Below are 57,027 nucleotides of genomic sequence, written 5' to 3'. Positions count from 1 at the left end.
GGGCGATGTCCGGGCCGGAAAGGTGCTCTGCGGCCTGCTCGGCCAGCCGGTCCATCTCGTCGAGCAGCAACCGGCGCCGGTGCGCGGAGTTCACCCGTTGCGAAGCGGTGTGGAGGGCCTCCAGCGCCATCAGCGCGGCGAGGCGGCTGGTCGCCACCGCGCTGCGCATGGCGACAAACCCACGCTGGAGGAAGTGCGCGAAGTCGCTGTGGAGGCGCGCGACGGGGCAGGCGGGATCGCCTTTGTTCCAGGTCTCGAAGGCAAGGTCCCGGCGCCCGAAGTCGGCGGTAGCCGCGCCGATCCAGTGGAGCGCGGTGATCGCGGTGAAGGGGTCGTTGATGCCTGGCGACAGCGCGCGCAGGGCAATCTCGACCAGTTCGTCCATCGAGAACTCGATGTCCTGCTCGGCCGTGCGCGAGGCGCCGAGCGCCATCGTCGCGCGCACTTCGCGCGCAAAGGCGTCTTCGAGGCGGCGCGCGTCGGTATGGGCGAGGACAACGCCGGGATAGACGAAGTCGCCTGTGCGCACGGCAAGGTTTACGAGGCGATCGCGGCGCGCGGCGACCTCGCACAGGGTGTCGAGTTCGATCACGCGCACGTAGCCTGTATCCTGCGCGCAGATGGGCTGGCCCTGCGGCGTTGCGCGCCGGGCCGGGTCGCGCGAACCTCCCTCGGGGTAACGCGTTGCTATCTGGTGCAAGAGCCGCCGGCCGATCAATTCGAGCACGGTGTCGATACGGATGCTGGCGGGAATGTGGTGGAGGAAATAGACCAGCACCGCCGTCGTCACGATCAGGAAGGCGAAAGCAACAAGGAGCGAGATCTGGGGCACGAAGGCCTCGTCCCCGCCGCCGCCTCGCATTGCGCGCATGACGGTGAGGCCGTAGACAAAGGTGCCGATGAAGGTCGCAAGGCTGAGCTGGTTGCCCTTGTCCTTCATGAAATTGGTGAGGAGGCGCGGTCCATAGTTGCCGCTGGCATAGGCAACCGCGGCAATCGTGATCGAGAATACCGTGCCCGCCACGCCCAGCATCGAGCCGGTGGCAACGCCGAGCAGGTCGCTGGCATCCGAGGCGTGCATCGGGCGCAGCCAGCCATCCTCAACAAACTGCGCGAGCAGGTCTGTGTGGTCCAGTTCCACCGTCAGCGTGCCCAGGAGCGCCGAGCACAGCGCGAAGAGAGCAGGGTAGAACCAGTAGCTGGCGCGCAGCGCGTACCAGTACGAATGCAGACGGGCGATCATTGACGTTTTCCTTCCAACCGGCAAAGTGCACGAAAGTACACGCTTGTTCCCCCTGGCTTCTGTTCGGAGACCCCTTTTCGCGATGGCGCGCCTGATCCTGTTCAACAAGCCCTTCGACGTGCTCTCGCAGTTCACCGATGCCCGTTCGCCCAGTCCGCGCGCGACGCTGTCGGACTATATCGATGTGCCGGATGTCTATCCCGCAGGGCGGCTCGACCGCGACAGCGAGGGGCTTCTGCTCCTGACTGACGACGGACGCCTCCAATCGCGTATCTCGGACCCGAAGTACAAGACCGAGAAGGCCTACCTCGTTCAGGTCGAGCGCGAGCCCGACGAAGCCGCGCTCGCCGCGCTGCGCAAGGGCGTGATGCTGAAGGACGGCATGACCCGCCCGGCCGATGTGCGCCGCATCGACGAACCCGACCTGTGGGAGCGCACGCCGCCTGTGCGCTTTCGCAAGTCGGTGCCCGACTGCTGGCTGGAGCTCACCATCCGAGAGGGGCGCAACCGGCAGGTGCGGCGCATGACGGCGGCTGTGGGGCATCCCACGCTGCGGCTGGTGCGCTGGCGTATCGGCGACTGGACCCTTGCAGGCATCGCCAATGGCGAATGGCGCGAGGCGTGAAGGGGATGCGCGCTGGGATTGCTTTCGCCGCTGTTCTGGGGCTCGCCATCGCAGGCCCGGCCTTCGCGCAGGACGGGGAGGACCCGCTGACCCGTGCCGTCGCGCTGCAATATGCCGAGGCTTTCGGGGAGCCCGGGCCCCCGCGTCTGGTCCATGGGGCGACCTGGTCGCTGGGCTCGCCCACGCTCGCAGTGACTCTGATCGACAGCGGGGCGGGCCTGGTGCTGATCGATGCCGGGCTTGCGCAGTGGGCGCCCGTCCTCGAGGCGCACCTTGAACAGATCGGCTATGACATTGCCGACGTGAAGCTGATCCTCAGCACCGAGCCGCACTACGATCACGCCAGTGGCCTCGCCGCACTTGCACGCGACAGTGGCGCGAAGGTGCTGGCCAGCGCGGCTGGGGGCGAGGTGCTGCGCGCAGGCCATTCCACCCGCAGCGATCCGCAGCTGGATGAGCTTTTCGCCTATGCTCCGGTGCCTGAGGTTACGGTGGTCGGCGATGGCGAGATGGTGCGTCTGGGCGGGCTGGAACTGACCGCGCACGCGACGCCCGGGCACACACCGGGGAGCCTGAGCTGGTCCTGGCAAAGCTGCGCGAAAGCGGACAGCTGCCGCACGCTTGTCGCGGTGGCCAGCCTGACCTCGCGCACCGATGGCACCTACCGCTATTCCGCACCCGAAAATGCCGGGGCGCTTGCCGCGTTCCGGGACGGGCTTGAGCGCTTGGTGGGACTGCCCTGCGACCAGGTCCTCAGCCGCCATCCGGCCCACGCCGAAGCGGCAGGCGCGACAGGGTCACAGCCGTGCAAGGCGCTCTCTGCGTATTTCGGGGCGGCGCTTGACGCGCAGCTGGAACGGGAAGCGGCCTCAGGGCAGCCCTGAGGCAGGCGCGGCCAGCACGCCGCGGGCCACGAGATCGCGGATGCGCCGGCGCTGCGCCTGTGCGTGGTCCTCATCCGGCGCGGGGGGCGCATCGAAGCGCGCGGCGGCGTAGTCGGGCGCGTGGAGACCGCTCTGGAGCTGAAGCAGTGCGTTGGCGGGCCCGGGCGTGCAGCGCGCGCGGCGCTGGGCCTCGATGTCGAGCGTGGCCGTGATCGCGCAGGAGCCTGCATCGCTCGAGGCCGCTAGCACGTTGCCGTGGTAGTCCACGATCTCGCTGGGCTGCATGGCGTCCAGTGGGTTGCCGTTCGCCTCGCCCACCGGCCCCAGGTTCGCGGTCAGCATGTAGGCCATGTTCTCGTAGGCGCGCAGGCGCCGGGCCATGACGGGCAGCGCCGGATCGTTGGCATCGGGCGCGTGGGGGGCGCGCTTTGCCGGGGAACTGGGCGTCACGTTGGGCGAGGCGAGGCAGGTGGCGACGATTTCGGCGCCCCGCAAGGCCAGGCTTCGCACCATCTCGGGCCAGTTGGCGTCGGTGCCCACCGTCACGCCGATCCGGCCTAACGGCGTATCGGCCACGGGAAACAGCGAATCCTCGCCATAGAGGTCACGCCATTGGGGCAGGACATCGCTTGGCCGGGTCTTGCCGGTAAGATCGTAAAGCTTGCGGTAGGTCAGCGCGATCCCGCCCTCGGGTGAGAGCAGCAGTCCGGTCAGGAAATAGCGTCCCGGAAATGCGGCAATGCCCTCGACAGGGTTGAGGACGACGTAGGCGCCTGCGCGCAGGGCCGCTTCACGAAGCCGGGCGATCTCCGGGCCTGACAGATCCACCGCGCCCGCTTCCCACTGTGCCGGTGAGAGGCGCACGAGCGGCATTTGCAGGCAGAACTCGGAAAAAACGAGAAGTTTTGCGCCCCTCTCGCCCGCGGTGTGTTCAATGGCGCGCGCGACGGTCTCGACATTGGCGGCCAGCGCTTCGGGAAGGGGCATGCCACTCGAGGACCATGTGGGCCGCACGCGGGTCTGCACGCAGGCCGCCGTGTAGGGCGCGATGGCACCGGGTGTCCTCGCCCGCGCTGGCGCGGAAAGGAAGGGCAGGCCCGCTGCCAGTCCCGCGCTCAGGAAGGCGCCTTCACGCAGGACGGTGCGGCGGGCGGGCATGTCTCAGCGCGTACCCAGGTCGCCTTTGCCGACCGTGCCCGAGGCCATTTCGAGCATGGCATCGAGGCTCTTCTTGGCATCGAGGCGCAGGGTTTCCTCGATCTCGATCTTCGGCTCCAGGTCGCGCAGCGCGATGTAGAGCTTTTCCATCGTGTTGAGTGCCATATAGGGGCAGATGTTGCAGTTGCAGTTGCCGTCCGCACCCGGCGCGCCGATGAAGGTCTTGTTCGGCAGCGCGCGTTCCATCTGGTGGATGATGTGCGGCTCGGTCGCAACGATCAGCGTGTCGCCTTCCATCGCCTTGGCGTAGTTGAGGATGCCGCTGGTCGAGCCCACGTAGTCGGCGTGATCGACGATGGTCGGCGGGCATTCCGGGTGCGCGGCAATCGGCGCACCGGGGTGCTGCGCCTTGAGCTTCAGAAGCTCGGTCTCGCTGAAGGCCTCGTGGACGATGCACACGCCCGGCCACAGCAGCATCTCGCGGTTGAACTTGCGCGAAAGGTAGCCGCCTAGGTGCCGGTCGGGGCCGAAGATGATCTTCTGGTCGGCGGGGATCTGCTGGAGGATCGTTTCCGCGCTCGAGCTGGTGACGATCACGTCCGAGAGCGCCTTCACCTCGGTCGAGCAGTTGATGTAGGTAAGCGCAATGTGGTCCGGGTGGGCCTCGCGGAACGCCTTGAACTTCTCGGGCGGGCAGGAATCTTCCAAGCTGCAGCCTGCTTCCATGTCCGGCAAAATCACGGTCTTCTCGGGCGAGAGGATCTTGGCGACTTCAGCCATGAACTTGACGCCGCAAAAGGCGATGACGTCCGCGTCGGTCTCTGCGGCTTTGCGGCTCAGCTCCAGGCTGTCACCCACGAAGTCCGCCAGGTCCTGCAGCTCGGGCTTCTGGTAGTAGTGGGCGAGGATGACAGCGTTGCGCTCCTTGCGCAGACGCTCGATCTCGGCCCGAAGATCGAGGCCCTTCAGATCGGCACGATCAGGCATGGCAGTCATGGCGGATTTCCCTTCGGTCCTTGTCCGGGCGTCCCGGTTCGCGCCGTTCGCGGCGGTTCCTGCACCCTTTTGCGGCCTACTTAAGGGCGGGTGTGCAAGGACCCAAGGGAAAAATGCGCACGTACGCGGCTGGCGGCGGCCTGTCCGCCAGATGGACGCGCTCCTGACAGGGCTTACCCTTGCCCGATGCGTTCGGCGAGCGCGTGGACGGCGGGGAGGCGGCCCATCATCTCGACCAGGGTGTGTGAGAAGGCGACCGCGGCCAGCGAGGCGAGCGTGGCGCGGTGGACCCGCCCCAGCTGCGCCAGATCGTGGCGGGCGACAAGCGCCAGGACGCCCAGCTGCAGCACCATCACCGCAAATTCGCCCCAGGGCTGCATCAGCGGGAAGGGCAAGAGACGTCCCAGAGCAGGCTCCAGGATCATCACGTTGGCGCCCACGATCAGGCGCGGGTGCGCCGTGATGTCACGGCCGAGCGCGACCACCGCAGCCAGCACCAGCGCCCCAAAGGTTGCGATGTTGATGGTGTTGAGCGTCAGGAAGTAGGACGGTGCAAAGAAGCCGGGCACATGGCGCGACGCCACGCTCATGTAGGTGGAGTAGGCACCCAGCACCACGACGCCCAGCGCGAGGACGAGAGCGATGGCCCCGGTCTGGCGATGGCGGGCGACGTCGCCGCGTGCGATCAGCGTGGGCTGGAGAACGAAGAAGCCGAGCCAGGCCAGCATCCCGGCGGCGTGAAGATGGATCCACAGCGGCGCGCCGCCGACATCGACGAATCCGCGCGCGGTAAATTGCAGGAACGCGAAGAGATCGAACGCCGCGATTCCCAGCGCGACTTTTTGCCAGAAGCTCAGCGCCTTGGTCTTGGCAGATGCCAGGCTTGCCATATGTCTTCCCCCAGTTTTTCGGTTTTTCTGGGGGTAGAGTACGACAACTCGTGCGATTTGCGAAATCCTGTTTTACATTTTCGCAATTATCGCCGAGGTGCTGTCAAGCGATTTCCTCGGACACATGCCACGCATCCCCGCGGCGCACGACCAGTTCGCGGCGCTCCAGGTCGATGAGGTGGGCGAGGACCGAGCGGCCCGCGGCGGGCCAGAGACGCTCGTCGACACCCTTGTACATGACAGGGACCATGGCGGTGATGGTGGTGTTGCCCGCCTCGATCTGGCGCAGGATCTGGCGCTCGCGGCTGCGGCGGTGGCCAAGCATCCCGCGCACGAGCTGGTGAGGCTTGGTGATCGCGGGGCCATGCGCGGGAAAGTAGATGGTGTCCTGCGTGCGCTCGTAGAGGCGGGCAAGACTGGCGAGGTAGTCGCTCATGTCGCCGTCGGGCGGGGAGACGACGCTGGTCGACCAGCCCATGACGTGATCGCCGGAGAACAGCGCGCCGGTTTCCTCCAGCGCAAAGCACAGGTGGTTGGAGGTGTGGCCGGGCGTCGCAACGGCGGTGAGCGTCCAACCTTCACCCGAGATGCTCTCGCCGTCGGCGAGCACGCGGGAGGGGCGATAGTCGGCGTCGAAGGCCGCATCGGCGCGCGGGCCATCGTCCTCGAGTGTCAGCGGCGCGCAGCCGATGATGGGGGCTCCCGTGCGCGCGCTCAGTGGCGCGGCCGCGGGCGAGTGGTCGCGGTGGGTGTGGGTGCACGCGATGGCGACGAGGCGGGCCTCGCCCAGCGCGTCGAGGATCGCGGCGAGGTGCTCCTCCTCGGCCGGGCCGGGATCGATCACCGCGACCTCGGCGCCATCGCCTATGAGGTAGGTCTGCGTGCCGGTGTAGGTGAAGGGCGAGGGATTGCGCGCGAGCACGCGTCGTACCTTGGGGGTAATCGTCTCGGCCAGGGCATAAGGCCGCTCGGGTTCCGCGTCGCTCTGCATGGGAGCGCTATGGGGGCTTGGGGCGCCCATGTCGAGGCATGTCGGCCTGCGAAGAGCCGCGCCGGGTGATCAGCTGGCGAGGCGGCCCTCGATGCGCTGGCGCAGCCGCTCGATGGCGCTGGCCGCCGCGGCCTCCTCGCGCGACAGGCTCCAGGTCTCGTCGAGGCGCTCCAGGCGCGCGTAGAAGGTGCGGGTGCGCGCGACGAGCCGGGTGATCCGGGCATCGAGCAGGGCCTCGTCGCATTCGCGTCCCTCGCGGGCATGGCGCAGATCCTGGGCGAGCCGTCCGTGGCGGCGCAACTGCTCTTCCCCGATCTCGCCCATGAAGTAGGCGCGGTGCTGCAACAGCCAGGCAATCGCGTGCATCATGCGGGTGGTCGTGGCGAGGCCGACGCGCGAATAGGCGATGCGGATGAGGTCCTCGTCGGTGGTGGGTTTCCTCGCGCCGGACACAGGACGGGACGCGGGCGCAAGCTGGTCGGACATCTGGCCCGGCGTAGAGAAAGTCCCGCGCACGTCCTCCGACAGCGCGAGCGCCTCGCGGTAGAGGCCCTCCACGATGCGGGGGCAGATGGCCAGCGTGTGGGTCATGGCCAACAGCTATTTCGCATGCGCGAATCAGGGGCAATGGGGAAGGTACCCAAACTCTTGCTGGAGAAGGTATGTGTCCCTGACTGGTACGCTTTAAGGTTAATCTCCTTTAACCTTTATCGTGGATTTGCCCTGATTTTTCGCACGAGCCCGAGAGCCGCGTGGCTTATCGCTGTGTGTTTCAGGCGATGATGTCGGGAATCAGGTAGTCCTCGATGTGGGTGATCTGGTCCTTTAGTCCCAGCTTGCGCTTCTTCAGGCGCGCGATCTGCATCTGGTCGGTGCCGCCCGCCGCGCGCAAGGCATCGATCGCGGCATCGAGATCGCGGTGCTCGATCCGCAGGATTTCCAGCCGTTTACGCATTTCCTCTTCGGTCACGGCGGATTCCTCGAACGCTAGAATGGACCCGTTTGTGCAGTGCAATTGGTGAATCCGGCCTGACGCAGGTTTCACGCAACTCACCGATATGTAGCAATCCCGGACTTCGCAAGATGCTGTGAATGTGGTTCCCTTCAGTTGCGCCGGTCCCTGAGAACCGAGTCGCCAATCCGGGCCACCGGAAGTGGGATCGCGTATCCACGAAAGAGGAGACACCATTCATGGAAAGTTCTCACGTCAGCGCCCTGCAGCTCAAGCACGCCGGTATCGATCGCCGGCTTCACGATGAATTGAGCCGCCCGATGCCTGATGCCGTGGTGATACAGGCCCTCAAGAAGCGAAAGCTGATGATCAAGGAGGAGATCGGCCGAGGCTGAACGCTTCGCGCTGGGCCTCGCGCCGCGCGTGACGCAGCCTCTTCCAGCCCTGTTTTGTGGCAAGCTCCTCCGGCAATGGAGGCCTTATCCATAGCTGGGTCGATTTGCGTGCTCCAACCGCGTTTCCAAACGCCCGCGTTTGGGGTAATCCCCAAGGCATGACCAGCGGAGCCGTCGACGCAGCACGAAACATCCTCACCGGCCTTCACGAGGTGATGGCCTCGCGCCAACACGCGCAGGCCAAGCTCAATACGGTCGTGGAAGTGATCGGGGAGAGCCTCCATTCGGAGGTCTGCTCGATCTACCTCCTGCGTGAGGGAATGCTGGAACTCTTCGCCACGCGCGGCCTGGCCCAGGAGGCCGTCCACGTGACGCGCCTGGCCATTGGCGAGGGTCTCGTCGGCACGATTGCCGAGAAGATCGAGACCCTCAACCTGGCCGAGGCTGCGGCCCACCCCGACTTCTCCTATCGTCCGGAAACGGGCGAGGAAAAATTCCATTCCTTCGCGGGCGTACCCATCGTTCGGCGTGAGCGGGCCGTGGGCGTTTTGGGCGTCCAGCATGTCGAGCGGCGGCGCTACGAGGAAGTGGAGATCGAGGCGCTGCAGACCGTGGCGATGGTGCTCTCCGAGCTCATTACCAACGCCGGGCTCATCGACGACGAGGACGCCGCATCGCTGGATCCGGCGCACAACGCGCCCGAGCAGCTGCGCGGTCTGTCGCTGGTCAAGGGACTGGCACAGGGCACGGCGGTCTACCACCAACCGCGCGTCACCATCGAGCACATCGTCGCCCAGGACACCGAGGCAGAGCGCCAGCGCGTGATCCTCGCCTTTGACAAGATGCGTGAGCAGATCGACCGCATGGCCGGGCAGGCTGAATTCGGCGTGGGCGGCGAACACGAAGAAGTGCTCGAGACCTACCGCATGTTCGCTTACGACGAGGGTTGGACGCGCCGCATCAACGAGGCGATCGATTCCGGGCTCACCGCCGAAGCTGCGATCGAGCGCGTGCAGCAGCGCACCCGTATGCGCATGCGCCAGATCGACGACGCGCTTCTGGCCGACCGCATGCACGACCTGGAGGACCTGGCGAACCGCTTGCTGCGCATCGTCTCGGGCCAGATCGGCACGGCGGCCTCGCTGGGCCTGCGCAACGATGCGATCCTGATCGCGCGCAACCTCGGTCCGGCCGAACTTCTCGAATACGACAAGCGGCGTTTGAAGGGCGTGGTCCTGGAAGAAGGCTCGCTCACCAGCCACGTGGTGATCGTCGCGCGCGCGATGGGTATTCCGGTGCTGGGCCGCGTGCGGGGGCTGCGCGGCTACGTCCGCGAGGGCGACATGCTGCTGCTCGACGCTGAGCAGGGTATGGCCACGGTCCGCCCCTCGCCGGGCGCGATCGAGGCTTTCGAGGCGCGCTTTGCGAAGAACCGGGAAAAGCAGGCGGTCTACGCCTCGATGCGCGATGTCGAGCCGGTCACGCGCGATGGCACGCGCATCCAGGTGCGCATCAACGCAGGCCTGCGCGACGATATCGCCAATCTCAGCCTGACCGGCGCGGACGGCATTGGCCTCTTTCGCACCGAGTTTCAGTTCCTTGTTTCGGCTACGCTGCCAGCGCGCGAGCGCCAGACGCGGCTCTACCGCGACGTCCTCGATGCAGCGGGCTCTAAGCCGGTGGTCTTCCGCACCGTCGACATCGGCGGCGACAAGACGCTGCCCTACCTGCGCCATGACGACGGCGAGGGCGAGGAGAACCCGGCGATGGGCTGGCGCGCGCTGCGCGTTGCGCTCGAGCGCGAGGGCCTCCTCAAGGTGCAGGCGCGCGCGCTGCTCGAAGCGGCCGGAGGGCGCGAGCTCAACGTGATGTTCCCGCTCGTGGCCGAGCCTTGGGAGTTCGACGAGGCGAAGGCCGTGTTCGAGGGCCAGCTGGCGTACCTGCGCAAGACCAAGCGCATGCTTCCCGAGGCGATCCGCTACGGGGTCATGCTTGAAGTGCCCGCGCTGGCCGAGCAGCTCGACATTCTGGCCCCCAAGATCTCGTTCCTCTCCATCGGCACCAACGATCTGACCCAGTTCCTCTTTGCCGCGGACCGCTCCAACCCCAAGTTGGCCGAGCGTTATGATTGGCTGAGCCCCGCGATCCTGCGCTTCCTACGCCGCGTGGTGACCTCGCTCGAGGGCAGCAACGTCGATATCGGCGTGTGCGGCGAGATGGGCGGGCGCCGCCTGGAGGCGCTGGCGCTGCTGGGGCTGGGCATCCATCGCCTTTCGATCACCCCGGCCGCGGTCGGACGCATCAAGGACCTTGTCGGCAAGACCGATCTTGGCGAGATAGAGACCGCGATGCGCGGCTGGCTGGTCGAGCCACCCGCCAACCTTCGTGAGACGATGCACGCCTGGGCCTCGGCGCGCGGGCTTCTCACCGACTGATCCCCGCACGCGGTTTGTGCGCCGTAATGGCTTGCACGCGGGGCAGAAAAAGGGGGGAGATGCTGAAGACAGACGTGCAAATTGCACGTCCTGGCGCGCGGCGGTGGGAAGGAGGCAAAAGTTTTTTCTCCCCAAGGCCCTCTTCGATTGACTTTGTCGTGTCGTAAAGGTTGGTTAGCGCGCGCAAACAGACCGTGTTCTGATCGCCGCTCGTGCCCCTCGGAGCCTAATGGAAAACGTGGAAACACCCGAACCGACCTCGCAGACCCTCACTGCGGGCCAGACCCTGCTCAAGGCCCGTGAAGAGGCCGGTCTCAGTCGCGCCGACATCGCCTCGCGCACGAAGGTTGCCGAGCGCCATATCCTCTCGATCGAGGAAGACCGTTTCGAGGACCTCGCTGCGCGCACCTACGCGGTCGGTTTTTCGCGCGCCTATGCGCGTGCATTGGGTCTCGACGAGAAGGTGATCGCCGAGAAAGTACGCGCCCAGCTTGACGCGCACGAGCCCTATGCGCCGGTTTCCCAGCCCAGTTTCGAGCCGGGCGATCCCGCCCGCGTTCCCTCCAGCGGCCTGGCCTGGCTGGCGGGCGGCGCGGTCGTCCTGGTGATCGGCCTCGTCTTTTATTTCTGGAGCAGCGTGTTCTCGCCTGAAGGCGAACTGCCCTCGCTTATGCCCGACGATGAGCCGAGCGCGGCACCCGCTCCGGCGCAGGCTATCGCGGCGGCGTCCCCTTCGGCTACGGTCCCGTCCGGCCCGGTCGTGCTGACGGCCAAGGCGGACCAGGTCTGGCTGCGCGTCTCGGATGGCAGCGGCGCCACTCTGGTGGAAACGGTGCTGGCGCGCGGCGAGAGCTGGACCGTGCCCGCCGATACCAAGGCACCCAAGCTGCGCACCGCGCGTCCCGACGCCCTGGCTATCACCGTGGGCGGCACCGCCGTGCCCGTGCTTTCGGACAAGCCCGAGACCGTCTCGGGAGTTTCGCTCGCGCCGCGTGATCTGCTCGGAAGCTCCGCGCCCGCGCCAGCCTCGAATCCCGCCGTCACACCTGCCCCAACGTCCGCACCCACGGCCGCGAGTGCACGGTCGCCCCGCGCGATGTCGACGCCGACCGTCCGCACCAGCCCGGCCGCCAGTCCGCGCCCGACGCCGAGCCGCACGGCCACGGCGCGCCCGAGCCCGGTGCCCAGCCGCACCGCGACCGCGCGTTCGGCAACGGCCAGCCCGACGCCGAGCGCACCGGCCACGCAGGAGAGCGGCGGCCCGGTCTCGATCCTTCCGACCGGCAACGCGAGCCCCAGTTCGGCCGCGGGGGCGACTGCGGTATCCACGACTTCCGAATAAGTCAGCCTCGACAGGTGCAGGTGCCTTGCGGCAAGCAGGGGGCCTGTCGCCCGTGGTTCATCCCCTGTTCGATGCCGGGCGCCCATGTTTGCAGCCGCCGGGCCTCAGGGGCCCAGAGACGGAGAAGATTTAGGCGATGATTGCGTATTCCACCCAGACACAGGTGCTCCGCCGCCTGCCGCGAACCTCGGCCCTGGCGGCACTGGCCATCGCGCTTGTGGCGAGCGTGAGCCCGGTTTCGGTGGCCGCGCAGGACAACACCGATGCGCGCCTGCGCAAGATTGAGAAGGAAGTGAGCGCGCTCCAGCGCAAGGTCTTTCCCGGTGGCAGCGGAACATTCTTCGAGCCCCAGATCACCGCACCTGCGGCAGGCTCACCGGCACCGCAGACGGCCACCAGCACGCCGGTCAGCGATCTCCTGAACCGCATGGAAGCGGTCGAATCGCAGATGGCGCGCCTGACCTCGCAGGTTGAGCAGAACAGCAATCGCCTGGTCCTTCTCGAGGAAAAGGTCGCTGCCAGCGATGCGGCCACGGCCGCGGTTTTAGCCGCACCTGTGGCCCAGAGCGCCCCGCAGGCCGAGCCGGTCAGCGCCTCGCAGAACAACCTGTCGGCGATGAGCGGTGGGGTCATCAAGACGCCCCCGGCGGCGGAAAAGCCCGCACCCGCCCAGCCTGCTCCGGCCCAGCCCGCGCCTGCCACCAGCGCCCGCGCACAGGGCGTGCAGGCCATCGTCAAGCCGCAGACCGGCGATGCGGGCGAGGATGAGTATACCTACGGCTTCCGCCTGTGGGACGCAGGCTACTTTCCCGAGGCGCGCCAGCAGCTCAAGATCTTCCTTGAGAAGTACCCCAATCACCGTATGGCCAGCTACGGTCGCAACCTGCTGGGCCGCGCCTGGCTCGACGACAAGAACCCCTCCGAAGCGGCCAAGTGGTTCCTCCAGAACTACCAGGCCGACAAGCAGGGGGCACGTGCAGCCGACAGCCTGCTGTACCTGGGCATTTCGATGAAGGAACTGAAGGATACCAAGCGCGCCTGCATCGCGCTGGCCGAATTCAGCGAGACCTACGCGGCCGAGGCGGCGGGCCGCCTTGGCTCGCTCTATTCCACCACGCGCAATGGGCTCGACTGCAACTGATCCCGCGCTGGTCCCGGCTCCCGAGGCGGTCGATCGGTTTCACGCCGATCTGACCGCGCTGTGGGGCTGGGCGCTGGCGGATGAGGCTGTGCGGCTGGGCTTTGCGGTCTCCGGCGGGCCGGACAGCACTGCGCTGCTGCTGCTCGCTGCTGCGGCCTTTCCGGGCCGGGTCGAGGCGGCGACCGTCGAGCATGGCCTGCGCCCCGAAAGCGCGCAGGAAGCCGCTGATGTCGCGGCGCTCTGCGGGCGGCTGGGCGTCCCCCACGCCATTCTTCCTGTCACCGTGCCCGAGGGCAACGTGCAGGCGATGGCCCGCGCCGCGCGCTACGCGGCGCTGGCGATTTGGGTCGAGGAGCGGGGACTCGCCGCGATCCTTTCGGGCCACCACGCCGACGATCAGGCCGAGACACTGTTGATGCGCCTCAACCGTGCGAGCGGTGTCGCGGGCCTCGCTGGAACGCGCGCGCTGGGCCGGGTGCCCGAAACGCAGATCCCGCTGCTGCGTCCGGTGCTGGGATGGCGCCGCAGCGAACTGGCCGAGATCGTCGAGAGGGCCGGGGTCGAGGCCGCGCAGGACCCTAGCAATGCGAACGAGCGCTACGACCGGGTGCGGCTGCGCAAGGCGTTGGCGCAGGCCGACTGGATCGACGTTGCAGCGGTTGCGCAAAGCGCCGCGCACCTGGCCGAAGCAGACGCGGCGCTCGCGTGGATGGCGGACCTCGAATACCGCTCGTGCCTCAAGAAGGAGCCGATGGGGCTGCGCTACAAGCCCCAGGCCCCGCGCGCGGTGGCCCTGCGCGTGGTTGCGCGCATCGTCACCGAACTCGACGGACAGGAACCGCGCGGAAGCGCGGTCGCACGTCTGTTCGATGCGTTGTGCGCCGGTGAGCCTGCCTCTATCGGCAATCTTGTCGTACGCCCCAACGCGGGCGGGTGGAGCTTTGCCAAGGCGCCGCGCCGCGCGGTGAAGAGATAGAAGAAGGATATCCAAGGGCCATCGCCCTCGGGCTCCCCATACCGTCTAGTTCACGTTAGGCGCGCTGCCTTGGCTGAGGTAGGTGAGGTCGCCGATTCTGGGGTCAACGGGCGATGGCCCCTGAATCGTGTCTCATCCTTCGACGAGGCTGTCGCCCATGCCGATCTGCTTGCCGCGCGTGATGTAGACCTTGTCGCCCAGCTTGGTCATCTGAAACAGTTTGGCCGCAAAGGGATCGGGCATGCCCACGCAGCCGTGGCTGGCAAAGCCTTTCTCCACTTTCGAGCCGTGCAGAGAGACGCCGTCGTTGGTCAGGCGCTGCATGTAGGGCATCGGCGCGCCGGTGTAGATGTTCGAGACGTGGTCGATGTCCTTCTCGGTGATGGGAAAGACGCCGGTGGGGGTGGGCTTGTCCTGGCTGCCCAGCAGAACGGCTGTCGCTCCGATCTCGTAGCCACCGCGAAAGACCGAGAGGACACGCGCGTCCAGGTCTACGGTGATGACGAGCGGGCCATCGGGCACGCCGTCCTCGTCCCAGTGCCATTCACCGTAGCGGATCGGTCCATTGATCGGGAGGATGCGCTTGATGACGAAAGGCTCGTCCGGCGAAGGGGCAGGAGGCTCGGCAGCGGCTTGGACCGGCTCGGCCATGGCGATCTCCTCCGGGCTAGGCGTAGCTTCGGGCGCCGGGTCCGAGCGGGCCGCAAGTGTCAGCACGCCACCGATCGCGACGATGGCGCCGAGGCCGGAAAGCAGGAGAAGGCGGGAACTCACGTTGGCGGGCCACTTCGTACGGGGTCTGTCTATCCTGTCCTGATCGCAGATTGCCCGCCCTCGCGCCAGTGCCCGGGTACCGGGTGTCCCGCTGCGGGAAAGGGCGCTTACGTTGCCGGGTCATCGCGTTGCGCGTTGATCCCGCCGCGCAGGATGGCGTTGGCGATCTCGGCCACCTCGGCGGGGCTGCGGTCCTGTGTCCACACGGCGTAGCGCAGGCCCAGGAACACGTTCATGCCCATGATCGCCCAGGCGTGGGCTTCCTCGACATCGGCGCGCAACTCGCCCTTGCGCACCCCGTCGGCGAGGCGTTCGGTGATGCGCCTGGCGGTGCCTTCGTAGTGCGCGCGGAAGGTCGCGGGATCGACGAATTCGCACTCGTCGATGATCCGGTAGATCTCCTTGTGCTCGTTCGCGAACTTGAGGAAGTTGGTGAGCGCCACGCGCTCGGCTTCCAGCGCGGGAAGCTCGGTGCACCGAGCCTCGCGCGCGGCTTCGCGCACGCGCGCGCTGAGATCGCTGACGAGCGCGCGGTAGATTTCGTCCTTGGAATCGAAATAGGTGTAGAAACTGCCCAGCGCGGTTCCGGCGCGCTGCGTGATCGAGGTGATCGAAGCCTCGTGAAAGCCCCTTTCGCCAAATTCGATAGCCGCCGCGTCGAGCAGCTTGCGCCGCGTCTTGCGCCCGCGCTCGGTACGCGGAACCTTGTCCGCTGGCGGGTGTGCGCCGTTCTTGGCCGGGGACGGCGCGCCGTTCGGATCCTCCAGGGGGGGCTGTTCTGTGCTCACGAAGCCACAGCTATCGGCTCTTGCGAGCCTTGGCAAATCTTTGGAGTTGAAACCCGGTTCAAGTATCAATAAGCAGGGCCCAACAAGAATTGGTTCATTGGGAGTGAATGCTATGAACAAGGCGCGATTCCGTGTTCGTGAGACGAGTGCGCTGGCGCTTCTCGCCGGTATGGGGGCTCTTGTCCTGTCGGCTCCGGCCGCCGCGCAGGAGGCGGAAGCCGCCTCCGCGCAGGCCGAAACGCCGCCTGAGGCAACCGGCGGCGCGATCATCGTCACCGCCCGCCGGCGCGAGGAGCGCCTGGTCGATGTGCCCATCGCGGTGACCAGCTTCAGTGGTGAGCAGCTCGCCAAGACCGGCGCGCTCGATGTTACCGAGATTGCCCAGTCGGCTCCCAACGTGACGCTCGAACCCTCGCGCGGCACCAACTCCACACTGTCCGCCTTCATCCGCGGCATCGGCCAGCAGGACCCGGTCTCGGGCTTCGAGCAGGGCGTGGGCATCTATCTCGACGATGTCTATCTCAACCGTCCGCAGGCCGCCGTTCTCGACATTTACGACGTCGAGCGCATCGAGGTCCTGCGCGGGCCGCAAGGGACGCTCTACGGGCGCAACACCATCGGCGGTGCGGTCAAGTACGTGACCAAGAACATGCCGCTCGACCCGTCCATCAAGGTGCGCGGCACGCTCGGCACGTATGACCAGGCGGATGTGGTGGTGACGGCCTCGACGCCGCTGACCGACCTCATCCGCGTGGGCGGATCGTTCGCGCGCCTTTCGCGCGGGGGCTTCGGCGACAACCTCACCACGGGCGAGGAAAACTACAACAAGGACATCTGGGCAGGGCGCGCCAGCCTCGAGATCGGTGGCTACGGTGAGCCAGTGCTGATCAAGATCTCGGGTGACTACACCAAGGACAACTCCAACGCGCGCGGCGGCCACCGCCTGACCCCGGGCTTCGTTAGCGGCGCGCCGGTGCTGGACGATGTCTACGACACCCGCGGCGGGCTGATGGACCCCACCCAGTACGTCGAGGCTTATGGGCTTTCGATGAACGCGACGGCGGATATCTCGGATACGCTGACTCTCAAGTCGATCAGCGCCTGGCGTAAGGATTCCAGCGCCTCGCCGATCGACTTCGACGCGCTGCCTGCGGTCGACCTCGACGTTCCGGCCTACTACCGCAACGAACAGCTCAGCCAGGAATTCCAGCTGCAGTACGATGACGGTGGCCCGCTCCAGGCACTGGTCGGTTTCTACTATCTGACCGCGACCGCCGACACGCAGTTCGACGTGCGCCTGTTCACCGCGTTTGATGGCCTCACCGCCTTCACCCAGGCCGACGTCGAGACCGATACCTGGGCCGCGTTCGCCGACTTCACCCTCGATATCACCGACCAGCTCAGCCTCTCGGGCGGTGGCCGCTACACCTGGGACAAGCGCTCAGCTTCCATTTTGCGCCAGAACTACCTGGGCGGTGGCTCGCCGGTCTTTGGCGGCGCGGGCATTCCCTTCGGCGGGGCGAGCACCAACTTCTCGGGCTCGGCGACCTTCAAGAAGTTCACCCCGCGTGTCTCGCTTTCGTTCAAGCCTACGCCCGACCACAATATTTACGGTGGCTTCAGCCAGGGCTTCAAGGGCGGCGGCTTCGACCCGCGCGGCGTGGGCGTAAACGCCCCGACCAGCAACCCGAGCGGCATTCCCAGCGATGGCGAGATCGCCGATTACCTGAGCTTCGATCCCGAAACGGTGAACAGCTACGAGATCGGCTACAAGGGCAACCTCTTCGGGGGTGATCTTTATGTCGCGCTCGCGGCCTTCCACATGGACTACAGCGACGTCCAGATCCCGGGGTCGGCGGGCTGTACGGTGGGCGGCATCCCGACCTTCTGCGGGGTCATCACCAACGCGGGCAAGGCCAAGATCGACGGTATCGAGCTGGAGACGAACGCCACGCTTGCCCGTGACCTCGCTGGAATGGGCGATCGCCTGACCTTCGCGGGATCGCTGGGTTGGATCGATGCGCGCTACACCGAGTATGAGGGCCTCATCGGCGGTCAGCCGACCGACGTTTCGGACTACCGCAAGATCCAGAACACGCCCGAATGGACCGGCAGCGGCACGCTGGGTTATGAGACGCCGGTCGGCGATGGCGACCTCTCGTTCAGCTCGACCGTCTCGTTCCGCAGCAAGACCTACCAGTTCGAGCTGCCCAACCCCTACCTCGACCAGGGCTCCTACGCGCTCATCGATGCGAGCATCGTCTACACCGCGCCCGGCGGCAACTGGAGCCTGGGCGTCCACGGCAAGAACCTGACCGACAAGCGCTACAAGACCTCGGGCTACACCTTCATGGCCGCCGATCCGCTGACCGGCGCGCTGGCGAGCCCGCTGACCCCGACCCTGGGCACCGAGGGCACGCTGACCGCGTTCTACGGCAACCCGCGGCAGGTCTTCGTGACCGCGTCGCTGGAATTCTGAACGTAGACACGCACTAGAGGCAGGGCCTACCGGTCCGGCTGGGCGGCGATGCTGGGAGGCATGCCGCGCCGCCGGACCCGATCAGGGACGGGCTTTGCCAGGAAAGGATACCCCAACGATGGACTACGCGCTCCACCGCTATCGCAGCGCCTGTGGGCGGCTGGATCTGGTCGCGCGCGACTATTCCGCCTCGCGCCCCGACGCGCCCGTGCTGCTGCTTATGCACGGCCTTACCCGCAACAGCGCCGACTTCGAGCCGGTTGCTGCCTACCTTGCGGGCGACTACCGCCTGATCGTTCCAGACCAGCGCGGGCGCGGGCTCTCGCAGTGGGACCCGGACCCGGCGCAGTACCGCCCGGACGTCTATTGCGCGGACATGTTTGCGCTTCTGGACGGGCTGGGCATTGAAGACTGCGGCGTGATCGGCACCTCGATGGGCGGGCTGATGGCGCTGGTCATGCAGGCAATGCGCCCGGGCTTTGCCAGGGCCATGGTCTTCAACGACATTGGCCCGGTCCTCGATACCGAGGGGCTGACCCGTATCCAGGGCTATGTCGGACCGGGTGGCCCGATGGCGGCTTGGAATGCGGCCGCCGCCCGCTGCCGGGCCATCAACGCACCGGCCTTCCCCGATTTCGGGCAGGCCGACTGGATGGCTTTCGCGCGCCGGACCTGCGTGGAGAACCCCGACGGGACAGTCTCCTTTGCCTACGACCCGGAAATCTCGAAGGGCGTGTCGGGCGAGGATGCGACCGTGGTACCGCCCGATCTGTGGCCCTTGTGGGACGCGCTCGATGCCATCCCTGTACTGGTCATTCGCGGCGCGATTTCGGACCTCCTGAGCGCGGCTACCGTTGCCGAAATGGCCAGCCGCCATTCTGGCCCCTATGACGCGGTGGAGATCGCGCGCGTGGGCCATGCCCCGATCCTCGACGAGCCGCCCGCGCGTGCCGCGATCACCGCCTTCTGCAAGGAGCACATGGGCTGACATGGCCACACTGGACACCTCCCGCGCCGCGCCGCCGCCTGCACCCGCATCCGCTCCGGGCGAGCGCAAGGCTGCGTCAGCCAACCTGGTGCTGGCGATGCTGCTGCTGGTCTACATCTTTAATTTCGTGGATCGGCAGATCCTTGCGATCCTCGCTGCGCCGATCCAAGCGGACCTCGACCTGTCCGACGCGCAGATGGGTCTTCTGGGCGGGCTCGCCTTCGCAATCCTCTATTCGACGCTGGGCGTGCCGCTGGCCTCGCTCGCGGACCGCACAAGCCGTTCCTGGGTCATCACTGGCTCGCTCGTATGCTGGAGCCTGTTCACTGCCATGTGCGGTCTGGCGCAGGGGTTCTGGCACATCTTCCTGGCCCGCCTTGGCGTGGGCATCGGTGAGGCGGGCGGCGTCGCGCCGTCCTACGCGGTGATCGGCGACCACTTCCCGTCCGAGCGGCGCGCCTTCGCGCTGTCGATCTACTCGCTGGGAATCCCGCTGGGCTCGGCGGCGGGCGTCCTTGCAGGGGGCTATGTCGCGGCAACGGTGGACTGGCGTGCGGCCTTCGCGGTCGTGGGCCTGTGCGGCCTGCTCATCGCGCCCGCCTTCAAGTTCGTGGTGCGCGACCGGCCCAAGCCTGCCGTGGCGGACCGGGGGCCTGCCTCGCCCACCCTGGGCGCGGTGGCGCGTGTGCTCGCGCGCAAGAAGGCATTCTGGCTGCTGAGCTTCGGCGCGGCCTCCAGCTCGATGCTGGGCTATGGCCTTGCCTTCTGGCTGCCGAGCCTTCTCCAGCGCAGTTTCGCGCTCGACCTTGTCCATACTTCCTGGTTCATCGGCGCGGTGCTGCTGATCGGGGGAACGGCGGGCGTCCTTCTGGGCGGTATCCTGGCCGATAAGCTGGGCAAGGCCGACCGGGCGTTCTACGGCTGGGTTCCGGCGATGGCCTATACCGTCGCGGTGCCGCTCTTCGCGGCCGGCATCTGGACCTCCAGCGTGCCGCTGGCCTTCGTGCTCTTCCTTGTGCCTCAGGCGCTGGCCTACGTCTGGCTGGGACCTGTGACCTCGGCGATCCAGCATCTGGTCGATCCGCCGGCGCGCGCGACCGCCTCGGCGCTGTTCCTCCTCATCAACAACCTCATCGGCCTTGGCGGCGGGATCTACGCGCTGGGCGCGCTGTCGACCGCGCTGACCCCGGTTTACGGGAGCGAGGCGTTGCGCATGTCGATGCTCTTCGCGCTGGTGCTCTACCTTGTGGCTGCGACGCTGATGGCGCTGGCCGGGCCGTTCCTGCGCCGCGAATGGGTGGAGGAAGTGAAGTAGGGTTGCGAGGGCCATCGCCCTCGGGCTCCCCGAATTATCTTGCTCAGGGCTCTCGCGCCACCTTGGCCGAGAATGGTGAGGTCGACAGTAACGGGGGCAAGGGGCGATGCCCCCTTGAATCCCTTCCTTCCTTCTTCTTCAGATGGGAAGTTCCGTTGTCGACTTGATCTGCGAGAGCGCCACGATCGAGTTTACTTCCTGCACGCCGGGCAACTGCGAGAGCTTGCCGAAGAAGAAGCGCTCGTAGGCCTTGATGTCCTCGGCGACGACGCGGATCATGAAGTCGATCGATCCCATCATCACGTAGCAGTCGAGCACCTCGGGAAAGTCGCGGATCTGCGCGGCGAATTCGTCGAGGTTGGCGCGGCCATGGGCGTTGAGCTTGACCTGCACGAAGACGTGCGCGGTGAGGCCCACTTTCTCACGGTCGACGATGGCCACGCGGCGCACGATCACACCCTCGCGTTCAAGCCGGTCGATGCGCCGCCAGCAGGGCGAGGCGGAGAGGCCGACCTTCTCGGCGATCTGCGCCGTGGTCTGGCTGGCGTCGCGTTGCAGTTCGCGGAGAATTTTTCGCTCATAAGCGTCAAGCTCGGTCATCCTCACCTCTATAGACGTGGTTTGCGAAAGGTCCATTCGTGCTGAGGCCCTACTGAGCCGGAATGAGAAAGGATTTTCCGTGGCGCACACGCTATGAACGGTGCCCCAAGCAAAGGAGTGATACGATGGTTGTCGCCGCCACGCGCAGCGTGCCCGAAGAATGCATCCGCCTGGAGGATTCCAAGGCCGGTCTCGATGGGTACATCGTCATTCACTCCACCGCGCGCGGTCCCGCCGCCGGTGGCTGCCGCTTTTGGACCTACGATGCTCCCGAAACCGCGCTGGCCGATGCGATGCGTCTGGCCGAGGGCATGAGCTACAAGAACGCCTCGGCCGAGCTGCCGCTGGGGGGCGGCAAGTCGGTGATCCGCCGTCCGGCCGGTGATTTCGACCGCAAGGCCCTGTTCGAGGCCTTTGGTGAGGCCGTCGAACGGCTCGGCGGGCGCTACGTCACCGCCGAGGACGTGGGCACGACGATTGCCGACATGGAAGCCATCGCCACCAACACCCGCCACGTTGCCGGGCGCACTGCGCGTCCCGGCTTCGCGGGCGGCGATCCCTCGCCGTGGACGGCGCTGGGCGTGTTTGAGGCGATGAAGGCGGCGGCAAAGCTGCGCTTCGGCGGCTCGCTGGCGGGTACGACCGTGGCCCTGCAGGGCGTGGGTAGTGTTGGTGGGCGCCTCGCGCGCCTGCTGGCCGAGGAGGGGGCAAAGCTCGTCCTCGCCGACATCGACGGCGCGCGTGCGTCCGCGCTCGCCGAGGAACTGGGCGCGCAGCTGGCCTCGATCGACACCATTGCCGGGATCGCCTGCGATGTCTTCGCGCCATGTGCGCTGGGCGGCGCGCTTGACGGTGCGACCGTTGCGGGGCTCAAGGCCGGGCTCGTGTGCGGGGCGGCCAACAACCAGCTCGCCACCCCCGATATGGCCGAGGCGTTGGCTGCGCGTTCGATTCTCTACGCGCCCGACTACGTCGTGAACGCGGGCGGCATCATCAACGTGGCCGCCGAATACCTTGGCGAAAGCGAAGATCAGGTGCGCGGGCGCGTGCTGGCAATCGGGCCGCGCACGGCCGGTATCCTGCAGATGGCTGAGGCAGAAGGTCTGACCACCTCGGCGGTCGCGGACCGTGAGGCGGAAAGCAAGATGCGCCGCCCCGAGGTTGCTGAAACCGCCTGAATTCAGGCCGCGCGCAAGAGGTTGCGACCTTCGCGCTTGGCCCGGTAGAGGGCGCCGTCCGCTTCGGCGAGAAGCTGTTCGGCGCCTTCTGTACCTTTGAGAGTGGCGACCCCGATACTGGCGGTGACAGTGTCGGGGCCATCGGCACCCCAGTCGGCGGTCTCGATGGAGACGCGCACCCGCTCACCCACGTTCTGCGCGGTGGCGCTGTCGGCGCCCGGCAGGATCAGCACGAATTCTTCGCCGCCGATGCGTCCGGCAAGGTCGGAGGAGCGCACCGCGCCGCTGCACAGGGCGGCCGTCTTGCGGATCACCACGTCGCCCGCACCATGGCCGAAGCGGTCGTTGATGCTCTTGAAATGGTCGATGTCGAGAATGGCGACGCTGAGAGGCGTGCCGTTCTTGAGCGCGCGGTGCAGTTCGGTTTCGAGGAAACCGAGTGCGCTGCGACGGTTGGCAATGCCGGTAAGGGCGTCGGTTTGGGCCATCAGCATCGCCATGTCGGCCTGCCGCTCGGCCAGTTCGCGCGCCTCGGCAAGGCGCAGGTTGGTGAGCGTGGCCTCGGTCACGTCCTGGAAGATACCGAACAGGCCCACTGCATCGCCAGCCGCGTTACGCTCCACATCGCCGCGGCTGCGTACGTAGCGTTCCTCCCCCTGATCGGTGATCAGGCGGGCCTGGAAATCGAAGGGCTCGTGCGTCTCGATGAGCCTGGCGAGGAAGTCCTCCACCTTGGGGCGGTCATTGGGATGGTAATAGTTGATCGCGCCTTCAAGCGGCGGGCTGGGACCCGGCTCCAGCCCGTGGATGTGAAACACCTCTTCCGACCAAAACACCTTCTGCTTGGCCAGATCGAGCCGCCAGTGGCCAACATGGGCAAAGTGCTCGGACATCTCCAGCCAGCGATTGGCACGGCTGACCTCGGTGATGACCCTGTCGCGCGCGCCCAGAAGCGCCGCCAGCGGAAGCGCCGAAAGCAGCAGTACAAGCAGATAGAACTGCATGAACAAGGTGACCACGAAGGGGCCGCGCTCACGCATCAGGTGGATCGGGCCACTATCGTTCAGCGTCAGGCTCGAGCCGATCACGGCGATGATGAGGATGCTCGTCATCGCACCGTTGGGGCCGATCAGGTAGGTCGCGATGATGACCGCCATGAGCGGGACGAACAGCAGCGGGAAGGTGCTCTGATGGAAGACCACATAGCTTACGATGGCAACGGCTGCGAGGATCAGCACGGGCATGGCGAGAAGCCGCGGATGCCGCAGCAGGCTCGCTGTGAAGCCGCGGGCGATGTTGAGGATGAGGGGGACCACGATCATGATACCCAGGCTCACCGTGGTCGCCCAGGAGACGAACATGATCGAGAGTCCTGCGCCCGTCAGCGCCGAGGCGATGGCGCCGCTCAGCGTGCCTGTCAGGAGCGCGGCTATGCAGAACTGCACGACGCTCAGCGGCCGGTAGATCGTCTCGCGCTCGCGATTGATCTCCCGGATGCAGAAATAACCGATCCCCGCTTCCAGCGTGTTCGCGGTGGTGAAGGCCACGATCTCCACGACCGGGATCTGGGCATAGAGATTGGCCGCGAAGCTGGCGAGGACGATGGCCAGGAACATGGCCGGACGCTGGGCGGGGCGGCACAGGAGTAATCCGGAAATTGAAATGCCGCTCGCGGGCCAAACGGTCGCGATCCCATCGGTGCCTTCGGTCAGCTTGAGGGCGATGGCCGCACAGGCAAAATAGGCAACGCAGACCAGGGCTGGCCAGATGCCCACATGAGTCGAGAAACGATGGCCGTTTTGCATAAGGGCATTTCGCATTGAGGCAGTTAATTCCCACTAAACAGATTTGCGGAGCGTTGGAAAGTCCCGTGCGTTCGCCCATTGGAAGCCGATAGGGCCCGGCAAAGTTCCATAACTTGCAGGGTTCTGGCCAAGATGCATGTGTGCATTCGATTGCCGGGCGCGGGTGTGCAGGTTAGCATTCGCCGCCGAACCGTTGGGCTCGCAATAGGGAGTAAAGATATGGTCGCAGTGCGGGCGCTTGGACTGGATCTGGCGCTACAGGGCGGAGGCGCGCACGGGGCCTTTACCTGGGGTGTGCTCGACCGTCTGCTGGCGGAGGAGCGCATATGGATCTCGGCCTTGAGCGGGGCGAGCGCGGGGGCGGCCAACGCGGCGGTCTTTGCCAGCGGGCTCGTCACCGGCGGGCGCGAGGGCGCGGCCGCAGCCCTTGCGTGCTTTTGGGAGGCGATCCACCGGTCGGGGCGCAGCGCGGGGCCACTGCTGCCGATGATGGAGGCTTTTCCTGCCACTTTCGAGGCGCTTTCGCAGATGTGGAGCACGATGTTGGGCAACGTCGCCTTGCCCAGTTCGCCCGACATGGGGGCGCGCACGCAGGACCTCCTGCGTGAGGTTTTTGCCGAGCACATCGACTTTGCGGCGCTGCGCAGGCCCGAGGCGCCGCGCCTGTTCATCTCGGCGACTGATGTGCGCACAGGAAACGCGCGTATCTTCGAGAACGAGGAGCTGTCGAGCGACGTTCTGCTGGCCTCGGCGTGCCTGCCGCTGCTCTTTCCGCCGGTCACCATCGACGGCGTGGACTACTGGGACGGGGGCTATAGCGCCAATCCGCCGATCTTCCCGCTCATCCAGAACAGCCCGAACGATGACATGCTGCTGGTGACGATCAACCCGATGTCGCGCGCGGTCACCCCCCGAAGTGGCGCGGAGATCTCCAACCGACTGACCGAATTTTCATTCAACCAGACGCTTATCAAGGACATGCGCGGGCTCGTGCTGATCCAGAACGAGGTCGGGCCGCTGGCCTTCGGCAAGGGGCTTCTGGCGCGGTTGCGGCGCCTGCGCGTTCACGAGATTCATGACGAGGCGACGCTGGGCGCGATGCCGGCGGGCTCCAAGATGATGCCGGTACGCGAGGTGCTTGAGCAGCTCCATGACGCCGGACGCGACGCCGCGGAAGGTTGGCTGGCAGCGCATGGCGAAGACCTGGGGCGGCGGGGCACGGCGGATCTGGCAACCCGCTACGCGCCCTGAGCGCGGGGGCGAAGCAGGCCCTCAGGTGAAATCCTGGGGGAGCTACAGGGCCGCAGACTTTCCAAAGCCCTGAAATCGGCTATTCTTGCCTCTTCCAGGTACGGGCTAGCAGGCAGGAGAGGCATGGATAGCGGCAGCACCAGACCCGAGGGCGCCGAGCCGGGCCCCGGCAACCAGCCGATCGCGGGACAACTCGCCGAGATCCGCGAGAGCCTTCGTGCGGCGTTCCCTCGGGCCAAAAACGTGCTGCTGGAGTTTGATGGAACCTTCAAAGCGCACATCGACGTGCGCGAGGGGGAACTTGTTCCGGCCATCGAGGCGCAGCTGGCACATATCGATAACGGGCGTTTCACCCGGGTCGAACACGGCGCGACGCCGCACCATCCCTTCCTCCACCGCATCAGTGCGGTGATCTCGGCCTGAGCGCACGTTTACGGTGAATGCGAAAAGGGGCGGCCTTCCCGGTGTGGAAAGCCGCCCCTTTCGTGTCGGTACGTGTCCCAGATCAGGGACCGAGATTAATGGTTGTCGCGCGGCAGACCATGGGTCTGGTGGATACGCTGGAACTTCTCGGTGCCCTCGAGGATCATGCCGGTATTCATCTGGCCAACGATGCCACGCTGGATTTCCTGCCAGGGGGTCTGCGAGGCGGGGTAGGGGTAGCCACCGCGCGCTTCCAGATCCGCCTTGCGCGCCGCCATTTCCTCGTCCGGGATCAGCACGTCGACGCGGCCCTTGTTCAGGTCCATGCGCACGCGGTCGCCGGTCTGAATGAGGGCGAGGCCGCCCATTGCCGCAGCTTCCGGCGACGCGTTGAGGATCGAAGGGCTGCCCGAGGTACCCGACTGGCGCCCATCGCCGATGCACGGAAGCGCGCCTACGCCTTCGGTGATGAGGTAGCTGGGCGGACGCATGTTCACGACCTCGGCCGCTCCGGGATAGCCGATGGGGCCTGCGCCGCGCATGAACAGCAGCGTGTCGGTGGTGATGCCCAGCGCCGGGTCGTCGATGCGCTTGTGGTAGTCCTCGGGGCCATCGAAGACGACCGCGTTGCCTTCAAAGGCGTTGGGATCGTCCGGGTTGGAGAGATAGCGCTCGCGGAACTGGTCCGAGATCACCGAGGTCTTCATGATTGCCTGGTCGAACAGGTTGCCGGTCATGACGATGAAGCCGGCTTCCTTCTTGAGCGGGGCATCGAAGGTCTTGATGACCTTGTCGTCCTCGATCGTCGCATCGCGGCAGTTGTCGCCGATTGACTTGCCGTTCGCGGTGATCGCGTCCTCGGCAATGAGGCCCTGGCTCATAAGCTGGGCAACGACCGCAGGCACGCCGCCGGCGTGGTAGTAGTCTTCGCCCAGATACTCGCCAGCAGGCTGCAGGTTCACCAGCAGCGGGATCTTGTGGCCCTTCTCCTCCCAGTCGGTGAGGGGCAGCTCGACACCGATGTGGCGCGCAAGCGCGGCGAGGTGGATCGGCGCGTTGGTCGAGCCGCCGATGGCCGAGTTGACGCGGATCGCGTTGTGGAAGGCGTCGAGCGTCAGGATGTCGGAGGGCTTGAGGTCCTCGTGCACCATGTCGACGATGCGCTTGCCAGTGCGCCATGCGCATTCCTGGCGGTCGCGGTAGGGCGCGGGGATCGCGGCGGAACCGGGCAGCGACATGCCCAGCGCCTCGGTCAGCGAGTTCATCGTCGTCGCCGTGCCCATGGTGTTGCAGTAGCCGGTGGAGGGCGCCGAGGAGGAGACGAGCTTGATGAAGCCTTCATCGTCGATCTTGCCCGCGGCCAGCATCTCGCGGGCCTTCCACACGATGGTGCCCGAGCCAGTGCGTTCGCCCTTGTGCCAACCGTTCAGCATCGGCCCGACCGACAGCGCGATGGCCGGAATGTTGACCGTTGCCGCCGCCATCAGCGCGGCGGGGGTCGTCTTGTCGCAGCCGATCGTCAGCACAACGCCGTCGAGCGGGTAGCCGTAGAGCAGTTCGACAAGGCCGAGATACGCGAGGTTGCGGTCGAGCGCGGCACCGGGCCGCTTGCCGGTTTCCTGGATCGGGTGGACCGGGAATTCCATGGGAATGCCGCCCGCCTCGCGGATGCCTTCACGCACGCGCTCGGCCAGCACCAGGTGGTGGCGGTTGCACGGGCTAAGGTCGCTGCCCGACTGGGCGATGCCGATGATCGGCTTGCCCGAACGCAACTCTTCCAGGCTGATGCCGAAGTTGAGGTAGCGCTCCAGGTAGAGCGCGGTCATGTCGATGTTCTCGGGATTGTCGAACCAGGCGCGCGAACGCAGCTTGGGTTTGGTCTGATCGGTCATGGTGGGTCTTGCCTTGCTCAACGCTCGACCGAGACGCGGTAGACCATGACATGCCGGTAGGGCATGCCGGGATCGACGCGGGCCGAGACGAAGTTGGAATGGTTGGGCGCATCGGGAAACTTCTGCGGTTCAAGCGCAATGCCGTCGCCCATGCGATAGAGATGGCCGTGCTTGCCGAGGAACGTGCCGTCGAGAAAATTGCCGGAGTAAACCTGGAGGCCCGGTTCGGTCGTCAGCACTTCGAGCACGCGGCCCGATTTGGGGTCGGAGAGCCGTGCGGCGAGCTCCGGGGTCTTGGTGAGGCCCTTGTCGAGCGCGAAGTTGTGATCGACCCCGCGGCCATAGACGATCTGCTGGTCGGTGCCGTCGCGCAGGCCCTCTTCCATTGCCTTGCCCGCACGGAAATCGAACGGGGTGCCCTCAACCGCGGCGAGTTCGCCGGTAGGGATCAGGGTCTCGCTGACCGGGGTGTAGTGGCTGGCGGGAACCGTCAGCACGTTGCCCATCGCGCCTTCGGGAGCGCCTTCGCCCGCCATGTTGAAGATGGCGTGGTTGGTCATGTTGATGATGGTGGGCTTGTCGGTGGTCGCGTCAAACGTGATCTGCAGCGCGCCATGGTCATTGAGGGTGTACGTGACACGGGCCTGGACGGTGCCGGGATAGCCCGCCTCCCCATCGGGGCTGGTGCGCGTGAACACCGCGCGGGCGACCTTGCCCGAGGAGACCTTTTCCACCTTCCAGTTCTGCACGTCGAAGCCCTGGCCGCCGCCGTGCAGCGAATTCTCGCCGTCGTTCTGCGGAAGCTGGTAGGCCTTGCCGTCGAGCGTGAAGCGGCCGTGGTCGATGCGGTTGGCATAGCGGCCCACTGTCGCGCCCCAGAAGTTGGGATTGTCCTTGAACAGCTGGAGGTCGTCATAGCCCAGCGTGATGTCGGCAAATTCGCCATCACGGTCGGGGGCCATGAACTTCCACAAGGTCGCGCCAAAGGAGAGGATCGTTACCGAGACGCCGTCCGCGCCGGTCAGCGTGACCGAGGTCACCTTGGTGCCGTCGTCCAGCGTGCCCGCCGTGTCCTGGCTCGCCTCGGCGGCGAGGGCAGGCAGTGCGCCCGTGGCGGCAAGCGCCATCGCCGCGGTCGACATGAATGCCTTGCTCAATAACCTCACAATCCTGGCTCCCGTAGTGTTCTGCAGTCGAATTTTGACTTTCGCGTGATTTTTGTCGGCCATTGACGTGGCCGCTGGCAGCATATAGTCCGACAAATAGATAGAGCGCAAGCCGGATTGCGTCGATGGCACCCGGCCGATGTGACGAGAGGATCACCATGCCTTCAGTTGGAACTTCAACCAGCGCCCCGGTGGCGCAATCGCAGCCTGCGGGCGTGCGGTACGGCCCCGCGCTGGCTCTGCTGGCCAGCCTGTTTTTCATGTGGGGCTTCATTACGGTCATCAACAACACGCTGCTGCCGCACCTGCGCAGCGTGTTCGAACTCAATTACACCCAGACGACTCTCATCGAATCGGTCTGGTTCATCGCCTATTTCGTGGCTTCGATTCCCTCGGCCAAGCTGATCGAGTGGGTCGGCTACAAGAAGTCGCTGGTCATTGGCCTGCTGACCATGGCCGCAGGCGCGGTGGGCATGATGCTGGCTGCGATGATCCCCTCTTACGGCGTGACGCTGGTGATGCTGTTCATCATCGCCAGCGGCATCACGCTGCTGCAGGTGGCGGCCAACCCCTATGTCGCGGTTTGCGGCAAGCCCGAGACCGCCTCGGCGCGCCTCAACCTGGTGCAGGCGCTCAACTCGATGGGCACCATGCTCGCCCCGATGTTCGGCGCCTACCTGATCCTGGGGCGCACCAAGGGCGGCACGGCGGAAGAGGGCGCGGTCGCGCTCACGCAGGCCGAACGTCTCGCCGACGCGCAGTCGGTGGTTCTGCCTTACGCGCTGGTGGCAGGTGTGCTGGTGATCCTCGCGATCATCATTGCCAAGTTCCCGCTTCCCGCGATGGTCTCGGAGAGCGACGACGCCAAGGAAAAGCGCAAGCACATCATCAATCCCGAGTTGTTCAAGCACCGCAACCTGGTGTTCGGCATTCCGGCGATCTTCATCTACCTCATTGCCGAGATCGGCGTGGGCAACCTCTTCATCAATTTCGTCTCGCGCCCCGACATCGGCAACATGTCGCTGGAGCAGGCCGGTCACTACCTGACCTTCCTGTGGGGCGGGATGATGGTGGGCCGCTTCGTCGGCTCGGCGATCATGAGCCGCTTCGATGCCGCGCACGTTCTGGCTGTCTTCTCGGTCGGTGCCTTCATCACGATGCTGGTGACGAGCTTTGCCGATGGCCATGTCGCGATGTGGTCGCTGATCCTGGTGGGCCTGTTCCACTCGATCATGTTCCCGACCATCTTCACGCTCGGCATCAAGGGCCTGGGCCCGCTGACCGAGGAGGCCTCGGGCCTGCTGGTCATGGCGATTGCGGGCGGCGCGCTGGTCTTCGTGCAGGGCTGGATTGCGGATGCCTATGACCTCCAGACCTCGTTCCTGCTGACTGCGGCCTGCGAGCTCTACGTCCTGTTCTACGCGCTGTGGGGTTCCAAGCCCACGCACGCCGAGCCGGAGCCGGAAGTCGCAAGCGACTGATTTTGCTCTCCCTTCCGTGAGCAAAGTGCCCCGTGGGACCCTTCGTCAGGTTCCGCGGGGCTTTTTCATGTGCGGCGCGGGCAAAAGAAAAAGGGGCGCGATGGCCCCCTTTTTTGCGTTTATGTCGGTGTCCGAGCGAACCGTTTATTCCTCGGCGAGCGCGTCCGGCTGTGTCTGCGGAGCGTCGCGGTCCTCGATGGCGCTGCGGGTGTCTTCCAGTGCAAGGTCCACCAGCACGTTCATGGCCTCGGCAGCGGCGTTCTCGTCGCCCGCAGCAATGGCGTCGTAGACACGCACGTGGTCGGGGATCGGGTTGCGGGGCAGGGCGCGGGCGCGCTGCTTGAACTGGGTTGTCCAGTTGACCGCCGCCCCGATCGAGGCGCTCAGCACCATCAGCGCATCGTTGCGCGTGGCGGTGAGTATCGCATTGTGGAAATCGCGGTCGGCCGCGCGCCCCGCGTCGGTCGTCAGCGTGTGACGGCGCATCGCGGCGAGCGCGTCCTTCATCGTCTTGAGGTCGTCCTTGTCGCGGCGCCTTGCGGCAAAGCGCGCGGCGGCGGGTTCGACGATGGCGCGCAGCTCGAACAGCGAGCGCACGAATTCGATGTCGGGTTTGCCCGCGAAGGCCCAGCCCAGCACATCGGGGTCAAGCAGGTTCCAGCGTTCGCGCGGGAGAACGCGCGTGCCGGCCTTGGGGCGGCTCGCGACAAGGCCCTTGGCCGTCAGCACCTGGATTGCCTCGCGGTAGGCGCTGCGCGACACTTTCAATTCCTCGGCAAAGGCGACCTCGCCCGACAGGACTTCGCCCGGCGCATATTTGCCCGACAAGATGTCGGTGCCCAATCGGTGCGCAATCGCGCCATGGAGCCGGCGACCCGGCCCGCGCGTTTCATCGGTCTTCCTGGACGTTTCGTCCACCTTCATATTTTTGCCAGTTGTCACAGAAATTCTCACCTCCCACGTGCAACCTACACGCCATCCCGTGCAGAAGGAATGACAAACATTGCGTTTCCTGATCGCACATAATATGTCGGAGTAAATAGGGAGACTTTTCTATGACCGAATTCCGTTCCATCGCAGCCGCAACCGGCGAGCCGCATGGGGACGCCTTTGCCGTCAACACGCCCGCCGACGTCGCAGAGGCCTGTGCCAAGGCGGCGGCCGCATTCGACACCTATCGGGCGATCGATCTCGAATCGCGTGCTAAGTTCCTCGAGCGAATCGCGGACGAGATCATGGCGCTCGGCGAACCACTGCTTGAAGCCTACCTCACCGAAAGCGGCCTTCCGCGCGCGCGTTCGGAAGGTGAGCGTGGCCGTACCTGCGGCCAGCTGCGCATGTTCGCGGACGTTGTCCGCAAGGGCCAGTTCCTGCAGATGCGCGTCGATCCCGCACTGCCCGACCGCGCCCCGCCGCGCCCGGACCTGCGCCTGCGCATGATCCCGGTTGGTCCCGTCGCCGTGTTCGGCGCGTCCAACTTCCCGCTCGCCTTCTCGACTGCGGGCGGTGACACCGCCTCGGCGCTCGCCGCCGGTTGCCCGGTCGTGGTCAAGGGCCACCCCGCGCACCCGATCACGGGCAGCCTGATTGCTCAGGCGATCAGCAAGGCGGTGGCCGATTCGGGCCTGCCTGAAGGCGTCTTCCAGCACCTCGTCGGCCCCTCGAACGATCTGGGCGCTGCGCTGGTCCAGGACCCCAACATCATGGCGGTCGGCTTCACCGGTTCGCGTGCCGGCGGCCTCGCGCTCACCAAGCTGGCGCAGGCGCGCGAAGTGCCGATCCCGGTCTACGCCGAGATGTCGGCGATCAACCCGGTCGTAATTCTGCCCGAGGCGCTCAAGGCGCGCGGCGCGGCGCTCGGCGAAGCCTTCGTCGGCTCGCTGTGCATGGGTGCGGGCCAGTTCTGCACCAACCCGGGTCTCGTCGTGACGGTCGAAGGCGATGGCCTTGACGACTTCGTCCAGGCGGCCGCCACGGGCGTCAGCGGCGCCAAGCCGCAGACCATGCTCACCACCGGCATCGCGGCGGCCTATGCCAAGGGCGTCGAGAAGCTGTCGGGTGCGCCGGGCATCGAGGAAGTCGCGCGGGGCGCAGCCGGTTCGACGACCACGGGCGGCGCGGTCCTGTTCCAGACCACCGCCGAGAAGTTCCTTGCCGACAAGGCGCTGGGCGAGGAAGTCTTCGGCTCCTCCTCGGTGATCGTGCGCTGCAAGGACGAGGCCGAGCTCAAGACCCTCCTCGAAGGTCTCGAAGGACAGCTTACCGCCACGATCCACATGGACGATGCCGACGAAGGCGCCGCCGCCAAGATCCTGCCCACGCTGGAGCGCAAGGTTGGCCGCATTCTCGTTAACGGCTGGCCCACGGGCGTCGAGGTGTGCCACGCGATGGTCCATGGCGGTCCGTTCCCGTCGACCACCGATGCGCGCACGACCTCGGTGGGCAGTCTCGCCATCGACCGCTACCTGCGTCCGGTGAGCTACCAGAACATGCCGCAGAGCCTGCTCGCGCCCGAACTGCGCGACGAGGCCTTCAGCGACGGCGCACCGCGTCTCGTCGACGGCAAGCTCACCCTCAACTGATCCAATCCATGCCCCGCAGCGCGCTCACCTTATAAGAAGGCGCGCTGCGGACCTTGGGAGAGACCCCTGACATGACTACTCTTCGCCTGCTGCAGCACCGTGCCGAGGACGGCACGCGTTCCGTCATCCTCGCCGAGGGCGATGCCGCGCACGTTCTGACCGGCGTGGCCTCCGTGCGCGAACTTGCGCTGCGCGCCATCGAGGAAGGCAATTCGCTGGCCGCGACCGCACGCGCCTGCGGCATTGGCGATGCCATCGACATTGCGGCCGAGCAGGCGGCCGGCCGCCTCATCGCGCCGATCGATCATGCCGACGAAGCCCACGTGCTGCTGACGGGCACGGGCCTCACGCACCTGGGTTCGGCAGAAGGCCGCAACAAGATGCACCAGGCGGCGGCTTCGGGCGAAAACGTCACCGATTCCATGCGCATGTTCCTGGAAGGCCTCGAAGGCGGCAAGCCCGCTGAGGGCCAGGAAGGCCAGCAGCCGGAATGGTTCTACAAGGGCGACGGCTCGCAGCTGGTCGGCCCTGGCGACGCGCTCACCATGCCCTCCTTCGCCAAGGACGGCGGAGAGGAGCCCGAACTGGCGGGCATCTACATCATCGGCAACGACGGTCAGCCCTATCGGCTCGGCATCGCGCTGGCCAACGAGTTCTCCGACCACGTGACCGAGCGCCACAACTATCTGTGGCTTGCCCACTCCAAGCTGCGCCAGGCCGCGCTCGGCGCCGAGCTGCTGCTGGGCGAAGTCCCCGAGAAGATCGAGGGCACCAGCAAGATCGTGCGCGGCGGCGAAACGATCTGGGAAAAGCCCTTCCTGTCGGGTGAAGGCAACATGTCGCACTCCTTCGCGAACCTGGAGCACCACCACTTCAAGTACGACCTGTTCTGCCGTCCGGGCGACATTCACATCCACTTCTACGGCACTGCGACACTCTCGTTCAGCGATGGCGTGCAGACTGAGGAAGGCGACGTCTTCGAGATCGCGGCCGCTCCCTTCACCCTGCCGCTTGCCAATCCGCTGGCGCGCGCCGCCGAGCGCGCCGTCACCATCAAGGCGCTCTGAGCCATGGACCCGATCCGCATTGCCATCGTGGGTCTGGGCAAGATTGCCCGGGACCAGCACATCCCCGCCATTCGCGGCAACGGCAACTTCGACATTGCCGCGACCGTGAGCCCGCACTCGCCGCCGATGGAGGGCATCCCCCAGTTTGCCTCGATCGAGGAGCTGCTGGAGAAGGGCCCGGCGGTCGACGCGGTTGCGCTCTGCACGCCGCCCCAGGTGCGCTATGACATTGCCGTCAGTGCGCTCAAGGCCGGCATGCACGTCTTCCTCGAAAAGCCGCCGGGGGCCACGCTCGCCGAAGTCGAGGCGCTCAAGGACCGTGCCGACAAGGTCGGCGTCACGTTGTTCGCTTCGTGGCACTCGCGCTTTGCCGCCGGCGTTGCGCCCGCGCGCGCCTGGCTTGCCGAGCGCACAGTCAAGAGCGCGAAGATCATCTGGCGCGAGGACGTGCGCGAATGGCATCCGGGCCAGGAATGGATATGGCAGCCCGGTGGGCTTGGCGTTTTCGATCCGGGCATCAACGCGCTCTCGATCATCACCCACATCCTGCCGCGCCCGATGTTCCTCAAGGACGCAACGCTCAGCCTTCCGGCCAACCGCGCCGCGCCTATCGCGGCGGACATCGACTTCCAGGACACGGCGGGCGCGCCGATCCACATGGACCTCGACTGGCGCCAGACCGGCCCGCAGTCCTGGGACATCATCGTCGACACCGACGCGGGCGAATTGAAGCTCTCCAGTGGCGGCGCGGTGCTAAGCCTGCCGAGCGGCACCGAGCGCAACGAGGATCTGGAATACGCCGGGCTCTACGCGCGCTTTGCCAACCTTGTGCGGGGCGGGCGCAGCGACGTCGATGTCGCGCCCATGCGCCTGGTGGCCGACGCATTCCTGCGCGGCAAGCGTGCAACAGTTGAAGAATTCCACGACTAAGAACATCCCGGGGAGGGGATTGAAATGATGATCAAGGCATTCCGGAGCACTGCCACGGTGGCCCTGCTGCTGGGCGCGAGTGCGCTCACCGGCACGGCCGCGCTGGCCGACACCGCCAACACGCCCACACGCGCGACGATCCACGCCGACACGCCGGGCCCGGTCTACGATAAGGACATCTTCACCCAGTTTGCGGAGCATCTGGGTGAGGGCATCTACGGCGGCCTGTGGGTCGGTGAGGACAGCGCGATTCCCAACACCAACGGCTTTCGCAACGACGTGGTCGGCGCCCTGCGCGACCTCTCGGTGCCGGTCATCCGCTGGCCGGGCGGCTGCTTCGCCGACGAATACCACTGGCGCGAAGGCGTGGGGCCGCGGAAGGACCGCCCGACCAAGGTTAACACCCACTGGGGCGGCGTGACCGAGCCCAACACCGTGGGCACGCACGAGTTTTTCGAGCTGACCCGCCAGGTTGGGTCCGAGGCCTATGTCGCGGGCAACGTGGGCAACGGCTCCCCGCGCGAAATGGCCGAGTGGATCGAATACATGACAGCGCCTGCAGGCACGCTGGCCGAGGAACGTGCGGAAAACGGCCACAAGGAGCCCTGGAAGGTTAAGTACTTCGGCGTCGGCAACGAATTGTGGGGCTGCGGGGGCAACATGCGTCCCGAGTACGCCGCGGACGTCACCCGCCGCTACTCCACCTTCATCAAGCCGCCTGAAGGCACCAAAATCCTCAAGGTCGCGGCTGGCGCCAATGTGGAAGACTATAACTGGACCGAGCAGATGATGAAGATCGCGGGCAACATGCTCGATGGTCTCTCGCTGCACTACTATGTCCACCCGGCGGGCGGCTGGCCGCCGCGCGCACCCGCCGTCGATTTCGACGAGAGCGGCTGGGCCGACGCGCTCCACGAAGCCTGGCGCATGGATGAGCTGATCACCAAGCACAGCGCGATCATGGACAAGTACGATCCCGAAAAGCGCTTGTTCCTCGCGGTTGACGAATGGGGTTCGTGGTATGCTCAGGACGAGGGCACGCACCCTGGTTTCCTGCGCCAGCAGAACACGATGCGTGACGCGCTGATCGCGGCGATCAACCTCGATATCTTCGCCAAGCACGCCGACCGCGTGCGCATGACCGCCATCGCGCAGATGGTGAATGTGCTCCAGGCGATGATCTTCACCAAAGACGATCAGATGGTGCTGACGCCCACCTACCACGTCTTCGAGATGTACAAGCCCTGGCAGGACGCGACCGTGCTGCCGATCGACATCCAGACGCCGACTTACAAGGTGGGGGACTACACCCTTCCGGCGGTCAGCGGCTCGGCGGTCAAGGGCAAGGACGGCAAGATCCACGTCGGCCTCTCCAATGCCGATGCGAGGGAGACGAACACCGTAACCATCGCGCTCGACGGGGTGAAGACGGGCCGTGTCTCGGGCCGTATCCTGACCGCAGGCGCGATCAACGCGCATAACACCTTCGAGAACCCCGAGGCGGTGAAGCCTGCCGTGTTCAACGGCGCGCGGGTCAAGGGGGGCACGCTTACCGTCACCCTTCCGGCGAAGTCCGTCGTGGTGCTCGAACTGCAATGAGCAGCGTCCGCGTCCTTGGCGATTGGGGCACGACCAACCTTCGGCTCTACCGGGTCGAGGACGGGCGTGTCACCGACCGGCTCGACGGCCCCGGCGCGCTGAGCGCCGATCCGCCCGGAATCCTCGCCGCGCGCCTGGCGCAGTGGCAGGAGCAGGGCCCGCTTGAGGACGTGGTGCTGTGTGGCATGGCGGGCGCGAAGGGCGCGCTCGTCGATGCCGGGTATGTCGCGTGTCCGGCCCGTCGCGACGACTGGCTGGCCGGACCCACCCGCACCACCGTAGCCGGACTTCCCGTCACCGTGCTGGCGGGCGTGTGTGGCCACATGGGCGGGGTGGTGCCCGATGTGATGCGCGGCGAGGAAACGCAGATCTTCGGTGCCATCGCGCTCCAGCCCGAACTTGGCGAGGGGCGTCACCTGATCGTCCTGCCCGGCACCCACTGCAAATGGGCCGAAGTGACGGACGGCGTGCTGACCGGCTTTTGCACCCATCCCACCGGCGAGCTTTTCGCGCTCCTCACCGGCCACTCAACACTGACCGGCCCGGATACCGACGGGGCCGGGAGCTTCGAGGATGGCTTTGCGCGCGGCCTTGAACGCGCCGGTGAACCGCTTACCGCCGCTCTGTTCGAAGCGCGCGCGGGGCGCCTGCTCGATGGCCGATCGAAGGAGTGGTCGCGCGGCTATCTCTCCGCGCTCCTTATTGGCGGCGAAGTGGTCGCCGAGGCGAACGCGGAGGCTTCGGTGGTTCTCATCGGCGACGGCACGATCGTTGATCTCTACGAAAAGGCGCTTCCCCTTTCCGCCGCCGTTGCGCAGCGGATCGATGGCGAGGCGGCCGTACTGGCGGGCCTCGCGCTCGCGATAGGAGTGAAGGCATGAAGATCGCAGACGTGCTGGCGCAGGGCGCCGTCCCGGTGGTGGCCATCCTGCGCGGGGTGGAAACCCACGAGGTCATCGCCATCGGCGAGGCGCTGGTCGAGGCGGGCGTGCGCCTGATCGAGGTGCCGTTCAACTCGCCCGATCCGGCCGGCTCCATCGCCGCGCTGTCCGCAGCGCTCGAAGGCCGCGCGGCCATTGGCGGGGGCACGGTAATCTCTACCGGGCTGGCCGAGGACCTTGCAGGCGCGGGCGGCACCTTCATGGTTTCGCCCAACACCGACCGGGCGGTGATCACCCATTCGCTGCAACTGGGCATGGACGTCCTGCCCGGTTTCCTGACCCCTACCGAGGCGTTTGCTGCGGTGTCCGCAGGCGCCCGCGATCTCAAGCTCTTTCCCGGCTCGGTCCTGGGTGCCTCTTATGTGAAAGCAATCAAGGACGTGCTGCCCCGGGAGGCCCGTGTCTGGGCCGTGGGCGGCGTGGGACCGGCCAACATCGCCGAATACCGCAAGGCTGGGGTCTTCGGCATCGGCGTGGGGGGCAGCCTCTACAAGCCCGGTGACACGCCGGCCGAGGTGGGCGAGAAGGCGCGCGCGCTCGTCGCCGCCTGGACCGCGAGTGAGGGATGAGGTCGATGGTCCGCACACTCTCCCGCTTCCTCGCCATCGGTGCGTTGGCGCTCTCGATGGGCGTTTCGGCCAAGGCCGCCGAGAGCGATGCGCCGGCTCTGAATGACCGGCTCACCGGCGCGCTCGCGCCCACGCACGATCCGGTCATCATCCGCGAGGGCGACACCTACTACGTTTTCAACACCATTGGCCGCTACATCGGGATCAAGACCTCGAAGGACCTCGTCCATTGGGAGGAGGCCGGTTCGGTCTTTGCAGAACTTCCGGATTGGGCCACCAAGGCCGTGCCCGGCACCGAGGGGATCTGGGCGCCTGACATCCAGCGGGTGAATGGCGAATACCGTCTCTACTACTCGGTCTCGACCTTCGGTTCGAACCGTTCGGCGATCGGGCTGGCAACGGCGAAGACGCTCGACCGATCTTCGAAGGACTATGGCTGGAGCGACAAGGGCCTTGTCGTCCAGTCGACCCACGCTGACGATTTCAATGCCATCGATCCCAACCTGGTCATCGACGAAGCGGGCGGGCAGTGGCTCTCGCTCGGCAGCTTCTGGACGGGTATCAAGCTCTTTGCCGTGAACCCGGAGACCGGCAAGGTCGATGCGGGCACCAAGCCTGTTTCCATCGCGCGCCGCCCGGCTCCGAAGGGCGCGCCCGCGCCGGTTGAGGCGCCGTTCATCCTCAACCATGGCGGCTGGTACTACCTTCTCGTCAGCTATGACTATTGCTGCAAGGGCGTGAACTCCACCTACTACACCGTGATGGGCCGTTCGCGCGACGTCACCGGGCCGTATCTCGGCAAGGACGGCTCGAAGCTGATGGAGGGCGGCGGTTCGATCCTGCTGCGCGCGGACCTGGAGGAGAAGGAGCGCTTTCGGGGCCCCGGCCACGTCGGCGCCTTCACCGATACCGATGGCACCACTTACCTCGTCTACCACGCCTACGACCGCCAGGCCGAGGGCGCGCCCACGCTGCGCATCGCGCCCCTGACCTGGGATGCGGATGGCTGGCCGGTGGCGCAATACTGAACACCACCAACTGGCCCCCCGCATCCACGCAGGGGCGGGGGGCCGTTTTTTTGATGCTTTGCCGCGATCCGGCCTCCGCAAGAAAGGCCCCTCGCGGGAGACCAGAGACCGGAGAGGATCTTATGCCATTTTCCCTTTCACGCCGCACTTTTGCCCTGGGCGCCGCCCTTCTTCCCATCGCGTGCAGCGAGGCGGGCCGCACTGTCCTTGCCGAAGGTGAGGGCAAGGACGCCTCCGGCGCGCCCGCCGTCCCGGTCAACCCGCTGGTCAAGAACCGCGCCGATGCGCAGATTTTCCTCCACACCGACGGCTACTACTACATGACCGGCTCGGTGCCCGAGTACGACCGGCTCGTGCTGCGTCGCGCAAAGACGCTGGCGGGCCTCACCGATGCCGAGGAGCGGGTGTTGTGGCGCCATGAAGAGGATGGCCCGCTTTCCGGCTTCATCTGGGCGCCGGAGATGCACCAGATCGACGGGCGCTGGTACGTTTACTTCGCGGCAGGGCCCTCGGGCGGGGGCGAAGACGTCTTTCGCATCCGCACGTATGCGGTTGAATGCGCGGGCGAGGACCCGATGACCGGCACGTGGTCGGTGAAGGGCGAGTTCGAAGCCCCCTGGGACAGTTTCAACCTCGATTCCAAGGTCTTCGTCCATCGCGGGGAGCGTTACTTCACCTGGGCGCAGCGCGAGCCGGGCATCGAGACCAATTCCAATCTCTATATCGCGAAGATGACCGGCCCGCTGACGGTCGGCCCGGCGACGCGCCTGTCGGTCCCGACCTACGACTGGGAAATCCGCGGCTTCAAGGTCAACGAGGGCGCTGCCGTGCTGGAAAACGCGGGCAAGCTCTACATGACCTATTCGGCCAGCGCGACCGACGACCGCTATTGCCTGGGCATGCTCTCCATCGACGCCGAGGCCGACCTTCTAGTCGCCGACAACTGGACCAAGTCGCCTAAGCCGGTCTTCCAGACCAGCGTCGCGACCTCGGTCTATGGCCCCGGCCACAATGACTTCACGGTCGATGAGAAGGGCCGTCCGATGCTGGTCTACCATGGTCGCGACTACAAAGAGATCGAGGGCGATCCGCTGTTCAACCCGGACCGCCACACCCGTGTCCAGCGGGTCTACTTCGATGCCAAGGGCGTGCCCGATTTCGGCGTGCCAGTGGGCAATGGCCCGCTGCCCGAGCGCTTCATGAGTGCGGCTGCGGACGGGGCGTTCCTGGCGCATGAGGACGAGGCGCTGGTGATCGGCACGCCCGCACTGCCCCAGACCCAGATCCGCGCGCTTCCAGCCAAGGAGGGCACCATCCGGCTTTCGCCGATCCTGCGGCGCGAGAGCTGCCTTGCCATCGGCGCGGATGGCGTCTGTACCCTGGCGCGCATGACCGAAGGCGGCGCGCCGGACGGGGCGGACCGCTTCCGCCGCAAGGCCGAAGGCGATGGCCAGGTGCGGTTCGAGTCGGTGGCCCAGCCTGGTCAGGGGCTTGCCGCAAGCGACGGCACGGTGGCGCTCGCGCCGCTGTCCGATCCGCGCACGCTGTGGACGGTCGACTGAGCGATTGCCCGTAAAACTCGGACAATAAAGGCGCGGAATTACGCGATTTTATAAGGGGGCGTGGCGCGAAGTGATGCGAAGATGCCACGCTCCCTTACGAGTTGCTGAATTGCAAGGCAGGCTTGCACTTTTTGCTTGCACAAAATAACTCCGACAAATAATCAGACCCTCACGAACACGGCGCAGGAACCGCTGCGCACTTAAAATTGGGAGGGTTGATCATGGCATTCCGGCCATTCGCATTCTGCACAGCTTCTGTTCTTGCTCTGGGCATCGCCGGCGTGGCGAATGCGCAGGAGGCCGCTCCCGCAGCCCAGCCTCAGGCTGCCGATGGCGCGGCGGAGCCGAGCGCCGAGGAAATCATCGTCACGGGCGTGCGCGCCTCCATTCTGGGCGCGCTCAACGTGCGCAAGAACAATGTCCAGATCGTCGATTCGATCGTGTCCGAGGACGTCGGCAAGCTGCCCGACAACAACGTCGTCGAGGCGCTCCAGCGCGTCACCGGCATCCAGATCACCGACCGCGCGAGCGGCGAGGCGCAGACCGTCACCATCCGCGGCCTGAACGATCCCGTCACCACGCTGAACGGCATCAACGTCTTCACCGCGTCCGGCCAGAGCTTCTCGCTCCAGGATATCCCGGCGAATCTCGTGAAGCAGGTCAACGTCTTCAAGACCCGCTCGGCGGACCAGCTTGAAACCGGCCTTGCCGGCCAGATCGACGTCAAGACCCGCCGTCCGTTCGACTTCAGCGGCTTTGCCGTGTCGGGCCAGGCGCGCGGCACGTATGACGAGATAGCCGACACCTTCAATCCGAGCGGCGCGCTGCTTGTTGCCGACAGCTGGGACACGGGCATCGGGCGCATCGGCGTCCTCGTCAACGCCAGCTACATCCGCTCGAAGTACCGCACAGAATCCGCGACCGCAGGCGCGCTCGTGCCGTTCCTCACCGACAGCAACCTGCCCACCGTCAGCGGCGCGCCAGGCGCTTGCGCGGGCGGCGCGGCCTGGGTCCCCTACGAGCGTATCCAGCCCAATGACTGCCGCTCGGTCACGCCGGGCAATCCCGACGGCAACATCTGGCAGCCGGGCCTCAACGCAGGGCTTTCCACCGATCCGGGCGCGACGCTCAACATCAACGGTCAGGACGTGCCCTATGTCCTCTCTCGCGACGCGGTGTTCTCCTCGGACCTTTACGGCAAGCGTGAGCGCCCCGCGTTCAACGCCGCACTGCAGTGGGCGCCCAACTCCAGCTCGGTCTACACCGCCGAGATGTTCTACACCGGTTTCCGCAGCGAGACGTTCAACAGCCTGCAGTTCAGCTTCGTCGACTGGTGGGGCAACCCCGGAGCGGTCGAGCTTTACGACGGCACCAACATCGTCAAGTCGCGCACCGTGGGCGATGTCTTCGGGTTCAATTCTTCCGACCTCAACAAGTCGAAGACCGACAGCTATGTCTACCACCTGAACGGCCAGTGGGACGTGGGTGATGGCGATGGCAAGATCACCAGCGATCTTGCCTACCAGACCAGCACTTTTGAAGGCTCCTTCATCGCCATGCGCACCAGCCGTGTGGCCGATGAGATCACCGCCGACTTCAACGCGGGCGGCGGCATCCCCTCCTACCATTTCTCGGACGACAGCTTGCTGACGCAGCCCTCGACCTGGGCCGTGGGCGAACTTTACGACAACGCCAACAAGGACAAGGGCAGCGCGCTCACCGGCAAGCTCGATGGCTACTACGGCTTCTACGAGGGCTTCTTGCGCCGCGTCGCCGCGGGCCTTCGCGTCGACCGTCGCAAGGCGGCCAGTTACATCCGCACCGGCGATGCCGTGGCGCTGGGTGGCAATCTGTCCGACCTGCCCGAAGATGCCCTGTTCACCAACTCGGGCTTCTACAAGGGCGAGGGCGACCTGCCGCGCAGCTGGGTCAACATCGACGGCAACTGGCTTTACGACAACGCGGACACCGTGCGCGGTCTCTACGGCCGTCCGACCAGCGACCAGCTTTCGCTGGGCCAGACCTTCGGCATCGAGGAAATCACGATGTCGGGCTACGTGATGGCGGACGCGCAGATCTCGATCTTCGGCAATCCGCTCGATCTTCAGGCGGGCGTGCGTTACGTCAATATCGACACCGATTATGACTTCTACGACCGTCTCAACAACTTCGAGCAAAGCTCGGTTTCGCGCGGTTCGGCCAAGTTCCTGCCCAGCTTCACCGCGCGCTACGAGATCACCCGCGATCTGCGCCTGCGCTTCAACTACGGTGAGACTCTGCGCCGTCCCAACTTCACCGACGTCAACCCGACCTATCAGTTGACGGGTGACCTCACCAACGTCGGCTACGGCAGCGGCACGGCCGGCACGGCCGGGCTCAACCCGACGCATTCGAAGAACATCGACGTTGCGATCGAGTGGTACTTCGAGCCCAACAGCGCGATCACCGTGACGGGCTTCCGTCGCAAAATCTCGGGCCTCGTCGTGCCGATCTCGAGCTACGAGTACATCCCCAACAACGACATCGAGGCGGGCGCTACCGACTACTTCACGATCACCCGCCCGGCCAACGCATCGGACGGTGTGCTCAAGGGTGTCGAAGTGGGCCTGACCTACTTCCCGACCTACCTGCCCAGCGTTCTGGATGGCCTCGGCTTCCAGGGCAGTCTCACGGTGCTCGATTCTAACCAGACGATCCCCGAGACCAACCAGCTTGGCGAAGTCGTAGGCTACACGCAGTCGGATTTCTTCAACGTCTCCAAGCTCTCGTACAACGCGACGCTCGCCTACCAGCGCGGTCCCATTGGCGCACGTCTCTCCTACGTGTGGCGCAAGGGCTTCCTGCACAACAACGAACAGCGTCTCTTCGCCAACCCGATTGGCGTGTGGTACAAGTCCTCGGGTTACATGGACTTCCAGCTGACCGCCAACGTGACGGATGACATCGCGCTGACCTTTGATGCGCGTAATCTCACCAAGGAAAACCAGCAGAGCTTCTACAAGTACGGCTCGGCTGGCGGCGCGGAGACGATGAACCTGGGTACCACCCTGGTTCCGCGCACCTTCGCCATCGGAGCGCGCTTCACCTTCCAGTAAAACCTTTGGCGATCCCGTGCCCGCCCCTTGCTTTTGCCATTCTGCAAGGGCGCGTGGCGGCGGGGTCGGCACGAGGCGACCGTTCTCCCGGGGCATCTTTCTCCTCTCCCAACGCCCCGGGGGACGGTCGCCTTTTTCATTTCAGGGACCCCATTCCAGGAGACGGGCAGCCAACATGATCGCACGAACGGCACGGGCACTTTGGACCAGCGCGCTGCTGGCCGGAACAGCACCTCTCCTGGCAGGCGCGGCGCCGCCGGCGGACCCGGCTCCGGAGCGTGGTTCAAGGGCGGCAGGGATTCCTGTGAAGCTCGATACCGGGGCGATCGCCCGCTCGCGCTTTGGCAACGATGCGCCCTGGTATGCCGAGCGCATTCCCTTTTTCGAGAGCGCGGATCCGAAGATCGATGCGGTCTGGTACTACCGCTGGTCGATCTACCGCGCGCACCAGCGCGATCTGGGGGCCAAGGGCTTCATCACCACCGAGTTCGCCGACGATGTGGGCTGGCAGCGCGAACCATACGCCAGCCTCAACGATGCCAGCGGCTTCCACATCGCCGAGGGGCGCTGGCTCCACGACCGACGCTTCGTGAACGACTACATCGACTTCATGTACGAGGGCGGCAACGACCGCCACTTCACTGACCACATGGCGGACTCGACCTGGGGGCGGTACCTTGTTGACGGCGACAGTGCGGGGGTGACCCGCCACTTGAAGGTGATGCGCCATATCTACGGCCTTTGGGAAGACCACATGGACTGGTCCAAGGGGCTCTACTGGGTCGAGCCCCTGCTCGATGCGACCGAGTACACCGTCTCCTCTATCGATGCCTCGGGCGGCGAGGACGGCTTTGGCGGGGGGCATTCGTTCCGTCCCTCGGTCAACAGCTACATGATCGCCAACGACCGCGCGATCGCGCGCATCGCCGCGATGACCGGCGACACCGCGCTGGCGGACGAGTTCGAAGCCAAGGCGAAGGCACTTCAGGCGCGGATGGTGGCGGACCTGTGGAACCCGGAGCTGGAGCACTTCACCGACCGCTACCGCACCCACAACGAGCACGTCTCCTACTGGGACTTCATCCGCGCGCGCGAACTGGTCGGCTTCCTGCCCTGGATGTTCGATGCCGTGCCTGATGAGGCCAAGTACGCGCAGGCCTGGGCGCATCTGCTCGATCCCGATGGGCTGGCGGGCGAGGCCGGAATGCGCACGGTCGAGCGTTCCTACGAGTATTACATGCGCCAGTACCGCTACCTGGGTGATGCGCGTGAGTGTCAGTGGAACGGCCCGATCTGGCCTTACCAGACGACGCAGGTGCTGACCGGAATGGCCAATCTTCTCGACCATTACGAGGAGGCGGGGCCCGTGACGCGCAGCACCTACATGCGCCTCCTGCGCCAGTACACGCAGCTGCATTTCCAGGGTGACAAGCTCGATCTGGAGGAAGACTACGATCCCGCGACCGGCAAGCCCATCGTCGGGCTCGACCGCAGCCACCACTATTTTCATTCAGGCTACAACGATCTCATCCTGACCGGCCTTGTCGGCATTCGCCCGCGCGCCGACGACGTGCTGGAGGTGAACCCGCTGCTGCCCAAGGCGGGCGATCCCGACGCATTGCCCTGGTTTCATGTCGAGCGGGTGCCCTATCACGGCCATATGATCTCGGTGACTTGGGACGCGGATGGCTCCCACTATGGCACGGGCGCGGGGCTGACCGTGGCGGCCGATGGCAAGGTGCTGGCCCACCGCGCGGATCTGGGTCGGATCGAGGTGCCGCTCGCTCGCAAGGCGCCCGCGCCCATCGTGCGCGAAATCGATCACGCGGTGCAGCTGGTGCGCGGTAACTATCCCCGCGCTAGCGCGTCGAGCGGGGCCGAGGCGGAGAACCTGCACGACGGGATCGACGGTCGCCTCTGGTTCTACCCCGAGCTTCCCAACGGCTGGACCTCCGCAGCGGGAACGGCGTCGCAGTGGTACGCGGTCGACTTTGGCGCTCCCCAGCCGGTCTCTTCGGTGAAGCTGGCCTTCTTCGACAACGGCGCGGACATCCGTGCGCCGGGCAGGGTCACGGTCGAGGGCTGGGAGGACAGCGCGTGGCGCGACCTAGGTTCGGCGACGCCGCTCGCCAATGGCGTGACCACGCTTAACTTTGCCGCGCGCCGGCTCACCAAGGTGCGCGCGGTAATGACGCCGACGCACGGCAAGGCGATCCGTATCGCCGAGCTGAAGGCGCTCTCGGAAAGGTGAACTAGAAGAGGTATCCCGAAACGAGGAAGGCCGCCGCCGCGATGATCCCGGCGGCGGGCAGTGTCACCACCCAGGCCAGCGCGATGGGCTTCATCAGGCTCCAGTTGGTCTGGCGGTTGACGATGCCGATGCCCAGCACCGCGCCGATCAGGATGTGAGTGCTGGAAACCGGGATGCCCAGGCTCGAGGCGAGCATGACCACACAGGCCGCGCCCAGCTCTGCGCAGAAGCCCGAGGCCGGGTGCATCGCGGTCAGGCCATGGCCGACCGTGGCGATGACCTCCTTGCCGATGAACCACAGGCCCACGACGAGCGCGACGCCGAACACGATCATCACCATCGGCGGCACGACGGCCGAGGAGACGATGACGCCTGTACGCAGCACGTCGAGGATCGCGGCAAAGGGCCCGACCGCGTTGGCGATGTCGTTGGCGCCGTGGCTGAAGGCAAAGCCGCAGGCGGTGAAGACCTGCATCCAGCTGAAGAGGAGGAAGGTCGCGCGCTCGAGCGGGGCCTGGCGCAAGGTGCGCACGAAGAGAAAGGTCGTCGCCCAGGCCATTGCGGCGACCATCGCCATGATGAGGTAGTTGGTCAGCGTCGCAAGGCCCAGCTCCATGTGCTTGAGACCCTTGAACAGCAGCATGGCCGACAGCACCGCCGCGCCCAGCGCGGCGACAAGCGGCACCCAGAGCTGGAGCGCACGGTGGGTCTCCACCTCGTCGCGCTGGCGCTCGATGGCGTACCACTTGCGATAGTAGTCGGTTTCCAGCTCCTCGGGATGAAAGTCCTCGCTGCGCAGCACGTCCATATCGCGGACCAGCATCGTGCTGTAGTTGACCTGCTGCAGTTCGGTCAGGCTTTCAAAGGCGCTGCGGTGTTCGCGGCGCAGCGCCTTCTGTTCGGCGCGGATGTCGCGCACACGCGCCTCGGCGCGCTCGTTGTAGAACAGGACATGGTGCTTGATGAGGCGGAACAGGCCATAGGAGACGAGCCCGCCCAGTAGCGGGGAGAGCACCCAGGACAGGGCGATGCGCGCGATCTCGTCCCACTGCACGAGGGCCAGCGCGGAGGATGTGCTGCCCAGGCGCACGCCGAGCACCACCGAGGCTCCGACGATGCCGCCGATGATCGAGTGTGTCGTCGAGACCGGCCAGCCCCGGCGACTGGCAAAGAGCAGCCAGAACGCAGCGGCGACCAGCGCGGCCATCATCACCCGGATGAACTGGAGCGGGCTGACCGTAAGGGCTGTGAGGTCGACAATGCCGCTGCGTATCGTGTCGGTGACATCGCCGCCCGCGATCACCGCGCCGCTGACTTCGAAGATGGCCGCGACGCCCAGCGCCTGCCCGATTGTGAGGGTGCCCGCGCCCACGCTGGTGCCGAACGAGTTGGCGACATCGTTGCCGCCGATGTTGAAGGCCATGAACAGCCCGAACAGCGTGGCGAGCACGAAGAGCAGGAGGCTCCCCGAGCCGATGTAGCCGCCCCCCCAGACAAGGAATGCGCCGCCACTCACGGCCAGAAGCAGGGCAAAGCCGATATTGGGCAGGGCAAGCCGGGGCCGGGAACCGGATGCGGTGAGATCGGGCAGGGGGGAATTGAGCGTGGCCATCGTGTGCGCGGGGGGTCCGTGGTCGTTATCAGGGTTCAACGATAGGGACTTAAACAAGGTAAATGACCGTCGTGTGTCGAGCGTGGTGCGCCGGGTTGGGCGCGACTCGGGATGCCGGGCGAGCCCTGAACCGAGCGGTGCATGGCCTCGCGCGGGCCGGGGGCGGTCTTCGCAGGCGCGGCAAAGCGGGGATGGGCGGCCGATCCGTTCACGCCCCTTGCAAGATAACCTAGCTAAGTATATCGGCGGGGCACGCGTTTGGGCCTTGCGCCTTCACAGGGACGCAATCGTATACCGATACGGGCAAGTCACTGAAGGGCTATGACTTGCCGTTCGCTTTGGGCGGGCCGCCAGGCCACGCCGGAACCGTTCAGCCCAGCACGTGGAGGACGCCGACAAACACCAGCAAGGCACTGGCACTTGCGCCGCACAGCAGCATGAAGGGACACCGGCTTATCGCAGGATCGTACCGTTCCATGGGAACCTCTCCCGGTTCTTGTTCTTTCTGATGCGATTTTGCGCCTCTTTTCGCGGCAAGGCAAAAGATAATCGCGGAACCTCTGCGGGCCGCGCCATCCATCGGGACGGCGGTTTCGTGCAGGGTCTGCAACGCGCGGCGCACCTGCGCGCGCAACACGGAGTTAAGACTGGCAATGGTGAGTGAAAGCGCCGCGAAGGGATCCGAACAGGCGGCAGGCAACAGCGATGTCGGGGACGCTGCCCGAGACGATGCCAAGGACACGGGCCGCAAGGGCCTGAGCGGCAAGACCAAGCGCAACCTTCTCATCGCCGCGATCCTGATCGCGATCGGCGGCGGGCTCTGGTTCATGCGCTATGAAACCTATGGGCAGTACTTCCAGGAGACCAACGACGCACAGATCGACGTCGACATGGTGGCCATCGCCCCCAAGGTGAGTGGCTATGTCTCCGAGGTCCTTGTCGAGGACAACCAGAACGTGGCGAAGGACGCGCCGCTCGTGCGTATCGATGCCAGCGACTATGATGCCCGCGCCGCGCAGGCCCGCGCCCAGATTGCGCAAGCGCAGGCTTCGGTCGAGAACGCGCGTGCCGGAATTGCCGAGCAGCAGGCCGCTGTCGCGCAAGCCCGCGCCCAACTGGCCGCCGCGCGGGCCAAGGCCCGCCACGATGCGGGCGAGGTCGATCGCTACGCTCCGCTCGTCGCCTCGGGCGCGGAACGGCGCGAGACGCTCGACCAGCTCAAACTGGCCGCCACCCAGTCGGCCGAGCAGGTGCGTCAGCTCGAAGCCGCGCTCACCGCGCAGCAGCGCCGCATTGCCACGCTTGAAACCCAGGTCGCGCAGGCGCGTGCGCAGGGCGAGGGCGCGAAGGCCCAGCTCGAAGCCGCCGACGTTGATCTGAAAGCCACGCTTATCCGAGCGCCCATCGCGGGCCGCATCGGTGACCGGACCGTGCGCACCGGCCAGTTCGTGCAGGCGGGCACCCGGCTCATGTCGGTGGTGCCGCTCGACAAGCTTTACGTGACGGCCAACTTCAAGGAAACGCAGCTTGCCCTCATGCGTCCGGGCCAGCCCGCGCGCATCTCGGTCGACGCTCTGGAAGGCACCGAGATCAACGGCCGCGTTGCCAGCGTGTCACCCGGGACCGGCGCCCAGTTCTCGCTGCTTCCGCCCGAGAACGCGACCGGCAACTTCACCAAGATCGTCCAGCGCGTGCCCGTACGCATCGCCATCGAGGCGCCGGCCAGCGCGCGCAAGCTGCTCGTTCCCGGCCTCTCGGTGACGGTCACGGTCGACACCCGCAGCGCCGAGGGTGAACTGGACGAGATCGAGGAGGCAAGCGAGGAGGCGGGCGAGGAGGCCGAATCGAGCGCCGAGGCGAAGACCCGCGGGACGCGCTGAGATGGCGAGCGCGGCTCTCGATGCAAACGCAGGTGGTAGCGGTAGCGGTGCACAGCCGCGCCGCAACGCGGACTTGGGCGCCTGGCTGGCGGTCGCGGCAGGCACGATGGGTGCGCTCATGGCGACGCTCGACATCTCGATTGTCAACTCGGCGCTCCCTACGATCCAGGGCGAACTGGGCGCAACCGGCACCGAAGGGGCCTGGGTCGCGACCGCCTACCTCGTTGCCGAGATCGTCATCATCCCGCTGTCGGCCTGGCTGGAGCGGATGCTGGGGCTGCGCACCTTCCTCCTCATCGCGGTTACGCTCTTCACCATCTTCTCGGTGATCTGCGGCCTTTCCACCTCGCTTTCGATGATGGTCTTCGGGCGCGTCGGGCAGGGCTTTACCGGCGGGGCGCTGATCCCGACCGCGCAGACGATCATCGCCCAGCGCCTGCCGCGCCACCAGCAGTCGATCGGCACCGCGGCCTTCGGCATTGTCGCGATCCTGGGGCCGCTGCTCGGCCCCCTTGTCGGCGGCTGGCTGACCGAGAGCGTCTCGTGGCACTACGCCTTCTTCCTCAACGTGCCCATTTCGGCGATCCTGCTGACCCTTCTCTTCGTAGGTCTGCCGGCCGAGAAGTCGCGCCTCCACCTCATCCGCGAGGCCGACTGGTTCGGCATCGCTGGTCTCGCGCTGGGCCTTGGCGGCCTCACCGTGTTCCTGGAGGAAGGCGCGCGCGAGGAGTGGTTCGCCTCCGAGCTCATCCGGTACATGGCGCTCATCACCGTGGTCGGCTTCGGCTTCCTGTTCTGGGGGCAGGCGACTGCGCGGCGGCCCGTGATCAAGCTCAGCCTGCTTCTCGACCGCCAGTTCGGCGCGGTCGCAACGATGGGCATTGCGCTGGGTGTCGTGCTCTACGGTACGTCGTACGCCATCCCGCAGTTCCTCGCCGCGATTGCGAACTACAACGCGCTGCAGTCGGGCAAGGTGGTGCTGCTTTCGGGCATTCCCTCGATCCTGATGATGCCCTTCGTGCCCTTCCTCATCCGCAAGGTCGACATCCGCCTCGCGGTGGGCTTCGGCATGCTTATCATGGGGCTTTCGGCCTACCTGGAGACGAGCCTCACGATCCAGTCGACCGGCGTTGACTTCACCGAATCCCAGCTGATGCGCGGGCTCGGCACGATCCTGGGCATGCTGTTTCTCAGCCAGGCCTGCGTGCAGTCGGTCCCGCCGGAGGATGCAGGCGATGCCTCGGGCCTGTTCAACGCGATGCGCAACCTGGGCGGCAGTTTCGCGCTGGCGGGTATCTCGATCCTCCAGCAGAACCGCGTCTGGCTTCACTCGCGCCGGATCGAGGAGAGCCTCCATGCCAATGACCCGGCGGTGCAGGACTACGTCTCCAGCATGGGCCGGATGCTCGGCAGCCCCGAGGCAGGCCTTCGCGCTATTGGCCAGACCATCCAGGGCCAGGCGCTGACGATGACCTACAACGATATCTTCTTTGCGATGAGCGTGGTGACCGTGCTGGTGTTTCCGCTGGTCTTCCTGCTCAAACCGCTGCCCAAGGATGCCTCCGCAGGAGCCATGCACTGATGTTTGTCCCCCGTACCCCTCTCATGTCCGCGGGCGCGTTCGCCCTTCTTTCGCTGGCAAGTGCCTGCACCATGGGCCCGGACTATGCCGGCCCGCCCGAGGTGATCGCGCCCGGCACCCACGGCGGGGCCTTCGTACGCGCGGACGAAAGCGTGCGCGCTGACGCGCCGCAGCTGGCCCGCTGGTGGGAGAGCCTGAACGATCCGCTGCTCACCCGTCTTATCGACGACGCGCTGGCGCACAGCCCGACCATGGATCTGGCTGCGGCGCGTATCGCCGAGGCGCAAGGCAGTCTCGCCGAAGGCAAGGCCGGGCTCATGCCCAGCATCTCGCCCAACGCGATGTACGTCCACGCGCGCCTGCCGGGCTCGGCCATTGGGGGAAGTGGAGACGGTGAGGATGGCGCGGACGGCGAAAGCTCGGGCGGCAGCTCCTCGCTCGACTTCTATAACGTGGGCGCCAATGTCTCGTGGGAGCCGGACCTGTGGGGCGCGCGGCGCAGGGGGATCGAGGCCTCGCGGGCGCAGGTCGGCCAGCGCTACGCCGAACTTGCCGATGCGCAGGTGTCCCTGAGCGCGCAGGTCGCCCAGACCTACGTTAACCTGCGCGATGCCCAGGCGCGCTTGGCGCTTACCCGCGAGGCGGTCGAGAAGCAGCGCCGTGCTCTGGAACTCACCCGCCAGCGGCTGGCCGCGGGCACTGCGTCGGACCTCGAGGTGGAGCGACTGAAGGGCGAGCTTGCCGCCAATGAAGCGCAGACCGTGCCGCTGGATACACAGGTCCTCCTCTACAAGAACGCGCTGGCGGTCCTGACCGGACAGGCGCCGGGCGCGCTCGATGTCGAGCTTGAGGACGAAGGCGCACTTCCCCTGCCGCCTGCCGAAATCGCCGTGGGCGATCCTGCGGGGCTTCTCGCGCGCCGCCCGGACATCCGCGCGGCCGAACGCGCGCTGGCGGCCAGCACCGCGCAGATCGGGGTCAAGGAAGCGCAGCGCCTTCCCGGGATCTCGTTCATGGGGATCCTTGGGATCGGCGGAACCGAGCCGGGCGACGTGCTTGATCCGGGCAACCTTGCTGCTCTCCTCATGCCCCAGATCAGCTGGCCGCTCTTCGACTTCGGGCGCACCGGCGCGCAGGTCCGGCAGGCCGAGGCGCAGGCCGATCAGGCCGAGGCGCAGTACCGCCAGAGCGTGCTTGAAGGTCTGCAGGACGCCGAGGACAGCCTCGCCCGCTTTGGCGCGACCCGGCGCCAGTTGGCCCAGCTGGTTGCCTCGCAGCAAAGCGCCGAGCGGGCCGCGCACCTCAACCGTCAGCGCTTCGCTGCGGGCACCAGCTCGCTGATCGACCAGCTCGATATCGAACGCCAGGCGCTGACCGCCGCTTCCAACGTCGCGCAGGCCAAGGCGCAGCTCACCATCGATTACATCGCGGTGAACAAGGCGCTGGGGCTGGGCTGGAGCGAATAGGCTTCTTCAAGGGGCCATTGCCCCTTGCCCCCAGAATGGGCAACCTCGCCTGAATCAGCCAGCGCGGCGTGTGGGAGGTGAGCTGGACAGTTTCGGGAGCCCGAGGGCGACGGCCCTCGGAATCCTGTCCTTCTCCTTGCCCCGGCCTGGTGCCTGCGGCACAGGGGAGGCCAGACCCGAACAAATATATCCAGTGGGAGCTTGCCATGGCCGTCACCCATCCTTTCCACCTTGCCTTCCCGGTCGATGACCTGGAGGCGGCGCGGGCGTTCTACCTGGGCGTGCTGGGCTGCAACGAAGGGCGCTCGAGCGACGAATGGGTCGACTTCGACTTCTTCGGCCACCAGATCGTCGCGCATCTGGCGCCTGAGGAAACGGGCGCGGTGAAGGCCAACGCGGTCGATGGCCACGGGGTGCCGGTGCGCCATTTCGGCATCGTCCTCTCGATGGCCAAGTGGCAGGCGCTGGCCGACACGCTGGAGGCTGCGGGGATCGACTTTATTATAGCGCCTTACATCCGCTTCGAGGGGGAACCGGGTGAGCAGGCGACGATGTTCTTCGCCGATCCGGCGGGCAACGCCATCGAGATCAAGGCCTTTGCCGACATGGAGCAGCTCTTTGCCAAGTGAGTCCCTGCGGCCCGTCACGGTCGCGATTGCGGGCTACGGCAATATCGGGCGGCAGGTGGCCGTGACGCTGCTGGAGCGGCGTGCGCGCTATGCGCAGGTTTATGGCTGCGATGTGCGTCTCGTTGCGGTCTGCGGTTCGCGGTGCGGGGCGGTGCGCGCGGACGGCCTTGCCGAGGTGACCGGGACCGCGCTGGAGGAAGGACTCACGGGCTCCGAATTTCTTGCGGAAATCGCGCCCGCCGTGCTGATCGAGGCCGGGCCGACCGACTTCGCGACCGGAGGGCCTGCACTGGGTTACCTGCTGATGCAGCTGGGGTCGGGGCGCGACGCGGTGGTCGTCTCCAAGGGCGCGCTCGTCCATTCGGGGGCACGACTGCGCGAGCTGGCGCATATGACCGGCGCTTCGCTGCGTATCAGCGGGGCGACGGCCGCCGCGCTTCCCACCATCGACCTGATCGAGACGGGGCTGCGCGGGGCGAAAGTGCTGGCGCTGGAGGGCGTGTTCAATGCGACCACCAACTTCCTTCTCAACGCGATGATGGCGCGCGGCTGCACCTTTGCCGAGGCCTTAGGGGAGGCGCAGGCGGGCGGCTTCGCCGAGCGCGATCCGAGCCGCGACATCGAGGGCTGGGATACGGCCTGTAAGCTTACCATTCTCGCCAATTTCGGGCTCGATGCAGGACTGGCGCTGGAGGATGTGACGGTGTCCGGCATCGGCGATGTGACCCCGGAGCGGGTCGCGGGCTGGAAGGCGCAGGGGCTGATGCCGCGCCTTGTCGGGCGGCTGGTCTGCACAGGGGAGATGCCGGTCGCTTCGGTCGAAGTGCGGACTTATCCGCTCGACCACGCCTTTGCCCATATTCCGGGCAAGACCAAGGCTCTGCGCGTCGAGACCGACTGCATGGGCGAGATCCTGACGATGGGGGGCGGACCCGAGCCGCTCGCGACTTCGTGCGCCGCGCTCAAGGATTTCGAGCTGGTTCTGGAGAAGCGGGCGGGCCGGGGCTGACGCGAAAGTCAGAGCCCCGGCGCGCGTGTCCTCATACCTGCGCGAGCATCTGCTGCGAGGCGGCAAAGTAGTCGTTCGAGAGCTGGGTGGGATAGGCCGTCCCCAAGAGGCGCCCGGCAATCGCCGCGCCGCCATTGGAGAGAGCGTATTCCGCTTCCTGGCCGTTCACCACATCAATCCACGCCGGGATCGGGCGGTGCTGGGCCAGGCACGAGCGCCAGTAGCTGGCGATGGGCGCGGTGAGATCGGTGCGGTTGCCCTGCGCGCCCCAGAGCGCCACGCGAATTGCATCGTAGCCGAAGCGTGGCGGCTTGTCGGGGGCCGGGGCGACACTGCGTGTGCCGGTCACCCGGATCCAGTCGCAGGGAAGGTCGTGGCGTCCGAAGCGCGAAAGCCGCAAGAGGTCCTCGCTGTCGCGAATCACGTGGCCCCAGGTTGCCATCCCATCGGCCTTTGCAAACTGGTCGAGCGCGGGCCACACGAAGTAGCTGGGGTTGAGCGTGACGCCCGCGTCCTCGACGAAGCCCTGCAGGCCCGGGATCAGCAGCTGGCGGTTGTAGCGCGAGATGACGCAGTGCTTGCGGATTGCGGCCCGTACCTCACGGGCACGCTCGGTCCAGCGCGGTTCGTTCCAGCGCTCCCCAGCGAGGGCAAGCGCCCATGCGATCACGATATCGCCGTCGGTCGCGTTGTTGGTGTCGGTCATTGCGCGCGCGGCGGGCTCCCAGCGCCAGCCATAGAGCGCCCTGTCGCTGCGCGCGAGGTTGGCCTCGGTCCACTCGGCGATGCGGGTAAAGGTGTCGCGTTCGCCAGCCTGGTAGGCCAGCAGCAGGCCGTAGCTCTGCCCCTCGCTGTGGCTGATGTCGCCGTTGCCAGTGTCCACGACGCGGCCCTCGGGCGCGAGGAAGTGGGTGCGCCACTCGTTCCAGAACGAGGCGCCCATAGGGCTTGGTGCGGGAGGCGTGGGACGGGGCCCGGTGTGCATGCCGGGCATGGCGGCCTCGCTCTTCTGGCTCTTGTTGCAGGCGGCGAGCGCGGCCATCAGGCCGATCGCGAAGGTGCGCCTGTCGATACGTCTGTAATCATCGACCATGGCGAAGCTCGAGCGTATCCCCTTTCCATTCGGCAGTGGTGGTGAGCGCCGGGCCGCTGCCCAGCGTGCGGAACCAGCTGTCATAGGCGCCTTCGAGAACGCCTGCGAGCATCGTGGCCCAGTGGCCGCGCGGATCGGGGGCGATGTCGCGCGGAAGATTGGTGTGCTGGACGACAATTCCCTCGTCGGTCAGTTCGAGCCTGGCTTCCCCCCAGTCCAGCGCGCGCCAGAAATCATTGATACGAATCGAGAGCAAGGCGGCATCGGATAGGCCGTCGAGGCTTTCAAGCGCGGCCATGCGCCGACCGATTGCGGCGAAGAAGCCGCGGGCCTGGAGCTCGGGCACCGCCTCGCAGATCTCGGTCGCGCTCGAGATCGCCAGCAGGGCAAGGCCGCCCAGACCTGAATCGTCGCTGGATCGCGTGCGTGAGGGAAACGCCTGGTAGTTCATGTCACTTTGTACTCCCGAAGCTTTGGCGCACGCCGAGCATGCCGCGGAATTCGTCATAGGAGCCGAACGTGTTGAAGCTGGCCTCGCCACCGATGCGGGTGGAGTTGTTCAGCTTGTAGTAAAGCTCGCCCTCTGCCGATAACGCGAAACCTGTCTCGCTGATCCCGTCATAATAGGATCGCACGTCGTCGTTCTCGAGCTTGAGGCCATCGAGCAGTCCCTGGAGTTGAGGTTCGGTCGGATAGAGCACGCTGCGATCCTGGCTGTAGCTTTGAAAACCGGGCGTGAACGAGGCGCGCCCGACAAAGCGTTCGTCCTCGATCGCATAGTTCACCGGGAAGCCGACCGAGATGAAGCTCTGGGGGCTGAAATAGCCGCCATTGCCGAAAGTGAAGTAGTTCTGGCTCTTGTCGTAGCCCTGATAGTTCACGTTGAGGCCGACCGTGACCGAGTCCGTGCGGCCCTGATAGGCGCGCAGGTATCCGCCTGCGTTGGCTTCGAAGCCGGAGTTCTTCGCAACATTGGTGCCGGTGAAGCGGTAGTAGCGTCCCTCGCCGTAAACGCCGTTGCCGTTGCTGTCGTAGGACAGACCGCCGCCTGCGCCAAAGCGCATGACCTGGCCCCAGCGCACCCCGGTGACGGGATCGCGGGTGCCCGCATAGGAGACCACCGAATCGGTGACAGGCTTGCGCTCCACCCAGGCGCTGGCGCGCACGTCGCGCCCGATCTTGGGGGTCGCCGCGGCCCGGTAGGTCAGCTTGGTTTCACCCATGCCGATGGGCGTCGTGCCCACTTCGACTTGCGCGAAGTCATTGCTGTATCCGGCCGAGAAGGCGACGCCCGAGGCGTGCTGGCTGTCCGCGTTGACGAGCGGTGAGGGCTGCTCGGCAACGATCGCGGCCGCTTCGATGATGCCGTTCGACCCGAAACGGGCGAGGCCCGAGCCGGTAGGCCTACCTGCGTCGATGACGCTGGCTTCGGCCTTGGCATAGACGCGTCCGCCGGCAAGGCCGGTCGAGAGTTCGGCCGAGCCCTTGATTTCGTCGAGCTGGCTGAGGCCGGCTTCGCCCGAACGGCGGCGGTAGGCGGTCTGGACGTCGGCGCGCGGGCCGGTGTCCTGCGCGAGTTCGGCAATCTCCGACTGAATCCGGGCCAGCACCGGATCGCCGCCGTAGCGCGAAGAGGTGCTCGCTCCTGAGCCCTGTCGTCCTGCCGCCGGGGCCGGGGCGTAGGCCGGGGCCGGCGCGGCGCCCGTGCCGTACCCGGCCGCGCTCTGCGTTGCGGTGGCGCTGCCGGCGAAGGCGGCGGGCGCAGAGCCGCTGCGGCTGGCGTACGCAGGGGCGCCTCGGTCCTGGCTATAACCGGGACCCGGATCGTAGCCCGACGCGCTGGAGGCCTGGGCTCCGTAGCCCTGCGCGCCATATCCTTGGGCCCCATAGCTCTCGTTCGCGGGGGCATAGCCCGCCGGAGCGCCATAGCCGCCCATCGGCTGGGGCTGGGGGGCGTAGGAAGG

47 protein-coding genes (1 of these 47 only partly in view) are annotated in these 57,027 nt (G+C 66.3%); 29 read left to right on the top strand and 18 right to left on the bottom strand.

What is annotated here, in order from left to right; all coding sequences use genetic code 11:
* A protein-coding gene (locus FMM79_RS20005; protein ID WP_148629282.1) for a DUF2254 domain-containing protein crosses the window boundary here: on the bottom strand, positions 1-1,243 show its 5' portion. Its footprint begins 41 nt before the window's first position; 1,243 of the gene's 1,284 nt are visible here — the first part of the coding sequence; its start codon is at positions 1,241-1,243; its stop codon lies beyond the left edge, outside the window.
* A gap of 82 nt (positions 1,244-1,325) precedes the next feature.
* On the opposite strand from FMM79_RS20005, the gene FMM79_RS20000 reads away from it, so the two are divergent.
* Together FMM79_RS20000 and FMM79_RS19995 are read left to right on the top strand one after the other, a co-directional pair.
* Positions 1,326-1,868: a pseudouridine synthase gene (locus FMM79_RS20000; RefSeq protein ID WP_148629281.1), complete on the top strand. Its 543-nt coding sequence runs from the start codon at positions 1,326-1,328 to the stop codon at positions 1,866-1,868.
* Between the two features lie 5 nt (positions 1,869-1,873).
* Entirely contained in the window at positions 1,874-2,752 is an 879-nt protein-coding gene (locus tag FMM79_RS19995; RefSeq protein WP_162528567.1) for an MBL fold metallo-hydrolase, read from the top strand.
* Here the strand turns inward: FMM79_RS19995 and FMM79_RS19990 are convergent.
* From FMM79_RS19990 to FMM79_RS19965, 6 genes are all read right to left on the bottom strand, one after another.
* Positions 2,738-3,910 (bottom strand): nitrilase-related carbon-nitrogen hydrolase, encoded by a 1,173-nt coding sequence (locus FMM79_RS19990; protein ID WP_148629279.1) that lies wholly within the window; start codon positions 3,908-3,910, stop codon positions 2,738-2,740. The genes FMM79_RS19995 and FMM79_RS19990 overlap by 15 nt on opposite strands.
* Positions 3,911-3,913: 3 nt before the next feature.
* Positions 3,914-4,906, bottom strand: coding sequence for a quinolinate synthase NadA (nadA, locus tag FMM79_RS19985; RefSeq protein WP_148629278.1), 993 nt, complete (start codon positions 4,904-4,906; stop codon positions 3,914-3,916).
* Positions 4,907-5,079: 173 nt separating this feature from the next.
* Positions 5,080-5,796, bottom strand: coding sequence for a hypothetical protein (locus FMM79_RS19980; protein WP_148629277.1), 717 nt, complete (start codon positions 5,794-5,796; stop codon positions 5,080-5,082).
* 103 nt (positions 5,797-5,899) lie between these two features.
* Positions 5,900-6,787 (bottom strand): MBL fold metallo-hydrolase, encoded by an 888-nt coding sequence (locus FMM79_RS19975; protein WP_148629276.1) that lies wholly within the window; start codon positions 6,785-6,787, stop codon positions 5,900-5,902.
* Between the two features lie 69 nt (positions 6,788-6,856).
* Positions 6,857-7,378 (bottom strand): DUF1465 family protein, encoded by a 522-nt coding sequence (locus FMM79_RS19970; RefSeq protein ID WP_148629275.1) that lies wholly within the window; start codon positions 7,376-7,378, stop codon positions 6,857-6,859.
* Between the two features lie 181 nt (positions 7,379-7,559).
* On the bottom strand, positions 7,560-7,757 hold the full coding sequence (locus FMM79_RS19965; RefSeq protein ID WP_148629274.1) for a YdcH family protein: 198 nt from the start codon (positions 7,755-7,757) through the stop codon (positions 7,560-7,562).
* Between the two features lie 221 nt (positions 7,758-7,978).
* On the opposite strand from FMM79_RS19965, the gene FMM79_RS19960 reads away from it, so the two are divergent.
* The 5 genes from FMM79_RS19960 (at position 7,979) to tilS (ending at position 14,028) form a co-directional block, all read left to right on the top strand.
* Positions 7,979-8,134, top strand: a complete 156-nt coding sequence (locus tag FMM79_RS19960; RefSeq protein ID WP_084592079.1) for a YdcH family protein — start codon at positions 7,979-7,981, stop codon at positions 8,132-8,134.
* Between the two features lie 158 nt (positions 8,135-8,292).
* The gene (ptsP, locus tag FMM79_RS19955; RefSeq protein WP_148629273.1) at positions 8,293-10,569 is read left to right on the top strand and encodes a phosphoenolpyruvate--protein phosphotransferase; all 2,277 of its coding nucleotides are present in this window, start codon (positions 8,293-8,295) and stop codon (positions 10,567-10,569) included.
* Positions 10,570-10,798: 229 nt separating this feature from the next.
* Positions 10,799-11,911, top strand: coding sequence for a helix-turn-helix domain-containing protein (locus FMM79_RS19950; protein ID WP_205466764.1), 1,113 nt, complete (start codon positions 10,799-10,801; stop codon positions 11,909-11,911).
* A gap of 136 nt (positions 11,912-12,047) precedes the next feature.
* Positions 12,048-13,052 carry a tol-pal system YbgF family protein gene (locus FMM79_RS19945; protein ID WP_148629272.1) on the top strand — a complete coding sequence of 335 codons (1,005 nt, stop codon included), beginning with the start codon at positions 12,048-12,050 and terminating at the stop codon, positions 13,050-13,052.
* Positions 13,033-14,028 carry a tRNA lysidine(34) synthetase TilS gene (gene tilS / locus FMM79_RS19940; protein WP_148629271.1) on the top strand — a complete coding sequence of 332 codons (996 nt, stop codon included), beginning with the start codon at positions 13,033-13,035 and terminating at the stop codon, positions 14,026-14,028. The genes FMM79_RS19945 and tilS overlap by 20 nt, the downstream gene beginning before the upstream one ends.
* Before the next feature lie 132 nt (positions 14,029-14,160).
* Here tilS and FMM79_RS19935 read toward each other — a convergent pair whose 3' ends face one another.
* Together FMM79_RS19935 and FMM79_RS19930 are read right to left on the bottom strand one after the other, a co-directional pair.
* Positions 14,161-14,802: a L,D-transpeptidase family protein gene (locus FMM79_RS19935; RefSeq protein ID WP_205466762.1), complete on the bottom strand. Its 642-nt coding sequence runs from the start codon at positions 14,800-14,802 to the stop codon at positions 14,161-14,163.
* Between the two features lie 107 nt (positions 14,803-14,909).
* Positions 14,910-15,569, bottom strand: coding sequence for a TetR/AcrR family transcriptional regulator (locus FMM79_RS19930; protein WP_148629290.1), 660 nt, complete (start codon positions 15,567-15,569; stop codon positions 14,910-14,912).
* A 133-nt stretch (positions 15,570-15,702) separates the two neighbouring features.
* Here FMM79_RS19930 and FMM79_RS19925 point away from each other — a divergent pair, with 133 nt between their 5' ends.
* The 3 genes from FMM79_RS19925 to FMM79_RS19915 all read left to right on the top strand — a co-directional run bounded on the left by FMM79_RS19925 (position 15,703) and on the right by FMM79_RS19915 (position 20,372).
* The gene (locus tag FMM79_RS19925; protein ID WP_148629270.1) at positions 15,703-18,069 is read left to right on the top strand and encodes a TonB-dependent receptor; all 2,367 of its coding nucleotides are present in this window, start codon (positions 15,703-15,705) and stop codon (positions 18,067-18,069) included.
* A gap of 118 nt (positions 18,070-18,187) precedes the next feature.
* Complete coding sequence (locus FMM79_RS19920) at positions 18,188-19,057, top strand: alpha/beta fold hydrolase (protein WP_148629269.1); 870 nt, start codon at positions 18,188-18,190, stop codon at positions 19,055-19,057.
* 97 nt (positions 19,058-19,154) lie between these two features.
* Positions 19,155-20,372, top strand: coding sequence for an MFS transporter (locus tag FMM79_RS19915; RefSeq protein WP_240339327.1), 1,218 nt, complete (start codon positions 19,155-19,157; stop codon positions 20,370-20,372).
* 138 nt (positions 20,373-20,510) lie between these two features.
* On the opposite strand, the gene FMM79_RS19910 is transcribed toward FMM79_RS19915, so the two are convergent.
* A complete protein-coding gene (locus tag FMM79_RS19910; RefSeq protein WP_148629267.1) occupies positions 20,511-20,972 on the bottom strand; it encodes an Lrp/AsnC family transcriptional regulator in 462 nt (153 codons plus the stop codon).
* Between the two features lie 125 nt (positions 20,973-21,097).
* On the opposite strand from FMM79_RS19910, the gene FMM79_RS19905 reads away from it, so the two are divergent.
* Positions 21,098-22,150 (top strand): Glu/Leu/Phe/Val dehydrogenase dimerization domain-containing protein, encoded by a 1,053-nt coding sequence (locus FMM79_RS19905; RefSeq protein ID WP_148629266.1) that lies wholly within the window; start codon positions 21,098-21,100, stop codon positions 22,148-22,150.
* Between the two features lie 2 nt (positions 22,151-22,152).
* On the opposite strand, the gene FMM79_RS19900 is transcribed toward FMM79_RS19905, so the two are convergent.
* Positions 22,153-23,955 (bottom strand): sensor domain-containing diguanylate cyclase, encoded by a 1,803-nt coding sequence (locus tag FMM79_RS19900; RefSeq protein ID WP_162528566.1) that lies wholly within the window; start codon positions 23,953-23,955, stop codon positions 22,153-22,155.
* A 219-nt stretch (positions 23,956-24,174) separates the two neighbouring features.
* On the opposite strand from FMM79_RS19900, the gene FMM79_RS19895 reads away from it, so the two are divergent.
* The gene (locus FMM79_RS19895) at positions 24,175-25,206 is read left to right on the top strand and encodes a patatin-like phospholipase family protein (RefSeq protein ID WP_162528565.1); all 1,032 of its coding nucleotides are present in this window, start codon (positions 24,175-24,177) and stop codon (positions 25,204-25,206) included.
* A 123-nt stretch (positions 25,207-25,329) separates the two neighbouring features.
* Positions 25,330-25,629 carry a hypothetical protein gene (locus FMM79_RS19890; protein WP_148629263.1) on the top strand — a complete coding sequence of 100 codons (300 nt, stop codon included), beginning with the start codon at positions 25,330-25,332 and terminating at the stop codon, positions 25,627-25,629.
* A 95-nt stretch (positions 25,630-25,724) separates the two neighbouring features.
* Here FMM79_RS19890 and FMM79_RS19885 read toward each other — a convergent pair whose 3' ends face one another.
* The gene (locus FMM79_RS19885) at positions 25,725-27,521 is read right to left on the bottom strand and encodes an IlvD/Edd family dehydratase (RefSeq protein WP_148629262.1); all 1,797 of its coding nucleotides are present in this window, start codon (positions 27,519-27,521) and stop codon (positions 25,725-25,727) included.
* A 17-nt stretch (positions 27,522-27,538) separates the two neighbouring features.
* Complete coding sequence (locus FMM79_RS19880; protein ID WP_148629261.1) at positions 27,539-28,663, bottom strand: aldose epimerase family protein; 1,125 nt, start codon at positions 28,661-28,663, stop codon at positions 27,539-27,541.
* Between the two features lie 182 nt (positions 28,664-28,845).
* Here FMM79_RS19880 and FMM79_RS19875 point away from each other — a divergent pair, with 182 nt between their 5' ends.
* The gene (locus FMM79_RS19875) at positions 28,846-30,168 is read left to right on the top strand and encodes a sugar MFS transporter (RefSeq protein WP_148629260.1); all 1,323 of its coding nucleotides are present in this window, start codon (positions 28,846-28,848) and stop codon (positions 30,166-30,168) included.
* 144 nt (positions 30,169-30,312) lie between these two features.
* On the opposite strand, the gene FMM79_RS19870 is transcribed toward FMM79_RS19875, so the two are convergent.
* Positions 30,313-31,092 (bottom strand): FadR/GntR family transcriptional regulator, encoded by a 780-nt coding sequence (locus FMM79_RS19870; RefSeq protein WP_148629259.1) that lies wholly within the window; start codon positions 31,090-31,092, stop codon positions 30,313-30,315.
* Between the two features lie 131 nt (positions 31,093-31,223).
* Between FMM79_RS19870 and FMM79_RS19865 the strand changes: the two genes are divergently transcribed.
* The 10 genes from FMM79_RS19865 (at position 31,224) to FMM79_RS19820 (ending at position 45,792) form a co-directional block, all read left to right on the top strand.
* Positions 31,224-32,750, top strand: a complete 1,527-nt coding sequence (locus tag FMM79_RS19865; RefSeq protein WP_148629258.1) for an aldehyde dehydrogenase (NADP(+)) — start codon at positions 31,224-31,226, stop codon at positions 32,748-32,750.
* A gap of 71 nt (positions 32,751-32,821) precedes the next feature.
* Positions 32,822-33,817, top strand: coding sequence for an AraD1 family protein (gene araD1 / locus FMM79_RS19860; RefSeq protein WP_148629257.1), 996 nt, complete (start codon positions 32,822-32,824; stop codon positions 33,815-33,817).
* 3 nt (positions 33,818-33,820) lie between these two features.
* Positions 33,821-34,747, top strand: a complete 927-nt coding sequence (locus FMM79_RS19855; protein ID WP_148629256.1) for a Gfo/Idh/MocA family protein — start codon at positions 33,821-33,823, stop codon at positions 34,745-34,747.
* A gap of 27 nt (positions 34,748-34,774) precedes the next feature.
* On the top strand, positions 34,775-36,346 hold the full coding sequence (locus FMM79_RS19850) for an alpha-N-arabinofuranosidase (protein ID WP_148629289.1): 1,572 nt from the start codon (positions 34,775-34,777) through the stop codon (positions 36,344-36,346).
* Positions 36,343-37,227 carry a 2-dehydro-3-deoxygalactonokinase gene (locus FMM79_RS19845; protein ID WP_148629255.1) on the top strand — a complete coding sequence of 295 codons (885 nt, stop codon included), beginning with the start codon at positions 36,343-36,345 and terminating at the stop codon, positions 37,225-37,227. Before FMM79_RS19850 ends, FMM79_RS19845 begins: the two co-directional genes overlap by 4 nt.
* The gene (locus FMM79_RS19840) at positions 37,224-37,856 is read left to right on the top strand and encodes a 2-dehydro-3-deoxy-6-phosphogalactonate aldolase (protein WP_148629254.1); all 633 of its coding nucleotides are present in this window, start codon (positions 37,224-37,226) and stop codon (positions 37,854-37,856) included. Before FMM79_RS19845 ends, FMM79_RS19840 begins: the two co-directional genes overlap by 4 nt.
* Before the next feature lie 5 nt (positions 37,857-37,861).
* Complete coding sequence (locus FMM79_RS19835) at positions 37,862-38,884, top strand: arabinan endo-1,5-alpha-L-arabinosidase (RefSeq protein WP_371710968.1); 1,023 nt, start codon at positions 37,862-37,864, stop codon at positions 38,882-38,884.
* 122 nt (positions 38,885-39,006) lie between these two features.
* The gene (locus tag FMM79_RS19830; protein WP_148629252.1) at positions 39,007-40,446 is read left to right on the top strand and encodes a family 43 glycosylhydrolase; all 1,440 of its coding nucleotides are present in this window, start codon (positions 39,007-39,009) and stop codon (positions 40,444-40,446) included.
* 221 nt (positions 40,447-40,667) lie between these two features.
* On the top strand, positions 40,668-43,541 hold the full coding sequence (locus tag FMM79_RS19825; protein WP_148629251.1) for a TonB-dependent receptor: 2,874 nt from the start codon (positions 40,668-40,670) through the stop codon (positions 43,539-43,541).
* Between the two features lie 175 nt (positions 43,542-43,716).
* Positions 43,717-45,792, top strand: coding sequence for a glycosyl hydrolase family 65 protein (locus FMM79_RS19820; RefSeq protein ID WP_148629250.1), 2,076 nt, complete (start codon positions 43,717-43,719; stop codon positions 45,790-45,792).
* Between the two features lies 1 nt (position 45,793).
* On the opposite strand, the gene FMM79_RS19815 is transcribed toward FMM79_RS19820, so the two are convergent.
* The gene (locus tag FMM79_RS19815; RefSeq protein WP_148629249.1) at positions 45,794-47,404 is read right to left on the bottom strand and encodes an inorganic phosphate transporter; all 1,611 of its coding nucleotides are present in this window, start codon (positions 47,402-47,404) and stop codon (positions 45,794-45,796) included.
* A gap of 653 nt (positions 47,405-48,057) precedes the next feature.
* On the opposite strand from FMM79_RS19815, the gene FMM79_RS19805 reads away from it, so the two are divergent.
* The 5 genes from FMM79_RS19805 to FMM79_RS19785 all read left to right on the top strand — a co-directional run bounded on the left by FMM79_RS19805 (position 48,058) and on the right by FMM79_RS19785 (position 53,970).
* The gene (locus FMM79_RS19805) at positions 48,058-49,284 is read left to right on the top strand and encodes an HlyD family secretion protein (RefSeq protein ID WP_148629247.1); all 1,227 of its coding nucleotides are present in this window, start codon (positions 48,058-48,060) and stop codon (positions 49,282-49,284) included.
* A 1-nt stretch (position 49,285) separates the two neighbouring features.
* Positions 49,286-50,866: an MDR family MFS transporter gene (locus FMM79_RS19800; RefSeq protein ID WP_148629246.1), complete on the top strand. Its 1,581-nt coding sequence runs from the start codon at positions 49,286-49,288 to the stop codon at positions 50,864-50,866.
* Positions 50,866-52,332, top strand: a complete 1,467-nt coding sequence (locus FMM79_RS19795; protein WP_148629245.1) for an efflux transporter outer membrane subunit — start codon at positions 50,866-50,868, stop codon at positions 52,330-52,332. Before FMM79_RS19800 ends, FMM79_RS19795 begins: the two co-directional genes overlap by 1 nt.
* Positions 52,333-52,538: 206 nt before the next feature.
* A complete protein-coding gene (locus FMM79_RS19790; RefSeq protein ID WP_148629244.1) occupies positions 52,539-52,961 on the top strand; it encodes a VOC family protein in 423 nt (140 codons plus the stop codon).
* Positions 52,951-53,970: a homoserine dehydrogenase gene (locus tag FMM79_RS19785; RefSeq protein WP_205466759.1), complete on the top strand. Its 1,020-nt coding sequence runs from the start codon at positions 52,951-52,953 to the stop codon at positions 53,968-53,970. The genes FMM79_RS19790 and FMM79_RS19785 overlap by 11 nt, the downstream gene beginning before the upstream one ends.
* Before the next feature lie 31 nt (positions 53,971-54,001).
* Here FMM79_RS19785 and FMM79_RS19780 read toward each other — a convergent pair whose 3' ends face one another.
* The 3 genes from FMM79_RS19780 to FMM79_RS19770 form a co-directional block, all read right to left on the bottom strand.
* Complete coding sequence (locus FMM79_RS19780; RefSeq protein WP_148629243.1) at positions 54,002-55,063, bottom strand: glycosyl hydrolase family 8; 1,062 nt, start codon at positions 55,061-55,063, stop codon at positions 54,002-54,004.
* Positions 55,053-55,514 (bottom strand): cellulose biosynthesis protein BcsD, encoded by a 462-nt coding sequence (gene bcsD / locus FMM79_RS19775; protein WP_148629242.1) that lies wholly within the window; start codon positions 55,512-55,514, stop codon positions 55,053-55,055. The genes FMM79_RS19780 and bcsD overlap by 11 nt, the downstream gene beginning before the upstream one ends.
* A 1-nt stretch (position 55,515) precedes the next feature.
* Positions 55,516-57,027: cellulose synthase subunit BcsC-related outer membrane protein (locus FMM79_RS19770; protein WP_205466757.1), on the bottom strand; the 1,512-nt coding region annotated here is incomplete at its 5' end.

The organism is Novosphingobium sp. BW1 (genome assembly GCF_008107685.1).
Lineage (GTDB): Bacteria > Pseudomonadota > Alphaproteobacteria > Sphingomonadales > Sphingomonadaceae > Novosphingobium.
This window is presented reverse-complemented; position numbering and strand designations above follow the sequence as displayed.

What these genes read in the sequence shown, in the direction of transcription:
- FMM79_RS20000 (WP_148629281.1), top strand. Translation starts at nt 1,326, where the DNA reads ATGGCGCGCCTGATCCTGTTCAACAAGCCCTTCGACGTGCTCTCGCAG.
- FMM79_RS19995 (WP_162528567.1), top strand. Translation starts at nt 1,874, where the DNA reads ATGCGCGCTGGGATTGCTTTCGCCGCTGTTCTGGGGCTCGCCATCGCA.
- FMM79_RS19990 (WP_148629279.1), bottom strand. Translation starts at nt 3,910, where the DNA reads ATGCCCGCCCGCCGCACCGTCCTGCGTGAAGGCGCCTTCCTGAGCGCG.
- nadA (WP_148629278.1), bottom strand. Translation starts at nt 4,906, where the DNA reads ATGACTGCCATGCCTGATCGTGCCGATCTGAAGGGCCTCGATCTTCGG.
- FMM79_RS19980 (WP_148629277.1), bottom strand. Translation starts at nt 5,796, where the DNA reads ATGGCAAGCCTGGCATCTGCCAAGACCAAGGCGCTGAGCTTCTGGCAA.
- FMM79_RS19975 (WP_148629276.1), bottom strand. Translation starts at nt 6,787, where the DNA reads ATGCAGAGCGACGCGGAACCCGAGCGGCCTTATGCCCTGGCCGAGACG.
- FMM79_RS19970 (WP_148629275.1), bottom strand. Translation starts at nt 7,378, where the DNA reads ATGACCCACACGCTGGCCATCTGCCCCCGCATCGTGGAGGGCCTCTAC.
- FMM79_RS19960 (WP_084592079.1), top strand. Translation starts at nt 7,979, where the DNA reads ATGGAAAGTTCTCACGTCAGCGCCCTGCAGCTCAAGCACGCCGGTATC.
- ptsP (WP_148629273.1), top strand. Translation starts at nt 8,293, where the DNA reads ATGACCAGCGGAGCCGTCGACGCAGCACGAAACATCCTCACCGGCCTT.
- FMM79_RS19950 (WP_205466764.1), top strand. Translation starts at nt 10,799, where the DNA reads ATGGAAAACGTGGAAACACCCGAACCGACCTCGCAGACCCTCACTGCG.
- FMM79_RS19945 (WP_148629272.1), top strand. Translation starts at nt 12,048, where the DNA reads ATGATTGCGTATTCCACCCAGACACAGGTGCTCCGCCGCCTGCCGCGA.
- tilS (WP_148629271.1), top strand. Translation starts at nt 13,033, where the DNA reads ATGGGCTCGACTGCAACTGATCCCGCGCTGGTCCCGGCTCCCGAGGCG.
- FMM79_RS19925 (WP_148629270.1), top strand. Translation starts at nt 15,703, where the DNA reads ATGAACAAGGCGCGATTCCGTGTTCGTGAGACGAGTGCGCTGGCGCTT.
- FMM79_RS19920 (WP_148629269.1), top strand. Translation starts at nt 18,188, where the DNA reads ATGGACTACGCGCTCCACCGCTATCGCAGCGCCTGTGGGCGGCTGGAT.
- FMM79_RS19915 (WP_240339327.1), top strand. Translation starts at nt 19,155, where the DNA reads ATGCTGCTGCTGGTCTACATCTTTAATTTCGTGGATCGGCAGATCCTT.
- FMM79_RS19910 (WP_148629267.1), bottom strand. Translation starts at nt 20,972, where the DNA reads ATGACCGAGCTTGACGCTTATGAGCGAAAAATTCTCCGCGAACTGCAA.
- FMM79_RS19905 (WP_148629266.1), top strand. Translation starts at nt 21,098, where the DNA reads ATGGTTGTCGCCGCCACGCGCAGCGTGCCCGAAGAATGCATCCGCCTG.
- FMM79_RS19900 (WP_162528566.1), bottom strand. Translation starts at nt 23,955, where the DNA reads ATGCAAAACGGCCATCGTTTCTCGACTCATGTGGGCATCTGGCCAGCC.
- FMM79_RS19895 (WP_162528565.1), top strand. Translation starts at nt 24,175, where the DNA reads ATGGTCGCAGTGCGGGCGCTTGGACTGGATCTGGCGCTACAGGGCGGA.
- FMM79_RS19890 (WP_148629263.1), top strand. Translation starts at nt 25,330, where the DNA reads ATGGATAGCGGCAGCACCAGACCCGAGGGCGCCGAGCCGGGCCCCGGC.
- FMM79_RS19885 (WP_148629262.1), bottom strand. Translation starts at nt 27,521, where the DNA reads ATGACCGATCAGACCAAACCCAAGCTGCGTTCGCGCGCCTGGTTCGAC.
- FMM79_RS19880 (WP_148629261.1), bottom strand. Translation starts at nt 28,663, where the DNA reads ATGTCGACCGCGGCGATGGCGCTTGCCGCCACGGGCGCACTGCCTGCC.
- FMM79_RS19875 (WP_148629260.1), top strand. Translation starts at nt 28,846, where the DNA reads ATGCCTTCAGTTGGAACTTCAACCAGCGCCCCGGTGGCGCAATCGCAG.
- FMM79_RS19870 (WP_148629259.1), bottom strand. Translation starts at nt 31,092, where the DNA reads ATGAAGGTGGACGAAACGTCCAGGAAGACCGATGAAACGCGCGGGCCG.
- FMM79_RS19865 (WP_148629258.1), top strand. Translation starts at nt 31,224, where the DNA reads ATGACCGAATTCCGTTCCATCGCAGCCGCAACCGGCGAGCCGCATGGG.
- araD1 (WP_148629257.1), top strand. Translation starts at nt 32,822, where the DNA reads ATGACTACTCTTCGCCTGCTGCAGCACCGTGCCGAGGACGGCACGCGT.
- FMM79_RS19855 (WP_148629256.1), top strand. Translation starts at nt 33,821, where the DNA reads ATGGACCCGATCCGCATTGCCATCGTGGGTCTGGGCAAGATTGCCCGG.
- FMM79_RS19850 (WP_148629289.1), top strand. Translation starts at nt 34,775, where the DNA reads ATGATCAAGGCATTCCGGAGCACTGCCACGGTGGCCCTGCTGCTGGGC.
- FMM79_RS19845 (WP_148629255.1), top strand. Translation starts at nt 36,343, where the DNA reads ATGAGCAGCGTCCGCGTCCTTGGCGATTGGGGCACGACCAACCTTCGG.
- FMM79_RS19840 (WP_148629254.1), top strand. Translation starts at nt 37,224, where the DNA reads ATGAAGATCGCAGACGTGCTGGCGCAGGGCGCCGTCCCGGTGGTGGCC.
- FMM79_RS19835 (WP_371710968.1), top strand. Translation starts at nt 37,862, where the DNA reads ATGGTCCGCACACTCTCCCGCTTCCTCGCCATCGGTGCGTTGGCGCTC.
- FMM79_RS19830 (WP_148629252.1), top strand. Translation starts at nt 39,007, where the DNA reads ATGCCATTTTCCCTTTCACGCCGCACTTTTGCCCTGGGCGCCGCCCTT.
- FMM79_RS19825 (WP_148629251.1), top strand. Translation starts at nt 40,668, where the DNA reads ATGGCATTCCGGCCATTCGCATTCTGCACAGCTTCTGTTCTTGCTCTG.
- FMM79_RS19820 (WP_148629250.1), top strand. Translation starts at nt 43,717, where the DNA reads ATGATCGCACGAACGGCACGGGCACTTTGGACCAGCGCGCTGCTGGCC.
- FMM79_RS19815 (WP_148629249.1), bottom strand. Translation starts at nt 47,404, where the DNA reads ATGGCCACGCTCAATTCCCCCCTGCCCGATCTCACCGCATCCGGTTCC.
- FMM79_RS19805 (WP_148629247.1), top strand. Translation starts at nt 48,058, where the DNA reads ATGGTGAGTGAAAGCGCCGCGAAGGGATCCGAACAGGCGGCAGGCAAC.
- FMM79_RS19800 (WP_148629246.1), top strand. Translation starts at nt 49,286, where the DNA reads ATGGCGAGCGCGGCTCTCGATGCAAACGCAGGTGGTAGCGGTAGCGGT.
- FMM79_RS19795 (WP_148629245.1), top strand. Translation starts at nt 50,866, where the DNA reads ATGTTTGTCCCCCGTACCCCTCTCATGTCCGCGGGCGCGTTCGCCCTT.
- FMM79_RS19790 (WP_148629244.1), top strand. Translation starts at nt 52,539, where the DNA reads ATGGCCGTCACCCATCCTTTCCACCTTGCCTTCCCGGTCGATGACCTG.
- FMM79_RS19780 (WP_148629243.1), bottom strand. Translation starts at nt 55,063, where the DNA reads ATGGTCGATGATTACAGACGTATCGACAGGCGCACCTTCGCGATCGGC.
- bcsD (WP_148629242.1), bottom strand. Translation starts at nt 55,514, where the DNA reads ATGAACTACCAGGCGTTTCCCTCACGCACGCGATCCAGCGACGATTCA.